54 protein-coding genes (2 of these 54 running past the window's edge) are annotated in these 55,181 nt (G+C 73.2%); 26 read left to right on the top strand and 28 right to left on the bottom strand.

The genetic code is table 11. The features are described from left to right. Positions 1–2,011 carry the 3' portion of a protein DpdD gene (gene dpdD / locus CLV72_RS18695; protein ID WP_106247897.1) on the top strand. The gene continues 158 nt to the left of window position 1, outside the view, so only the last 2,011 of its 2,169 coding nucleotides appear in the window; the start codon falls outside the window, past its left edge; its stop codon occupies positions 2,009–2,011. Positions 2,012–2,042: 31 nt separating this feature from the next. Here the strand turns inward: dpdD and CLV72_RS18690 are convergent, their stop codons facing one another. After that, positions 2,043–2,786: an SDR family NAD(P)-dependent oxidoreductase gene (locus CLV72_RS18690; RefSeq protein ID WP_106247894.1), complete on the bottom strand. Its 744-nt coding sequence runs from the start codon at positions 2,784–2,786 to the stop codon at positions 2,043–2,045. A 220-nt stretch (positions 2,787–3,006) separates the two neighbouring features. Continuing rightward, positions 3,007–3,933, bottom strand: a complete 927-nt coding sequence (locus CLV72_RS18685; RefSeq protein ID WP_106247891.1) for an acetamidase/formamidase family protein — start codon at positions 3,931–3,933, stop codon at positions 3,007–3,009. Between the two features lie 474 nt (positions 3,934–4,407). Here CLV72_RS18685 and CLV72_RS18680 point away from each other — a divergent pair, with 474 nt between their 5' ends. Both CLV72_RS18680 and CLV72_RS18675 read left to right on the top strand, forming a co-directional pair. After that, positions 4,408–5,541: a phosphomethylpyrimidine synthase ThiC gene (locus CLV72_RS18680; protein WP_211302947.1), complete on the top strand. Its 1,134-nt coding sequence runs from the start codon at positions 4,408–4,410 to the stop codon at positions 5,539–5,541. Beyond that, entirely contained in the window at positions 5,538–7,532 is a 1,995-nt protein-coding gene (locus CLV72_RS18675; protein ID WP_146159485.1) for a PEP/pyruvate-binding domain-containing protein, read from the top strand. The genes CLV72_RS18680 and CLV72_RS18675 overlap by 4 nt, the downstream gene beginning before the upstream one ends. 14 nt (positions 7,533–7,546) lie before the next feature. Here CLV72_RS18675 and CLV72_RS18670 read toward each other — a convergent pair whose 3' ends face one another. Together CLV72_RS18670 and CLV72_RS18665 are read right to left on the bottom strand one after the other, a co-directional pair. Next, complete coding sequence (locus CLV72_RS18670) at positions 7,547–10,309, bottom strand: nSTAND1 domain-containing NTPase (RefSeq protein WP_170141027.1); 2,763 nt, start codon at positions 10,307–10,309, stop codon at positions 7,547–7,549. A gap of 47 nt (positions 10,310–10,356) precedes the next feature. Then, the gene (locus CLV72_RS18665) at positions 10,357–11,178 is read right to left on the bottom strand and encodes a hypothetical protein (RefSeq protein WP_106247882.1); all 822 of its coding nucleotides are present in this window, start codon (positions 11,176–11,178) and stop codon (positions 10,357–10,359) included. Between the two features lie 552 nt (positions 11,179–11,730). On the opposite strand from CLV72_RS18665, the gene CLV72_RS18660 reads away from it, so the two are divergent. Then, positions 11,731–12,633: a DUF4231 domain-containing protein gene (locus CLV72_RS18660; RefSeq protein WP_106247879.1), complete on the top strand. Its 903-nt coding sequence runs from the start codon at positions 11,731–11,733 to the stop codon at positions 12,631–12,633. A 13-nt stretch (positions 12,634–12,646) separates the two neighbouring features. Here CLV72_RS18660 and CLV72_RS18655 read toward each other — a convergent pair whose 3' ends face one another. Then, positions 12,647–13,444 (bottom strand): class I SAM-dependent methyltransferase, encoded by a 798-nt coding sequence (locus CLV72_RS18655; protein ID WP_106247876.1) that lies wholly within the window; start codon positions 13,442–13,444, stop codon positions 12,647–12,649. A 384-nt stretch (positions 13,445–13,828) separates the two neighbouring features. Between CLV72_RS18655 and CLV72_RS32305 the strand changes: the two genes are divergently transcribed. Then, entirely contained in the window at positions 13,829–15,844 is a 2,016-nt protein-coding gene (locus tag CLV72_RS32305; RefSeq protein WP_170141026.1) for a serine hydrolase domain-containing protein, read from the top strand. Between the two features lie 66 nt (positions 15,845–15,910). Here CLV72_RS32305 and CLV72_RS18640 read toward each other — a convergent pair whose 3' ends face one another. Continuing rightward, positions 15,911–16,891: an NAD-dependent epimerase/dehydratase family protein gene (locus CLV72_RS18640; protein ID WP_211302946.1), complete on the bottom strand. Its 981-nt coding sequence runs from the start codon at positions 16,889–16,891 to the stop codon at positions 15,911–15,913. A 77-nt stretch (positions 16,892–16,968) separates the two neighbouring features. On the opposite strand from CLV72_RS18640, the gene CLV72_RS18635 reads away from it, so the two are divergent. Continuing rightward, positions 16,969–17,427 carry a MarR family winged helix-turn-helix transcriptional regulator gene (locus CLV72_RS18635; RefSeq protein WP_170141025.1) on the top strand — a complete coding sequence of 153 codons (459 nt, stop codon included), beginning with the start codon at positions 16,969–16,971 and terminating at the stop codon, positions 17,425–17,427. Between the two features lie 104 nt (positions 17,428–17,531). On the opposite strand, the gene CLV72_RS18630 is transcribed toward CLV72_RS18635, so the two are convergent. Beyond that, positions 17,532–19,148 carry an alpha/beta fold hydrolase gene (locus CLV72_RS18630; RefSeq protein WP_146159484.1) on the bottom strand — a complete coding sequence of 539 codons (1,617 nt, stop codon included), beginning with the start codon at positions 19,146–19,148 and terminating at the stop codon, positions 17,532–17,534. A gap of 508 nt (positions 19,149–19,656) precedes the next feature. On the opposite strand from CLV72_RS18630, the gene CLV72_RS18625 reads away from it, so the two are divergent. The 3 genes from CLV72_RS18625 to CLV72_RS18615 all read left to right on the top strand — a co-directional run bounded on the left by CLV72_RS18625 (position 19,657) and on the right by CLV72_RS18615 (position 23,241). After that, a complete protein-coding gene (locus CLV72_RS18625; protein ID WP_106247869.1) occupies positions 19,657–20,076 on the top strand; it encodes a YciI family protein in 420 nt (139 codons plus the stop codon). Between the two features lie 21 nt (positions 20,077–20,097). Continuing rightward, positions 20,098–21,384, top strand: coding sequence for an RNA polymerase sigma factor (locus CLV72_RS18620; protein ID WP_106247867.1), 1,287 nt, complete (start codon positions 20,098–20,100; stop codon positions 21,382–21,384). A gap of 636 nt (positions 21,385–22,020) precedes the next feature. Beyond that, positions 22,021–23,241 carry an acyltransferase family protein gene (locus CLV72_RS18615; protein ID WP_106247865.1) on the top strand — a complete coding sequence of 407 codons (1,221 nt, stop codon included), beginning with the start codon at positions 22,021–22,023 and terminating at the stop codon, positions 23,239–23,241. Here CLV72_RS18615 and CLV72_RS18610 read toward each other — a convergent pair whose 3' ends face one another. Genes CLV72_RS18610 through CLV72_RS18600 form a run of 3 tightly spaced genes read right to left on the bottom strand, consistent with a single transcriptional unit; the run spans position 23,242 to position 25,828 of the window. Then, on the bottom strand, positions 23,242–23,736 hold the full coding sequence (locus CLV72_RS18610) for a hypothetical protein (RefSeq protein ID WP_106247863.1): 495 nt from the start codon (positions 23,734–23,736) through the stop codon (positions 23,242–23,244). Then, entirely contained in the window at positions 23,733–25,157 is a 1,425-nt protein-coding gene (locus CLV72_RS18605) for a sensor histidine kinase (protein WP_106247860.1), read from the bottom strand. Before CLV72_RS18605 ends, CLV72_RS18610 begins: the two co-directional genes overlap by 4 nt. Continuing rightward, positions 25,154–25,828: a response regulator transcription factor gene (locus CLV72_RS18600; protein ID WP_106247858.1), complete on the bottom strand. Its 675-nt coding sequence runs from the start codon at positions 25,826–25,828 to the stop codon at positions 25,154–25,156. The genes CLV72_RS18605 and CLV72_RS18600 overlap by 4 nt, the downstream gene beginning before the upstream one ends. Positions 25,829–25,940: 112 nt before the next feature. Between CLV72_RS18600 and CLV72_RS18595 the strand changes: the two genes are divergently transcribed. The 3 genes from CLV72_RS18595 to CLV72_RS18585 all read left to right on the top strand — a co-directional run bounded on the left by CLV72_RS18595 (position 25,941) and on the right by CLV72_RS18585 (position 27,803). Then, on the top strand, positions 25,941–26,828 hold the full coding sequence (locus tag CLV72_RS18595) for an SGNH/GDSL hydrolase family protein (protein WP_245930298.1): 888 nt from the start codon (positions 25,941–25,943) through the stop codon (positions 26,826–26,828). A gap of 86 nt (positions 26,829–26,914) precedes the next feature. Further along, positions 26,915–27,274: a hypothetical protein gene (locus tag CLV72_RS18590; protein ID WP_106247856.1), complete on the top strand. Its 360-nt coding sequence runs from the start codon at positions 26,915–26,917 to the stop codon at positions 27,272–27,274. 145 nt (positions 27,275–27,419) lie between these two features. Further along, positions 27,420–27,803 carry a DoxX family protein gene (locus CLV72_RS18585; RefSeq protein WP_106247853.1) on the top strand — a complete coding sequence of 128 codons (384 nt, stop codon included), beginning with the start codon at positions 27,420–27,422 and terminating at the stop codon, positions 27,801–27,803. A 38-nt stretch (positions 27,804–27,841) separates the two neighbouring features. Here CLV72_RS18585 and CLV72_RS18580 read toward each other — a convergent pair whose 3' ends face one another. The 3 genes from CLV72_RS18580 to CLV72_RS18570 are packed head-to-tail and all read right to left on the bottom strand — an operon-like array spanning position 27,842 to position 30,482. Continuing rightward, entirely contained in the window at positions 27,842–28,501 is a 660-nt protein-coding gene (locus CLV72_RS18580; protein WP_106247850.1) for a response regulator, read from the bottom strand. Next, a complete protein-coding gene (locus CLV72_RS18575; protein WP_106247847.1) occupies positions 28,498–29,649 on the bottom strand; it encodes a sensor histidine kinase in 1,152 nt (383 codons plus the stop codon). Before CLV72_RS18575 ends, CLV72_RS18580 begins: the two co-directional genes overlap by 4 nt. Continuing rightward, positions 29,646–30,482, bottom strand: coding sequence for a CPBP family intramembrane glutamic endopeptidase (locus CLV72_RS18570; RefSeq protein WP_106247844.1), 837 nt, complete (start codon positions 30,480–30,482; stop codon positions 29,646–29,648). The genes CLV72_RS18575 and CLV72_RS18570 overlap by 4 nt, the downstream gene beginning before the upstream one ends. A gap of 290 nt (positions 30,483–30,772) precedes the next feature. Here CLV72_RS18570 and CLV72_RS18565 point away from each other — a divergent pair, with 290 nt between their 5' ends. Next, positions 30,773–31,753: an SDR family NAD(P)-dependent oxidoreductase gene (locus tag CLV72_RS18565; protein ID WP_106247842.1), complete on the top strand. Its 981-nt coding sequence runs from the start codon at positions 30,773–30,775 to the stop codon at positions 31,751–31,753. A gap of 87 nt (positions 31,754–31,840) precedes the next feature. On the opposite strand, the gene CLV72_RS18560 is transcribed toward CLV72_RS18565, so the two are convergent. Genes CLV72_RS18560 through CLV72_RS18545 form a run of 4 tightly spaced genes read right to left on the bottom strand, consistent with a single transcriptional unit; the run spans position 31,841 to position 34,693 of the window. Next, a complete protein-coding gene (locus CLV72_RS18560) occupies positions 31,841–32,584 on the bottom strand; it encodes a fluoroquinolone transporter permease (protein ID WP_106247839.1) in 744 nt (247 codons plus the stop codon). After that, positions 32,581–33,288 (bottom strand): fluoroquinolone export ABC transporter permease subunit, encoded by a 708-nt coding sequence (locus CLV72_RS18555; protein ID WP_106247836.1) that lies wholly within the window; start codon positions 33,286–33,288, stop codon positions 32,581–32,583. Before CLV72_RS18555 ends, CLV72_RS18560 begins: the two co-directional genes overlap by 4 nt. After that, positions 33,285–34,196, bottom strand: coding sequence for an ABC transporter ATP-binding protein (locus tag CLV72_RS18550; RefSeq protein WP_106247833.1), 912 nt, complete (start codon positions 34,194–34,196; stop codon positions 33,285–33,287). Before CLV72_RS18550 ends, CLV72_RS18555 begins: the two co-directional genes overlap by 4 nt. Further along, positions 34,193–34,693, bottom strand: coding sequence for a GbsR/MarR family transcriptional regulator (locus CLV72_RS18545; protein ID WP_106247831.1), 501 nt, complete (start codon positions 34,691–34,693; stop codon positions 34,193–34,195). The genes CLV72_RS18550 and CLV72_RS18545 overlap by 4 nt, the downstream gene beginning before the upstream one ends. A gap of 264 nt (positions 34,694–34,957) precedes the next feature. Between CLV72_RS18545 and CLV72_RS18540 the strand changes: the two genes are divergently transcribed. Continuing rightward, a complete protein-coding gene (locus CLV72_RS18540; protein WP_281262427.1) occupies positions 34,958–35,149 on the top strand; it encodes a hypothetical protein in 192 nt (63 codons plus the stop codon). Then, complete coding sequence (locus CLV72_RS18535; protein ID WP_245930297.1) at positions 35,137–35,490, top strand: MmyB family transcriptional regulator; 354 nt, start codon at positions 35,137–35,139, stop codon at positions 35,488–35,490. Before CLV72_RS18540 ends, CLV72_RS18535 begins: the two co-directional genes overlap by 13 nt. 125 nt (positions 35,491–35,615) lie before the next feature. On the opposite strand, the gene CLV72_RS18530 is transcribed toward CLV72_RS18535, so the two are convergent. From CLV72_RS18530 to CLV72_RS32880, 6 genes are all read right to left on the bottom strand, one after another. Further along, positions 35,616–36,428 (bottom strand): ABC transporter permease, encoded by an 813-nt coding sequence (locus CLV72_RS18530; RefSeq protein WP_106247828.1) that lies wholly within the window; start codon positions 36,426–36,428, stop codon positions 35,616–35,618. Beyond that, entirely contained in the window at positions 36,425–37,384 is a 960-nt protein-coding gene (locus CLV72_RS18525; protein ID WP_106247825.1) for an ATP-binding cassette domain-containing protein, read from the bottom strand. The genes CLV72_RS18530 and CLV72_RS18525 overlap by 4 nt, the downstream gene beginning before the upstream one ends. 74 nt (positions 37,385–37,458) lie before the next feature. Then, on the bottom strand, positions 37,459–38,250 hold the full coding sequence (locus CLV72_RS18520) for a DUF4097 family beta strand repeat-containing protein (RefSeq protein WP_106247822.1): 792 nt from the start codon (positions 38,248–38,250) through the stop codon (positions 37,459–37,461). 78 nt (positions 38,251–38,328) lie between these two features. Beyond that, on the bottom strand, positions 38,329–38,868 hold the full coding sequence (locus CLV72_RS18515) for a histidine kinase (protein WP_106247820.1): 540 nt from the start codon (positions 38,866–38,868) through the stop codon (positions 38,329–38,331). 164 nt (positions 38,869–39,032) lie between these two features. Continuing rightward, positions 39,033–39,314 (bottom strand): hypothetical protein, encoded by a 282-nt coding sequence (locus CLV72_RS18510; protein WP_211302945.1) that lies wholly within the window; start codon positions 39,312–39,314, stop codon positions 39,033–39,035. 4 nt (positions 39,315–39,318) lie between these two features. Next, positions 39,319–40,236, bottom strand: coding sequence for a TrbL/VirB6 family protein (locus CLV72_RS32880; RefSeq protein WP_211302944.1), 918 nt, complete (start codon positions 40,234–40,236; stop codon positions 39,319–39,321). A gap of 319 nt (positions 40,237–40,555) precedes the next feature. On the opposite strand from CLV72_RS32880, the gene CLV72_RS18500 reads away from it, so the two are divergent. Beyond that, entirely contained in the window at positions 40,556–41,446 is an 891-nt protein-coding gene (locus tag CLV72_RS18500; RefSeq protein WP_106247817.1) for an alpha/beta fold hydrolase, read from the top strand. A gap of 91 nt (positions 41,447–41,537) precedes the next feature. Here the strand turns inward: CLV72_RS18500 and CLV72_RS18495 are convergent, their stop codons facing one another. After that, positions 41,538–42,128, bottom strand: coding sequence for a helix-turn-helix domain-containing protein (locus CLV72_RS18495; protein ID WP_106247815.1), 591 nt, complete (start codon positions 42,126–42,128; stop codon positions 41,538–41,540). Positions 42,129–42,215: 87 nt separating this feature from the next. Between CLV72_RS18495 and CLV72_RS18490 the strand changes: the two genes are divergently transcribed. Together CLV72_RS18490 and CLV72_RS18485 are read left to right on the top strand one after the other, a co-directional pair. Beyond that, entirely contained in the window at positions 42,216–42,842 is a 627-nt protein-coding gene (locus CLV72_RS18490; protein WP_106247812.1) for a class I SAM-dependent methyltransferase, read from the top strand. A 33-nt stretch (positions 42,843–42,875) separates the two neighbouring features. After that, complete coding sequence (locus tag CLV72_RS18485; protein WP_106247810.1) at positions 42,876–43,367, top strand: DinB family protein; 492 nt, start codon at positions 42,876–42,878, stop codon at positions 43,365–43,367. A gap of 116 nt (positions 43,368–43,483) precedes the next feature. Here CLV72_RS18485 and CLV72_RS18480 read toward each other — a convergent pair whose 3' ends face one another. Next, complete coding sequence (locus CLV72_RS18480; RefSeq protein ID WP_106247807.1) at positions 43,484–44,518, bottom strand: MerR family transcriptional regulator; 1,035 nt, start codon at positions 44,516–44,518, stop codon at positions 43,484–43,486. A gap of 111 nt (positions 44,519–44,629) precedes the next feature. Between CLV72_RS18480 and CLV72_RS18475 the strand changes: the two genes are divergently transcribed. The 3 genes from CLV72_RS18475 (at position 44,630) to CLV72_RS18465 (ending at position 47,252) form a co-directional block, all read left to right on the top strand. Beyond that, the gene (locus tag CLV72_RS18475; protein ID WP_106247805.1) at positions 44,630–44,872 is read left to right on the top strand and encodes a hypothetical protein; all 243 of its coding nucleotides are present in this window, start codon (positions 44,630–44,632) and stop codon (positions 44,870–44,872) included. A gap of 53 nt (positions 44,873–44,925) precedes the next feature. Next, complete coding sequence (locus CLV72_RS18470) at positions 44,926–45,807, top strand: SRPBCC family protein (protein ID WP_245930296.1); 882 nt, start codon at positions 44,926–44,928, stop codon at positions 45,805–45,807. Between the two features lie 191 nt (positions 45,808–45,998). Continuing rightward, positions 45,999–47,252 (top strand): acyltransferase family protein, encoded by a 1,254-nt coding sequence (locus tag CLV72_RS18465; protein WP_211302943.1) that lies wholly within the window; start codon positions 45,999–46,001, stop codon positions 47,250–47,252. A gap of 183 nt (positions 47,253–47,435) precedes the next feature. On the opposite strand, the gene CLV72_RS18460 is transcribed toward CLV72_RS18465, so the two are convergent. Both CLV72_RS18460 and CLV72_RS18455 read right to left on the bottom strand, forming a co-directional pair. Further along, complete coding sequence (locus CLV72_RS18460) at positions 47,436–47,864, bottom strand: cupin domain-containing protein (RefSeq protein ID WP_106247799.1); 429 nt, start codon at positions 47,862–47,864, stop codon at positions 47,436–47,438. 107 nt (positions 47,865–47,971) lie between these two features. Further along, entirely contained in the window at positions 47,972–48,322 is a 351-nt protein-coding gene (locus CLV72_RS18455; RefSeq protein WP_245930318.1) for an RNA-binding S4 domain-containing protein, read from the bottom strand. Positions 48,323–48,602: 280 nt separating this feature from the next. Here CLV72_RS18455 and CLV72_RS18450 point away from each other — a divergent pair, with 280 nt between their 5' ends. The 4 genes from CLV72_RS18450 (at position 48,603) to CLV72_RS18430 (ending at position 54,232) form a co-directional block, all read left to right on the top strand. After that, positions 48,603–50,414 carry a serine/threonine-protein kinase gene (locus tag CLV72_RS18450; RefSeq protein WP_106247795.1) on the top strand — a complete coding sequence of 604 codons (1,812 nt, stop codon included), beginning with the start codon at positions 48,603–48,605 and terminating at the stop codon, positions 50,412–50,414. A gap of 452 nt (positions 50,415–50,866) precedes the next feature. After that, positions 50,867–51,349 (top strand): SUKH-4 family immunity protein, encoded by a 483-nt coding sequence (locus tag CLV72_RS18445; protein ID WP_106247794.1) that lies wholly within the window; start codon positions 50,867–50,869, stop codon positions 51,347–51,349. Between the two features lie 523 nt (positions 51,350–51,872). Then, positions 51,873–52,334 carry an ArsR/SmtB family transcription factor gene (locus tag CLV72_RS18435; protein ID WP_106247792.1) on the top strand — a complete coding sequence of 154 codons (462 nt, stop codon included), beginning with the start codon at positions 51,873–51,875 and terminating at the stop codon, positions 52,332–52,334. Beyond that, on the top strand, positions 52,331–54,232 hold the full coding sequence (locus tag CLV72_RS18430; RefSeq protein WP_211302942.1) for a heavy metal translocating P-type ATPase: 1,902 nt from the start codon (positions 52,331–52,333) through the stop codon (positions 54,230–54,232). Before CLV72_RS18435 ends, CLV72_RS18430 begins: the two co-directional genes overlap by 4 nt. A 47-nt stretch (positions 54,233–54,279) precedes the next feature. On the opposite strand, the gene CLV72_RS18425 is transcribed toward CLV72_RS18430, so the two are convergent. After that, positions 54,280–54,582: a hypothetical protein gene (locus tag CLV72_RS18425; protein ID WP_106247789.1), complete on the bottom strand. Its 303-nt coding sequence runs from the start codon at positions 54,580–54,582 to the stop codon at positions 54,280–54,282. Positions 54,583–54,907: 325 nt separating this feature from the next. Here CLV72_RS18425 and CLV72_RS18420 point away from each other — a divergent pair, with 325 nt between their 5' ends. Beyond that, positions 54,908–55,181 carry the 5' end (the start) of a YibE/F family protein gene (locus CLV72_RS18420; RefSeq protein ID WP_106247787.1) on the top strand. It continues 998 nt past the right edge of the window, so the window shows 274 of its 1,272 coding nt (coding positions 1–274); its start codon is at positions 54,908–54,910; its stop codon lies beyond the right edge, outside the window.

The raw sequence follows: 55,181 nt of genomic DNA, 5'->3' as shown, positions 1-55,181 counted from the left end.
CTTTTACCTCGTCTCAACGGACCGTGAGGGGCAGCGGCGCGGGCAGGAGGTGCTCGACGCCTTCCTCGGTCCGGCGACGGCTGTTCTGGAACCTCAGACCATGAGTTCGGACGACGGCGGCGCTGACGGGATTCTCCATTCCATCGGAATCAGGCATCTGTCGTATCTGCGTCGTACGACGGAGTCCATGGACGACATGCTTGAGCGGATCGAGGACGCTGTCGCGACCGTGGACGGGAAGGATGCACGGCCGCGGCCCGTCCGACCTTCACATGTCGATCTGCTTCGCGACTTCAGGCTCGCACTGCTGGGACACAATGGTCGTGCCGCCGAACGCGCGTTGGAGAACCTCCGGCTGACCGGTCGGCTCAGTGCCGAGAATCTCCGGTTCCTGGACGTCGAACTGCTCGGTCGCCTCGAGCGCTGGAAGGAGTTGCAGGCCCTTCCCTATCTGCAGGAGATGCTTCGCGCCCGGCGGCCCCGAGCCGTGAACGAGATCCTGCTGCAGATGCTGTGGTGGACGGAGCTCGCCGAGCGGTGCATCGGCGGTCAGTCTGCTGATGAGGTCTACGCGCAGGTCGAGCTCGGTGCCCGCTTCGGGACACTGCTCAATGCCGTTGATATACCTATTACCGAGGCCGGTCGTTCGGTCGCGATAGTGACGGCCACCGCCCAAGGAGACAGGGGCCGTGTGGAACGGCTGCTGGGCGCCGTCGCCGTCGATGGCGAGCGTGAGCGGCTGGAACGACTGGCCGCCGGCGCCGACACCGTCGCGCACGTGTCCGCGGTCCACAGCATCCAGGACCTGTTCGACCAGGCGCAGTACGGTGCGGTGACGCGCGCGTTCCTCGAAGCGCCGGATCCAGCAGCCGCAGACCTGGCCGTACAGGCCGTTCTGGAAGCGGGAGAAGCCAATGAGAGTGCGCCTGCGGTCCTTTCGGCGGTACGAGGATTCGAAGCGGAAGGGCGGCTGCGACCGAACCGTCGCTTGCAGAGAGATCTGTCGGAATTGGACCGACTGGTCGACGGCACCTGCGGGGGCTGGGTGGAGTGGAGCGCCCGGCTGGCCAGGGAACGGTGGCCGGACGCCGATCATGTCCTGCGGTCCCAGCACACGCAGTGGGCGGGACTGGAGACGCTTTCGGAACCTGACCTCCAGCACCTCGCCAACCAGGTGCTGGCCGCCTGGGGCGGCGACAACAAGGAGCAGGTCAAGCGTGCGCTGGACGTTCTATGCCGGTCGGTGGCCGAAGCGGTCGACACGATGCGAAGCGATGCGTTCTTCGACACCGTCCTCATACTGCTGGCCGACCAGCCCAATCTGAGCGAACCGGTGCGCGATGCGTACCTGTTGCTGGTCAAGAGATTCCTGGCGTGCGGACCCGCCGAATCCGACTACCAAGAGAGGTTGTCAGAGACGAGTCGACTGTGGACCCTGATCGCCTCGCCTGCGGCGGTCGACTGGGGTCTCAGCCTGGTCGATGTCCTGCTATACGCGCCTTGCCCGGAACCGGCGGCACGGCTGGCCGTCATCTCCGAGGTGCTCGGCACATGCCAGAGTTTCGAACAACGACTCAGCGCGCGTCAGCAGTTGGAGTTGGAGGTCCTAGGCGACGAAGCCGGAGTACCGGTGCGGCGTGCCCCTACGGACACGTCCGATGCCGGCTCTGTATGGAAACGGCTCGATGGTGCGGTGGTCGGCCTCTACTCGCTGCAGCCCCGAGCCCAGGCCCTGCTGGCCAACCGATTGTCCCGTCTATGCCACCCGAAAAAGATCGACGTCAACTCCGACAAGGTGGCCACAGCGAGCTTGCGTGCACTCGCCGAACGGGCCGACTATTTGATCGTCGACATCTGGCACGCCAAACACGCCGCAACGGATGCGATCGACGAGGTCAGGCCCAAGAGCGAGCAGATCATGCCGCGGGGACAAGGAATCACGGGCCTCGTCCAGGCACTCGAAGAGCACCTTTCCGCTACTGACGGCGCAGCGCACGCGGTCAGGCGCTAGAGGCCGAGGTCACCGCGCCGTCAAGCGGGCCTCAGCTCGGCAGTCCCCGGCCGCCGTCGACGGTGATGGTCTGGCCGGTGATGAAGGCGGCGGCGGGGGAGGCGAGGAAGGCGACGACGGCGGCGATCTCGACGGGGGTGCCGAGGCGCTTGAGAGGGGTCTTGTCGATGGTGGCGGCGATGAATTCGGGGCCGGCGGAGCGGGTCATCTCGGTGTCGATGTCGCCGGGGGCGATGGCGTTGACCAGGATGTCGGGGGCGAGTTCGGTGGCGAACACGCGGGTGAGGGTGCGGACGGCCGATTTGGCGGAGACGTAGCCGGCGACGAAGCCGGTGCCGATGTCGGCGTAGACGGAGCCGATGTTGACGATGCGGCCCTGGTCGGAGGTGCGGGCGATCAGCGGGGCGAGGGCCTGGACGCAGTTGAAGACGCCGGTGAGGTTGATCTGCAGGACGCGGTCCCAGGTGGCGGGGTCGAGGGTGCGCCAGTCGCCGACCAGGGTCTGGCCGGCGTTGTTGACCAAGAGGTCGAGGCGGCCGAACTCGTCGGAGACCCGCCGGGCCATGGCCGAGACGTCCTCGCGCCTGGAGACGTCGGCCTGGACCGCCAGGCCGCGCACGCCTTCCGGCAGGCCGGCGACGACCTCTTCGGCCGCCGCCTCCGATTCCAGGTAGTTAACGATGACGGAGTATCCGTCGCCGGCGAGCCTTTCGGCGATCGCCCGGCCGATTCCCCGGGACCCTCCGGTGACGAGGGCGACTCTCTCTGCTGGCACGGTCCGGTCCTCCCGGCGATATCGGGGATAAAGGAGGCGCGGACCGGGTCACGCGAAATCGCGATCACAAATCTCGATCACGGAACGCCGCCGATTCGGCCGAAATAGTGTTCGGCCTGGTCGCCGCAGGTTCTATTGCGTTCTCCCTCCGCTGTGCCGAGCTTATACCGATCAAACACGAACGTCTGGGAATCTGGGAAATGGCGGTGCCGGGGTCGGATCAGCGAATGGCCCCGGGCGGCAGTACCGCGTGCACCCCCACGACGCCGTTCACGATCTGGGTGATCCGCAGGTCGACGGCGACGCTGGCCAGCATGACGGCATCCGCACGCGAGACCTCGTGCAGGCGACCGATCAGGGCGAACATCGCGTCCAGCGCCCGGGCGGTGGCGGTGTCGAGGTCCTCGGCCAGCCCGAAGGCCAGCCAGCCCGAGGGGGTGTGCGCGACCGGGGTGTCGAGCGCCCAGTCGTCGCGCAGGTCGAGCCGCAGGTCCACCCGCCGCATCGGGCACTCGATCGCGGTGCCGCCGATCTCGCCGTCGCCCTGGGCGGCGTGGCCGTCGCCTACGGAGAACAGCGCGCCCTCGACGGGGACGGGGAGGTACAGCGTGCTCCCGGCGACGAGGTCCTTGCAGTCGAGGTTCCCGCCGTGCCGCCGGGGCGGGAAGGTGGGGTGCAGCCCGGGCTCGGGCGGGGGCATGCCCATGATGCCGAGGAACGGGCGCAGCCCCACGGTGTGGCCGTGCTGGTTGCGGCCGGTCATCGCGACGGGGTCGAGCGTCCAGTCGTGCACGGTGCCCGCCGGCGGCAGGCCGTACCGGGCGTTCAGCTCGGGCTGCGCCAGCGCGCAGGTGCCCCAGACGTCGGGCACGACCGCGTCGACGCGCACCTCCAGCACCATGCCGGGCTGCGCGCCGCGCACCTCGATCGGGCCGGTGAGCGCGTGCCCGTAGCCCTCGCGGTACTGCGGGACGCGGGGCCGCTCGGCGACGTCGTCGCCGAGGTAGGGGCCGGTGGACCACCAGGCGTCCAGGGTGCGCACCCGCACGGAGTCGCCGGGGTCGACGCTGAGCACGGGCGGGAAGTCGGGGGAGAAGTGGCCGCGCAGGGTCCGGTCATCGGGCTCCAGCGCATACGACGTGCCCATCGCCACCTCCGTGGCTCTCACAGTACGCCGCCCGGATCGTCCGTGCCGGGGCAATGCCCCTTTTCGATCGGCCGCTCCGCTCCACCAGAGGGACCGGGTTCCCGTGCGCATGGGATCAATGACCGGAAACGATCTCATTCCGTCTCACAATGCTTTATACACCGCCTGAATCACGGCCGTCCCATGCCTTTCGCCCCAAGATCGCCGATTCCCGCCCGCTGCCGTCCGTGCCGGAATCGCGGTCCGCATGATCAGCGGGAAATCGATCATCCGATCCCTCTTCCCGGCTTCTTCTCACCGGCTGCGCGCTGAAGTACCCTCTTTCGAGATGCCCATTCGGCGCCATCGCCCCCATGGCTCGCATTCGCCCGGACGTCAGCCATTCGCGTCGCGGCCGCCGACCTGTTCCCAGAGGAGCGGCGCATTATGATGCCCGACGAGTCCGTGCCGGTGGAAAACCCCGTCTCGTATCTGATGAAGAACGATTCCCACGCCATCAGCGGCGCCCTGATGGGCCGCCCGCACCCGCCGGTGCTGGGCGTCATCATCGGGGTCACCCCGGGCGAGACGGACGCCGACCTGGAGTACGCCAAGGCCGTGCGCGCGCAGGAGTTAGGCGTCCAGACCCTCACCGACGTCACCACCAATGACGACACCCGGCTGCGCGAGCGCGTCCTGGACTCCCTCGACATCGTCTTCGGCACGGTCCCCACCTACGAGATCCACCGCCGCATCACCCGCCGGGGCGAGGACGCCCGCTCGGCCGTGCTCACCGTGCTCGACGGCCAGGCCCGCCAGGGCGTCGACTTCGTGACCATCCACGCCTCCGGCACCCTCGCGATGGCGGAGCGGATCAAGGACAGCACGCGCGCCATCCCGGTGACCAGCCGCGGCGGCGCGATGATGGCCGAGGTGTCGCTGCGGTCCGGGCGGGAGAACCCGTACCTGGAGAACTTCGACGACATCCTCGGCATCTGCCGCGACAGCGGCATGGCGCTCAGCCTGGCCGGCACCTACCGCCCGGGCAGCATCGCCGACGCCCTGGACGCCACCCACCTCGAAGAGGTCGACCACCAGGCCGAACTGGTGCGCCGGGCGCACGAGCGGGGCGTCAAGGTCTCGGTCGAGCTGGTCAACCACGTACCGCTCGACCTCATCCCGGTCTACTGCGAACTGGGCCGCACCAAGCTGCACGGAGCGCCCTTCGGCGCTCTCGGCCCCACGCCCACCGACATCGGCATCGGCTACGACGACGTCGTCGGCGCGATCGGCGCGACCACCGCCGCCCGGCACGACACCTCGTGGATCACCTGCGTCACCGCGGGCGAGCACTGCCATATGCCGACGATCGACGACATGACCCAGGCGGTGAAGTACTTCCAGATCGCGCTGCACGCCGCCGGGGTGAGCCGGCACGGCGACCTCGGCCGCGACGCCAAGCTGTCGGAGGCGCGCAACCGCAACGACTGGGCGGGCATGGCGCACCTGGCCATCCACCGCGGCGACGCCGTCGCGCTGTTCGACCGGCTCGGCTACCACGAGGGCCAGGCCTGCACGATGTGCTCGGGCGCGTGCCCGCTGGTGCGGGCCCGGACGGCCCTCACGTGAGGGCCCCGGTCCTGCCGGCCGGCTGGATCGTCGCCGACGCCGACTACGCGCGGACGCCCATCGCCGAGATCGGCGGCAAGGCGCGCGGGCTGGGCGCGATCCTCGGCCGCTCGGCGCCCTGCCCGCCGTCGTTCTGCGTGTCCACCTCGGTGCTGCGGCACTGCTTCGCCGCCGCGGCCCCGGCCGGCAGCCGGCCCGAGGAGATGCCGCGCATCGTGCGCGGGCTGTCGCTCCCGCCCGAGCTGGTGAAGGAGATCGGCGACCGCTTGCCGGAACTGTCCGGCGGCGCGGGCGGCGCGGTGGCCGTCCGCTCGTCCTTCGTCAGCGAGGACCTGCCCGGCACGGTCTCGCCGGGCGTCTACCACAGCGAGATCGGGCTCGGCACGGCCGAGGAGGTCTGCGCGGCCGTCGTGCGGGTCTGGGCCTCCGCCTTCACCCCCGAGGCCCGCGACTACCGCGCGGCCAACGGCCTGCCCGTGTACGAGCTGGGCATGGCGGTGGTGGTGCAGCACGCGCCCGAGCCCGTCCTCGGCGGCGTCGCCTACACCCTGCTGCCCGGCACCGCCGACGCCGGCTCGATGCTGATCGAGTATGCCGAGGGCGCTCCGGTGAACGTGGTGGAGAACCGGCGGGAGGCGGCCACCCTGGTGGTCGGAAAGCGCGCCCGGACGGTGGCGGACCGGCCGGACCGGAACCTCCAGACCCGGCACGCCGACGAACTGATCGCCTGGTCCCTGGAGCTCGAACGCACCCAGCGGGCGCCGCTGGACATCGAGTGGCTGGTCGACTCCGCCGACCGGCTCTGGCTGCTGCAAGCGCGCCGGCTGCCCTACCCCGACCCGTCCGGGCCGCCCGGCCGGTACACCGCCGACGCCCGGGGCACCGCCCTGCGCAGTCCGAAACTGGTGCCCTTCCGGCTCGCGGGGGAGGCGGCCGTCACCACGGTGCCGGCCTCGATCATCCTGCCCGCCGCCTTCGAGGCGTTCAAGCGGAGCGGCGGACGGCCGCCGCCCGAGGTCGTCGCGGCCTGCCGGTCGGTCTTCGACGCCTTCCTGGCCCGGGGGCCGGTCTCGATGCGGTCCGTCTACTGGTCGGCGCTGGACAGCGGCGACCTGATGCCGCAGTCGGGCTTCCTGACCAGCGCCGACGACTGCATGGCGCACGTCGTCCGCTACTGGCGCTTCATCGCTGACAACGGCCGCGACGACTACACCGCCGAGGTCGCCCTGCTGGTCTGCAACTGGACGGACCTGCGCGCCTCGCTGATCGCCACCCTGCCCGCACCGGACCAGGGCGAGGTGGCCACCGTGGCGGCCCTCTACGGGCAGCTCGACGGCCTGGAGTCCTGCGGCCACGACGTGTACGAGATCGACCTGGACACGGCGGGCACCCGCCGGGAGATCGTGCCGGACAAGCCCTACGCCGTGCGGGTGCCCGGCACCCCGGCCGAGCCGGTGCCGGCCGAGCTGCGGCGCCTCCCGGTGCTCGACGCCGACGAACGCGCTGCCGTGGCGGCCAATCTCCTTGCGATCCGTAAGGTGTTCGGACCCGCCAGGGTCGAAATGCTGGTGCTGCACGGCGACGCGCCCGTCAGGGAGCGGGTGGTCACCTGGCAGGTGTCGCCGCTGACGCCGGAGGAGGCGCGGCTGCGGTACTTCCGCGCCGCCGTCGGCGGCGCGGGCGCAGCTGCGGCCGCCACCGGCACGCTCACCCCGATCCGCGGACCGCAGGACGCCGGCGCCCTGCGCGGCGGCAGGCCCGGCAGGCTGGCCTACGTCGACTTCAGCCGCTCCGCCTTCCGCGATCCGGCGCTGGCCAATGCCATGGCGCTCGACCTCAAGCGCGCGGGCTGCCCGGTGCTGCTGCGCGGCAGCCTGCTGTCGCACTTCGCGGCGCTGCTGCGCGACTACCGGGTGACCGTCTACCCGATCATCGAGCCGCTGGACGACGTGCCGGCCGGTTCGGTGGTGAGCGTGGTGCCGGTGGGCTGAGGACCGGCGGGCGGCTAAGGCGTGCCGGCCCGCACCAGCCGGAAGCCGAGGGCCGGGTAGCGCAGCTCGGGGTCGTCCCAGCCGCGGAAGTCGGCGCGGGCGAAGGAGCGGGCCACCAGCCACGAGCCGCCGCGGACCACCCGGGCGTTCTGCGAGGCGTGGTCGACGCCGTCGAGCGCGGTGTCGGACAGGCGGTTCAGGCACCACTCCCAGACATTGCCGTGCAGGTCGTGCACGCCCTGGGGGGTGGCGCCCACCGCGTACAGGCCGACGGCGACAGTGCGGCCCAGGCCGCACTCCAGGGTGTTGGCCCGGTCGTCGTCCCAGCGCTCGCCCCAGCAGTAGCGCGAGCCGTCGCCCGGCCCGGCCGCGGCCAGCTGCCACTCCCAGTCGGCCGGCAGCCGGACCTGCCGGCCGGTGCGCGCGCTCAGCCAGCGGCAGAAGGCGACGGCGTCGTACCAGGAGACGTTCTCGGCCGGGTGGTTGGGCACCAGCCGGAACTGGCGGCCGGGCTGCTGCGGCCGGGCGGCCAGGCCGTCGAACCAGGACGGCTCGGCGAAGCCGCCGGGGTCGTCGAGGAAAGCGCGGTACTGCCGGTAGGTGACCGGGTAGGCCGAGATCTCGAAGCCGGGCACCTGGATCTCCCCGGCGTCGCGCAGCCGCACCCGGCCGCCGGGCACCCGCCGCCACAGGATGTCGGGGCGGCCCTCGGCGTCCAGGCCGACGCCCGCCCGGGGGTCGCCGATCTCCGCGAGCCGGTCGCCGACGCTCGCGCGGCGCTGGTGGGCGCAGGGCTGCTCGACCTCGGCGAGGATGCGGGTGGCCTCGGGGACGATGAAGTCCTCGATGACCGGGTCGAGTTCGGGGTCGAGATTGCGCAGCATGGCCTCGACCATGACCAGGCGCTCATGCGGCCACAGGAAGGAGTCGAGCCGGTTGGAGCGCTGCCAGTCGTCGGCGGCCCGGCGCAGCTGCCGCAGCAGGGTCATGTCGTCCTGGGTCTGCTGGATCCACTCGGTGAGGCGCGGCCAGGAGCCGAACAGGGCCTCGTGGGCGACCTCGGCCGTCGCCTCGCGGTGGCCGTCGTCGCTGACGACGACCAGCCGGGCCTGGACGAGCAGGTTGACGAGCCGTTCGGTGGCCGGCTCCTGGCATAAGACGCTGAGCCGGGCGCGGCGGCGGACCGGGGCGCCGGACTCCCCGACGTCGGTCAGCTTGCGGAACAGGGTGGGCAGCTGCTCGCGGTCGGCCGGGGCGAGGTGCTCGAAGATCTCCTCGGCGCGGGTGGCGATGGCGCCGCGGATGCCGCCGATGCGCTCGTACTCGCTGACCAGCAGCTCGCCGTCGGCGCCGGCGCGGGAGTAGAGCAGGTTCAGGGTGAAGGCCATCAGCGCCAGGCCGCCGGGCTCGGCGCCGGTGTCCTCCACGATGCGCTCGTAGAGCTGGTCCTGGAAGTGCAGCCCGGCCAGCTCGGCCGGGCGGGTGATCATCCGGTACAGGGCGCCGAGGCCGGCGGTGCTGAGCGGGAAGGAGCCGTCGCGTAGCAGCGCGGCCAGCTCGGGGTGCTCCAGGCAGTGGGCGTAGAAGTCGGCGCGCAGGGTGACGATCACGACGACGCGCTCGGAGCGGACCGCCTCGACCAGCAGCGCGACGAACTGGACGCGCTTGCGCTCGTCCGTGGTGGAGGCGAACAGCTCCTCGAACTGGTCCACGACCAGCAGCGCCTTGGCCCAGCGCGGGGAGTCGCGGAGGACGCCGCCGATGTACTCGCCGAAGCCGCCGGGGTCGCGTTCGAGCTTCTGCGCGATGTCCTGGGGGTCGGCGGCGGCGCCGGCGGCGCGGCTGCCGGCCAGGGCGGCGGCGAGCGAGAGGAAGGGATCGCCGTCGATCTCGCCGGGGGTCATCCGCAGCAGCCGCCAGCTCTCGGCGCCCGGGATCGCGCCGCGCTCGCGCAGCGCCGGGATGACCCCGGCGTTGACGAGCGAGGACTTGCCGACGCCGGAGGAGCCGATGACGGCCAGGAAGCGGTACTTGGGATCGCTGAGCCGCTCGACGAGCTCGTTGGTCTCGCGCTCGCGGCCGAAGAAGACCAGTGACTCCGACTCGCTGAACGGGCGCAGGCCGGGGAACGGGGAGGAGGTGAACCTGCGCGGCGTGCCGGGGCCTGCGTCCATCTTGCCCTCCTGGTCCATGAGGCCCTTGATGACGGACCTCAGATGGGCCTCGGCCGTCGACGCGAACTTCGTTACGTCCTCGTACGAGTTAATGGCGACGGGGCGGCCCGAGCCGATTGCGTTTCCGGCGTCGTGCAGGAATTCACCGACCAGCTTCAGTTGTTCTTGTTTGTCGGCGAGATCGGGATCTTTAAGCGAGACCTGAATATCGGAGTTCCTATGATACAGCAATACCCTGGGCCGTCCAGTGGCGGCTTCGGACCGAACCGCGTCGTGGAACTCCCATTCCGTACCCGATCGGAAATATCCACCGCCCGGTCTGGGGTATTCCGGCCCGAGCGGTGTGCCGAGCCTGCTCCATAAGATCACCACCACGATGTCGCACTGGCTCGGCTTGGGAAGGCCCCGGTTGACCGCCTCCTGCGGGGCGAGCGAGGCCAGCAGCGGCACTTCGGCGCGCGGGCGGTCCCACGAGACGTCCTGGAGGCTCACGTGGTCGCGCAGAAAGGGGTCGTACTGGAGATCGTCGATTATCTTCCGCAGGGCGGCGCGCTCTTCACTTACATCTGACGGTGAGGAGATGAACACCCGCACGTGTCTCATATCGCTCGTGGCTCCTCTGTCGGCGGAAGGGGCTCCCGCCGCTCGAATCATTCGAAGGATCTGATGGCGGCCTCGCACCAGGCGTCGGTGGGGACGGCGAAGGGGACGATCGGGACCGCGGTGCCGCGCCGCGCGTCGACATAGCGGGCCCGGTCGGCCGGCAGCCCGTCCGCGAAGGCGAGCCGGCCGGGGACCGGGCCCGCCCCGTCCAGGATGACCACGTGGCCGAAGGCGCCGATGCCGTCGGCCATGGTCAGGTCGAGGTTGACGAAGCTGTTGCACCAGACGATCGTGTGCAGCGACCAGGCGCCGCCCCGCCGCAGCAGCCGGGCGAACTTCGGCGCCTGCGGATTGACGCCCGGCGAGCGGTAGAGGCCCCGGGAGCGGATTCCGTGCGCGGCCTGGAGCCCGCACAGGAAGAGGAACTTGGCGTGCCGGGGGGAGTCCGGATCGCCCTGGCGCCGGGTGAGCTCGTAGTCGAAATCGGTGAAGGCGGTCATCGCCGTGTCGGTGGCGCGCTCCAGCTTTATCGCCAGGGGAAGCGACATCGCCGCGTCGGTGAACACGCGCGACTCCTCGGTGCCCAGCAGGTCGAGGATGCTGAACGGCGGAGTGGTGTACATGCCGCGGCGGTCGGGTGTGGTGACGATCTGCCTGGCCAGGTCGAGCAGCATCGCGGTGCAGATCCCGAGCGCGGCCGCACGCGAGCGACCGACGATCATGACATGGGCCGCTTCGGACTCCTCGAACGCGATCCGCACCGGTTCGCCCGACGAATCCGAAATTCCGACACAGGCGGCCAGCGGCGCGTGCGGAGAGTGCGCCAGAAAGAACTCGGCCGCATCGCCGTCGAGTCGCCCGATCTGCATGACCGGCTCCTTTTCGTCACCGCACCTGCACCGCTCGAATGGATTTCGTCGGTGTGGAAGCGGCTCGCATACGGGTTGGGGGCGCATTGTGCGTGACCGGCTCGCTCCGGCCGGCGGGCGGACGCGGTGCGCGGACCGGAAGCGGTGCTGAACAGAATACGTGTGCGATCGACTTCGCAAACCGCATCATGATGGGTTTCGGCATTGCGAGGCGAGAGCCGGGTCCGGCCGCGGCCGGACCCGCGCGGCGGCGGGCGGCCGAAGATCGATTGTTCTGGGCGATACACGCCGCGACCTGGCCGATCGGAATTCTCCGGCGGAAGTGATCATTAGGGAACTCCGGTACGCACCCACTTCGGGCAAACCGCTTTCCCGCCGATGGCCGGTCCCGGTCAGCCGCGGTGCCGTCCCCGACCGGTCGGGTATTCCCCAAGCCGCGCGCCGTACCGGCGATTTCCGTTCTGCCCGTCGATCCGGACCGGCGCGATTCATTCGGTTATGCGCGGCCACTCCAGCTGGTGACCTCGGCCCCGGCCCGGACGGAATGAGCGAATGGCAGGAACGGAAAGCCGGCGGCCCGCCGGCCTCACTTACCCGGACTACCCGGGCCTGTACCAGTCCGCCGACCAGGCGTCGCTCCAGGGCCAGCGGGTGTACCTGCGCGCGGTGCGGGCCCGGCTGCTGCTCACCGTGGCCGCCGCGGTCACGGCCGCGCTGACGCTCGCGGCGGGACCGGAGCGGGTCGACCTCGCCGCGGTCGCCACCGCCCTGCTGTTCGTGGGGGCGCTGGCCGTGGACACCCTCGTGCTGCAGCGGCAGCCCGACCGCTCCTGGTACACCGGCCGGGCGCTGGCGGAGTCGGTGAAGACCCTGTCGTGGCGCTACGCGGTCGGCGGCGCGCCCTTCGGGCTCCAGCTGCCGCCCGACGAGGCCGACAGCGCCTTCGTGGAGCGCCTCTCGGCGCTCCGCCGCGACCTCGCCTCCGTCCAGCTGCCGCCGACGCGCGCCGCCGTGATCAGCGACCGGCTGCGCGAGCTGCGCGCCAGCCCGCCGGACGTGCGCCGGCGCGCGTACCTGGCCGACCGGATCGGCGACCAGCAGGACTGGTACGCGGACAGGTCGGAGTTCCACCACCGGCAGGCGCGCCGCTACGGCGCGGTCGTGCTGGCGCTGGAGGTGGCCGGCGTGGCCTGCGCGCTGGCCAAGGCGGCCGGCTTCGTCGACGTCGACCTCGCCGGCATCGCCGCCGCCATGGTGGCCGCCTTCGCCGCCTGGTCGGCGACCCGCCAGCACTCCACCACCGCCAGCGCCTACGCCCTGGCCACCCACGAGCTGGGCCTGGTCAGGGAGCGGCTGCGGCGCGACTCGGCCGAGGCCGACTGGTCGGCCGGCGTGGCCGACGCCGAGGCCGCGATCAGCCGCGAGCACAGCACCTGGCGCTCCTCCCACGGCTGAGGCGGGCGCGCGCTCACGCCCTGCGGTACGCGATCCGCAGCTCCGTCAGGTAGCGCTTGGTGATCCGGCCGCCGTGGCGGCCGTCGATGAGCCGGCCGATCGCGTCGAACAGGCCCCGGCGGGCCTCCTCGGGCAGGGCGCGGTGGCCGGAGTAGGTGAGCAGCAGGTCCAGGTAGGCGCGGGTGGAGTAGCCCGCCTCCCATTCGTACCGGTGGAAGACGGGCGGCCCGAAGCGCTCGGCGCCGGGCGTCTCCAGGCGGTCCTCGGGCACCTCGGCGGCGGGCGACAGCCGCAGGTCCGGGGGCGTCGACGGGTCGAAGCGCTCGTAGCACTCCTGCACCTCGGCGAAGAAGGCGCTGCTGCCCCCGGCGACGTGGTGGGTGGCGACGGTGGCCAGCGCGCCGCCGGGCCGCAGCGCCTCGGCCGCCTTCGCCACCCGCACCCGCGGGTCGACCCAGTGGAAGGCCGTCGCCGACAGCACCGTGTCGAAGGGCTCGTCGGGCAGCGGCCAGTCCTCGAAGGCGGCCACCTCGACCCGCGCCCGCGGGAAGGCGGCCAGCCTCCGCCGCGCCACCGCGGCCATCTCGGCGCCCAGCTCCACGGCGACGATCCGGCAGCCGCGCGCCGCAAGCGGCAGCGTCGCCTGCCCCGTGCCGCAGCCGATCTCCAGCACCCGCCGCCCCGGCCCGACCTGGGCCGCCCGGGCCAGGTCGCGGAACATCCGCGCGGGATAGCCCGGCCGCGAGCGGTCGTACAGTTCCGCCGCCTCGGTGAAGGTGCGGCGAAGCCGCTCGCGTCCTGTATCGGTCACCTACCGGACCCTAGCGTCCGCGAGGGAAAGATCGACATCTCCATTCCGCGCCTGGTCGGCGCCCTGCCGTCCTTTCCGGGCGCCATTCCGGCGCTTTCGCAGCTGAAACGAGCAGGTCCCTCTCGACCGTCCTCGCCATCGCCGCGTGTGCCCGGCGGCATCCGTCCCATGGCGCGGCCCCGGGCCCGGGCGGTGCCGTGCCACCGCGCCGTGCGGGTGGGCCGCCGGGGTGTAGGCAGCACCACCATCGGCGGTGCGCACGCTCCCGGGAGGAGCGGGCAGCTCGCGTCACTGATCGGAGCGCGGCGTGTCTCTAGCGTTTTCTCGTGACGGGGACGTCGGTCCCCGCCCTCGAACTCCCCCTGAGAGCAAGGAGACGGCACCGTGCCGCAAGCTATTCGGACCGCACTCGGGCTCGGCGTGGCCACGGTGCTCGTCCTCGGGTCCGCCCTGCTCCCCGGCGCGGCCGCGCACGCCGGCGAGGCGGGCGGCGGGGCCCGCACCGAGCCCACGGCCGCCGATGTGCAGCGCTTCCTCGACGAGCGGGTCCCCGCGCTGATGGCCGAGCACCGGCTGCCCGGCGCCGTGGTGTCGGTGGTCGCCGACGGCGAGCAGGTCTTCGCCGGCGGGTACGGCGAGGCCGATGTCGAGGCGGGCACCCCGGTCGACGCGGAGACGACGTCCTTCCCGATCGCGTCGGTCAGCAAGTCCTTCACCGCCGCCGCGGCCCTGCAACTGGTGGAGCAGGGCAGGCTCGACCTGCACACCGACGTCAACGCGTACCTGCCCGAGGACGTCCGGATCCCCGACAGCTTCCCCGGCGAGCCGGTCACCCTGCACCACCTGCTCACCCACACCGCCGGCTTCGCCGACAGCGTGGCGGGCATGGCGGCCGCCTCGCCCGGCGGGGTGCTGCCGCTGGCCGAGTACGCCGCCGCCTACCGGCCCGAGCGCGTCCACCCGCCCGGCCGCTTCGTCGCGTACTCCAACTACGGCACCACCCTGGTCGGCCTGATCGTCCAGGAGGTCTCGGGCGTCCCGTTCGAGGAGTACACCGCCGAGAACGTCTTCGCCCCGCTGGGCATGGAGCGCAGCGGCTTCCACCAGCCCGACGAGGCCGCCGAGATCCTGGAGACCCCCAAGCTGTACACGGTCGCCCCCGACCCGGCGGCCCCGCTGTACATCAACCAGGGCCCCGCCGGCGCCGTCTACGCCACGGCCCCCGACATGTCCCGCTTCATGATCGCCCTGCTCAACGACGGCGCCGCGGCCGGCGGCGACTTCCTCTCCCCGGAGAGCACCGCGGCGATGCTCACCCGCCAGGCCAGTGCGCACCCGCGGATCGCCGGCGCCGGCTACGGCACCTGGGACCGGTACGCCGACGGCGTGCACGGCATCGGCCACAGCGGCGACCTCGACGGCGCGCACAGCGAGTACGTCCTGCTCCCCGAGCAGGAGCTGGGCTTCTTCGTATCGGTCAACGCCGACGGCGTCGCCGAGAGCCCCATCGCGGACGGCCGCGCCCGCATCGTCGACGCCTTCCTCGCCGAGTTCGGCACGCCCGAGCCGGAGCAGCCGGGACCCGGCACCGAGCAGGGGCGATCGGGGGCGGACGCCGAGCAGGGACCGGGATCGGACACCGAGCAGGAGCAGCCCGCGCCGGACGCGTCCGCCATCGACCTGGAGCCGTACGTGGGCACCTACACCACCACCCGCACCAGCAGCGGCGAGCCCGCCTCGCTGCTGGTCGTCACGGACCAGACCACGGTGTCGGCCACTGGCGACGGCCGCCTGCACACCACCAACGCCCTCCTGGGCGAGCGCGACTGGACCCCGGTCGAGCAGAACCTGTTCCGCTCCGACGAGGGCGACCAGCTGGCCTTCATCGAAGAAGACGGCCGCGTCATCGGCCTAGCCCTGGACGCCGTCCCCTCGCAGAACTACCAGCGCGTCGACTGGCACGAGCAGCCCTACCTGCACTTCGGCGCTGCCGCCGCCGCCCTGCTCGTCATGCTCACCATCCTGGCCTGGCCGATCGCCGCCCTGACCCGCCTCGTCCTCCGCCGCCGCCCCGCCCGCACCGCCGCCGCGCGCACCGCCGTCTGGACCGCCGCCGCCACCGTCGCCACCTGCGTCGGCTTCGTCGCCCTCCTCGCCTACCTGATGACCGACATGGCCGCCCTGACCGGCCTGATGTTCAACGACTCCCCCCTCCTCACCGCCCCCCTCACCGCCGCCGCCGTCCTCCTGCTCCCCGTCCTCGCCTTCACCGTCACCGCCTGGATCCGCCGCTGGTGGACCCTGACCGGCCGCATCCACTACACCGCCATCGCCCTGTCCCTCGCCGCCTTCATCGACTTCGGCTTCCACTACGGCATCGTGTGGACCCCACCGGTCTGAACGTCCGAACCGCCGGCGGGCGGGCGACCGGGGGAAGACCCCCGGTCGCCCGCCCGCCGGACCGGGTCAGCGGCCGCGCGTCTCGGCGGACGGGGCGTCGCGGTCCGCGGCGGGCGGGACCGCCAGTTCGGACCTGATCCACTCCAGGGCGGAGAGGGCGCGGGGCCGCCAGCCGAGGTGGGTGCGGGCGCGTTCGCCCCGTACCCGGCTGTTGGAGCCGAGGGCGAAGACGGCTAGTTCGCGGCCCCACTCGGCGATGGCGGCGTCGATGGGCCAGGGCTCGGCGCGGTCCGAGCCGAGGGACGCGGCGATGGCGTCGGCGAGGTCGGCGAAGGAGGCTTCGCCGTTCTCGACGAAGTAGAACGATCCCGCTGGGGCCGCCTCCAGGGCGAGCAGGTAGAGGTCGGCCATGTCGTCGACGTGGACGTTGGACCAGATGTTGCGGCCGGGGCCGATCCGGCGGACGGTTCCGCTCCGTCGCGCCTGCCGGACAAGGGCGGGGATCTGCACGCTGTCGCGGGCCAGGCCGCGTCCGTGGCCGTAGATCATCGTGTTGCACAGGACCACCGATCGGACGGCACGGTCGGCGGCGGCCAGGACGTGGCGGTCGATCGCCACCCGTGCCCGCTTGTCGGCGGCGGGCCGCCAGGCCGAGCCCTCGTTCAGGATCTCCTCGCCGAAGACCTCGTCGGACGCCTCGCCGCGGGAGTCGGTGCCGACGATGCTCGATCCGCTGGTGTGCAGCAGGGGCTTGCCCGATCCCGCGAGCGCGTCGACCAGCGCCTCCACGGCGCCCCGGTGGTCGCTGTCGGCGGCGTTGACGACGGCGTCGGCGGCGCGGGCCCGCTCGATGAGCAGCTCGCGGTCCTCCAGCGTGCCGAGTACGGGCTCGACGCCGAGGCGGCCGAGCGCCGCCGCCTTCTCGGGGGTGCGCGCCAGCCCGGTGACGCGGTGGCCGGCCCGCAGCAGCCGGTGCGCGACCGAACCGCCGATGTAGCCCGTCGCGCCGGTGAGGAAGACGTCCATGGGCGCCCCCGATCTATGCATAGACAGAATTTGTATATGCATAGATTGTCTGTGCATGGAATCTGTGTCAAACTTGCCGCTGAGCGAGGAGGACGCCCATGCCGCCAGCCGGCGCCCGCGGCCCGCGGATCGAACTGCCGTCGCCCCTGGAGGAGCGCTGGCAGGCGCTGCGGCGGCTGGAAGCGGCCACCCACGACGCCCTGGACCGCGCCCTGCAGGCCGAGCACGGCATCTCCGCGTCCGAGTACGCCGCCCTCGCGGCGCTGGCCTACTCCGATGACGGCGGCCACCTGCGCCAGCAGGCCCTCGCCGACGCGATCCCGCTCAAGCAGAGTTCGGTCAGCCGCCTGGTCGCCCGCCTGGAGCGCGCCGGCCTCACCGAACGCTTCCTGTGCCCGACCGACCGGCGCGGCGTCTACACCCAGATCACCGCTCGCGGCCGCGAACTGGTCGCCCAGGCCCGCCCCACCCACCGGGCCGTCCTCGAACGCGCTCTCGCCGCCGCCGCCACCGACCCGACCCTGAAACCGCTGGCCGAGCAGGTGCGCGGCGACTGATCCGCCTCGGCACGGCGACGGCCGACCGGCCCGCCGTTGGCGGAGCACGGTAGCGCCGCACGTCCGCGCCTCCGCCCGTAGTACGGCGGAGCGGACGGGCACGGTCAGCCGGTCGGGAGGCCGCCGCGCGTCTCGACGGCCCGGGCCATGCGCTCGGCGAGGTCGCCCTGGGCGGCTGTCGGCGCGGATCCCGGCTCGTCGTCGGACGGTACGTCGGGTGCGGGCAGTCCCGGGCACACCGCTCCGCCGCGCGGGAGGACGCCGTCCACCAGGTAGCGGTTCACGTGCGCGTCCACGCAGCCGTAGCCCTCGCCGCGGACGGCGTAGAAGGCGTGGCCGCCGTCGTCGGCGATGGTGACCAGGCCGGCGCCCAGTTCGCGTGCCATGGCGGGGCCGCCCGCGTAGACGGTCTGCGAGTCGTACTCGGCCTGGATGACCAGACCGCGCGGGTGGCCGTCGCGGCGCAGCTCCACCGGAGGTTCGGGCGGGGTGAAGGAACGGAAGGTGCACGGGTCGGGCGCCACGGCCATCACGCCCATGCCGTACGGGTGTTCGGTGCGGTACTCGCGCATTTCGCGGTAGTAGCCGCCGAGCCCGGCGGGCCAGTCGGCCTCGCACATGACGGCGGTGAAGGTCGCCCGCGACCAGGGCTGCGGCTCGGCCGCCTCGGCCAGCAGCACCGCCTCGGCGGCGTCGGCGGCGTCGCGTGCGGACGGCGAGCGCAGCCCGGCCAGGGTCTCGGCGAACAGGTCCCACTCCGCCTGCCAGCGGGCCTGCCTGCCGACGAATCCGTCGAAAGCGGTCCGGTCCATCCCGTCGACCGGCTCCTGGTGCGCTGCGGCCGCGATCTCTTCGATGGTGGCGCGCACCGCGTCCGGTGAGCCGCCGAGGCCGTAGGTGCCGTCGCGCTCGGCGGCCCAGCGGGCGAAGCGGTCCACATTGCGGGTGACGGCGGGTGCCGTCGCCCGCCAGGTGTCGCGCCAGATCCGGTCGGGGTGGATCGAGGAGTCCAGCACGCTGCGGTCCAGCCGCTCGGGGAACAGGCTGCCGTACACCGCGCCGAGGTACGTGCCGTAGGAGTAGCCCAGGTAGTTGATCCGCTCCTCGCCGAGCGCGGCGCGGACCACGTCCATGTCGCGGGCGGTGTTGGCCGTGCTGACGTGCCGGCGGAATTCGCCGCCGGCCCGCTCGCAGCTCGCCTCGTACGCGCGGGCGAGCCGGGCGAACTCCGGCAGCTGGGCGTCGGTGGGCCGCGACGACACGTCGTTGGGGCCGGGCTCGGGAGCGTCGCAGTTCAGCGGGGTGGACGCACCGATCCCGCGCGGGTCGAAGCCGATCAGGTCGTAGACCTCGGTGATCGGCTGCCCCTGGTACAGGGCCGGCAGGCTGCGGCCCTCCGCGCCCGGCCCGCCGGGGTTGAGCAGCAGCACACCGCGCCGCCGGCCCGGATCGGCGGCGGGCGCGCGGCTGAGCGCCACCTCGATCCGCTCCCCGCCGGGCTCGGCGTAGTCCATGGGCACCACCACCGTCGCGCACTCCAGCCCGGCCAGAGCCTCCTCGGTACAGGCCGACCACTCGACCGGCTGCCGGTAGAAGTCCGCGAGCCCGCCGGCAGCGGACGCGGCCGAGGCCGTCCCGCCGCTCAGGGCACCCGCCGCCACGAGCACCGCGGCACCGGCGGCGAGCACCCGGCCGCCGCGTCTCCCACCGAACGGAACCAAGGCACGCCTCCTCAGGCCGTCCACGCGAAGAACACGGAACGTGGACAGAGGGTCACATGACGTTCACAGAGCCTAGAGACCGGCATTCGCGGAGAGAACCCGTTACAGCGGATTTTCTGCTCTTTTTTGCCGGAAACAGCCGCCGGACGGGGTGTTCGCGCCGAGGAGTGTCGGTGTTCGGTCCAGGTCCGCCGGAACCGGCGGTCGCCGGGTCGGCCACGACCGATGCGCCGCCTCGCGGGACGAGTGCGCCCGCGCCGGGGACGGACTTGCCGCGTCCCGGACGTCGCCGGACGCCCCCGAAGAGCCGTGACGACCTCTCGGACCGGATCCTTTCCGGGTAGGAGCCGCAACATCGCAGCTGAGAGCGGTCGCGTCCCGTCCTCAGCCGGGCGGCCGGAATTCTGGCAGGATTCTGCCGCCGCCGTGTCGATCGGGGACGGCTTCCGTTCGACCTATGGGTGAGCGGGCCGGGAGAGCGGCCCGGGCGAGTCAGGGAGACGGAACCATGAAGTACATGCTGATCATGCGGGCGACCGATGAGGCTTTCGCGGGGATGGCGGAGGCGGATTTCACCGAGATGATCGCGACGGTCGGGCGGTTCAACCAGGAGATGATCCGGGCCGGGGTGCTGCTCGCCGCCGAGGGGCTGGACGACGCGGCCGAGGGTGTGGTGGTGGACCACTCGGCTGAGCCGCCCGTGGTGACCGATGGGCCTTACGGGGAGACCAAGGAGCTGTTCGGCGGGTTCTACATCCTCAATGTGGCGTCGAAGGAGGAGGCCGTCGAGTGGGCGAAGCGGGCGCCGCTGACGGGGCCGGGCTTCAAGACCGAGATCCGCCGGGTCACCACGATCGATGAGTTTCCGCAGGACAACGAGTGGATCCAGCAGGAGCGGGCCTGGCGCGAGGCGACCGGGCAGCTGTGAGCGGAGTGCGGAGAGCGAGAGATGGCCGATCCGACCGGTCGTGAGGCCGTCGCCGCCGTGTGGCGGATCGAGTCCGCGCGGATCGTCGGGGCGCTCGCGCGGTATACCGGGGACTTCGCCTTGGCGGAGGATCTGGCGCAGGAGGCGCTGGCCGAGGCGCTGGTCAGCTGGCCGCGCGACGGGGTGCCGCACAAGCCCGCGGGCTGGCTGCTCACCGTGGGCCGGCGCCGGGCGATCGACGCCTTCCGGCGGCGCTCCGCCCTTGACGACAGGTACGCCTCCCTCGCCCAGGACCTGGGCGAGGGAGGGGCCGTCACGGGCAGTGCCCCGTCCGATCCGGTCCGGGAGGCGCCTGACGTGCTGTGGGACCCCGACCAGATCGACGACGACGTGCTGGCGCTGATGTTCACCTCGTGCCATCCGGTGCTGTCGCGGGAGGCTCGGGTGGCGCTGACCCTGCGGGTGGTCGGCGGTCTGACCAGCGACGAGATCGCCAGGGCCTTCCTGGTTCCGACGGCGACCGTGCAGGCGCGCATCACCCGGGCGAAGAAGACGCTCGGCGCGGCCCGGGTGCCGTTCCGGGTGCCGCCGCCCGAGGAGCGGGCCGAACGGCTCGGCTCGGTGCTCAGTGTGGTCTACCTGATCTTCACCGAGGGGTCCTCGGCCAGCTCCGGGCGTGAGCTGATCCGCTTCGACCTCGCGGGTGAGGCGCAGCGCCTCGCCCGGATCCTGAGCCGGCTGATGCCGGACGAGCCCGAGGTGCACGGCCTGCTGGCGCTGCTCGAACTGACCGCGGCGCGCTTCCCGGCCCGCACCGGGCCCGACGGGCGGCCGGTGCTGCTCGAACACCAGGACCGCACCCGCTGGGACCGCGCCGCGATCCGCCGGGGGCGGGCCGCGCTGGCCCGCGCGGAGCGGGCCGGACGGGGCCTGGGCGCCTACGGCCTGCAGGCCGCGATCGCCGAGTGCCACGCCGTCGCCGCGTCCGTCGACGCGACGGACTGGGAGCGCGTCGTGCTCATCTACGAGGCGCTCGGCCGCCTCGCGCCCTCGCCCGTGGTCGACCTGAACCGAGCCGTCGCGGTCTCGATGGCGCGCGGCCCCGCCGCGGCGCTGCCGATCGTGGACGGGCTGGCGGACGCCGGGCAGCTGGCCGGATCCCACCTGCTGCCCAACGTCCGCGGCGAACTGCTCGCCCGCCTGGGCCGCACCGACGAGGCCCGCGCCGAACTGCGGCGGGCCGCGGAGCTGTGCGGCAACGAGAGCGAGCGGACCGTACTGGAACGCAGGCTCGCCGAGCTGGGCTGACCGGCCGCGCTCAGCCGCCGGTATCGCGCGGATGGCCGGCTCCACCAGCCGCTCGTGCGCCGGCCGCGCGAGCCCTTCGTCGCCGTGGTGCCGCGTCCGCATCCGAAGGATGGCGCTTCCTCCGTGACGGGGGCGGAACCGCCGGCGGACCGGTTTCTCAGGTTCGCCCGGATCGCCGGGTCGTGCAGCCACGATCTCGGCCTGCGCGGTCTTACGCGGCGGTGCCTGGCCGCGGGTGGTGCGGGAGGCGTCGAGCCCAGCCGGCGCCCGGTGATTCGTCGGGCCGGCGCACCGACGCGAGCCGGTCGGCCAGCGCGTCGAGGCCGCCCTGCGGGATGTCGACGCGGAACGGGCCAAACTCGGCCGAGCCGGGCGCGGGCGCCCGCCCGGGTTCGGCCGGCGCGGCTCTGCGGAGGACGTCCCTGCGGCCGGACCCGGGCCCGGCGTCGTCTGCGGACGGTGGGGCCGCACCAGTCGTTCGTGCTGGTCAAAGTCGCTGACCCGCCCCGCCCGCGCCACTCGACCGGACCAGGCGCACACGCGGTACAGCGGTGCTTCCGGCACCGCGCCCGGCCGGGACACGATCGCGACCTGGTGCGGACGGGATCCGGACACAGGGCCGCCACAGTCGGTGCCATGACTGAGGTGCAGCCGGCCGCGCCGGCCCCGTCGTCCGCCGGGCCGAAGCGGCATCTGCCGGCGCTGGACGGGCTGCGCGGCGCGGCCATCACCGGGGTGCTGCTCTTCCATACCGGTCTGCTGCCGGGGGGCTTCCTCGGGGTGGACCTGTTCTTCGCGCTGTCCGGGTATCTGATCACCGGTCTGCTGCTGCGGGAGGTGGCGGCGACGGGGACCGTGTCGCTGCCCGGTTTCTGGGGGCGCCGGGTCCGGCGGCTGCTGCCGGCCTTGGCGGTCATGCTGGCCGGCGTCACCGTGGCGGTCTGGGCGGTCGGGCCGCCCGGCCTGGTCAGGACGACGCTCGCGGACGGCCCGTGGGTGCAGCTGAACCTGGTCAACTGGCATCTGCTCGCGGAATCGGCGGGCTACTGGGACCGCCTCGGCGCGGCGCGGGTGTTCGGGCATCTGTGGAGCATCGCGGTCGAGGAGCAGTTCTACCTGGTGTGGCCGCTGCTCGTGCTGGTCCTCGCCCGGACCGGGGCCGGGGGCCGCGCGGACCGCCGGGTCGCGGTGGCCGCGGCACTGATCTCGGTCGGCTCGCTGGTGCTGATGGCGGTCCTGGCCGACCCGGCGGATCCGACCCGGGTCTACACCGGTACCGACACCCGGGCCTTCTCGCTGCTGCTGGGCGCGCTGGCCGCCACCCGGCCGGCGCGTGCCGCGCTCGACCGCGTCCTCGGCCGCCGGCCGGGCCCGGCGGCGGCGCTGCTCGCGGCCGGTATCGGCGCGGCCTGGGCGCTGGTCCACGGCACCGGCCAGCCGTGGCTGTACACCGGCGGCCTGTTCGCGCACTCGCTCGCGTCCGCGCTGCTGATCGCGGTGTGCGCGCGGGCACCGCGGACGGCGGTGGCGCGGGCTCTGGCCTGGGGGCCGCTGCGGTGGCTGGGGCTGGTCTCCTACAGCCTGTACCTGTGGCACTGGCCGGTCATCGTGCTGCTGTCGCCGCAGGTGACGGGGCTCGACGGGTGGGGCTGGACGGCGATGGTGTGGGCGGTGTCGATCGGCCTGGCCGCGCTGTCGAAGTACCTGGTGGAGGATCCGATCCGGTTCCGCGCCGCCTGGGCCGGGGGGCGCACCGGCCTGCTCGTCTTCGCGCTGCTCATGGCGGGTCTGGCCGCCCTCTGGTTCGCGCTGCCCGCCCCGCCCCCGCCCGCCGTCGACACCGGCCTGCTGGGCTGATCACCCGATCAGCGGGCAGGTCCGCGGCCGGTCCGAGCCCGGGGCGGGCACGGTGAACAGGATCCGCACCGTCGTGGCCGGTGAGCCGCCGGACCGCACGTGCACGTCCAGCGCGGTGCAGACCAGCTGGTCGATGCCGAGCGGGCTCAGCTCGTGCTCGGCCAGCGGCACTCTGAGCTCGATCGTGCCGTCGTCCACCGTCACCTCGACCCGCGTGTGCTCGACCGGCGGGATCTCGGTGCGCAGCGCGGAGTCGCCGGGCGCGAAGCCGCCCGGACCGAGCAGCAGCAGCGTCAGCGCGTCGGGGATCGTGCCCAGGCGGCCGGTCTCCCGCGGCTGCGGCCGCAGCTCGCCGCGCCGGTCGACGAAGTACAGCGTCACCCCGGGCGCCACGCCCGTGGGCGGCTCGCCGGCGTCGGTCACCTCCGACGGCTGGATCCCGCAGCCGGTGAGCGCGAGCAGCGCGACGGCCGCCGCGGCCCAAAGCCGCCTCATCCGTCCTCCACCTGGTCCGCCATGCCCCGGGGCAGCCGCAGCACGAAGCGCGCCCCGCCGCCGTCGGCATTGCCCGCGGTGAGATCGCCGCCGTGCAGGCGGGCGTTCTCCAGGGCGATCGCCAGGCCGAGCCCGCTGCCCGGGGTGCGGGTGCGGGCGGCGTCGGCCTTGTAGAAGCGGTCGAAGACGTGCGGCAGCACGTCCTCGGGCAGGCCGCGGCCGGCGTCGGTGACCTCGATCCTGACCTCCCCGGGCGAGGCCGACACGTCCACGCGCACCGGCGGCTCCCCGTGCCGCAGGGCGTTGCCGACCAGATTGGCCACGATGACGTCCAGCCGGCGCCGGTCCAGCCGCGAGCGCGACTCCGCCGGCGCCGTCAGCTCCACCCGGTCCAGCCAGTCCCGGGCGCGCAGGCAGTCGCGCACCGCGCCGGCCACGTCGACCTCCTCCAGGCGCGGCCGCACCGTGCCGGCGTCGAAGCGGGAGACCTCCATCAGGTCCTCCACCAGGCGGACCAGCCGGTGGGTCTCGGTGATCGCCATCCGCGCGGACTCGCGGGCGTCCGGGTCCATCCCGTCGGCCGCGTCCTCCAGCACCTCCATCACGGCCGTCAGCGTGCTCAGCGGGGTGCGCAGCTCGTGCGAGACGTCGGCGGCGAAGCGCCTGGCGTCGGCCTGCATCCGGCGCATCGCCGCCATGGACGCCTGCACCGACTCGGCCATCTCGTTGACGGTGGCCGTCAGCTCGGCCAGTTCGTCGGCGCCCTGGGGGAGGGAGCGCGCGCCGAGGTCGCCGTCGGCCAGTCGGCGCGCGGTGTCGCGCAGCTCGCGCACCGGGCGCAGCACGCTGCGCGCGGCCAGCAGCGCCAGCAGCGCCGCCGGCGGCAGCGCCAGCGCCGCGGTGCCGATCGCGGACCTGGTGAGCCCGTCGATCCGCCGCTCGACATCGCCGAGGTCGTGCGCGGCGTAGACCTCGATACCGGACGGGGTGCGGGTACCGTCCAGGTCCGTGATCATGACGGGGGTGCCGATCAGCAGCCAGGACCCGCCGTCGCCGCCGACCCGCTGCGCGACCAGCCGGCCGCGGACGCGCACGGCCTCGCGCAGCTCCTCGGTGACCAGCGCGGCGCCGGCGCCGTCCGCGGACCGCAGGTGCCGGTAGGTCACCAGGGTGTCCGGGCCGACGGCCGCGCGCAGCCGGTCGAGTCCGGCCTGGTCGGGCGGGTAGCTCAGCTGGGGGGCGAGCGCGCCGATCTGGGCGGCCGTCGCCTCGGTGAGCCGCCGCTGGGTCGAGTCGACCAGCGCGGTGCTCGCCGAGCCGGCGCTGGACCAGGCCGCGGCGGCGGCGCCGAGCACGGTGACCAGCACGAAGGTGACCAGCAGCCGGGCGCGCAGCCCGCGCGGCCACAGCCGCCGCCTCACACCGGACCGAAGCGGTAGCCGAAGCCGCGCACGGTCTGCACGTACTCCGGGCGGGCCGGGTCGGTCTCGATCTTCGCCCGCAGCCGCTGCACGCAGTTATCGACCAGCCGGGAGTCGCCGAGGTAGTCGTGCTCCCACACCAGTTCGAGCAGCTGCTGCCGGCTGAACACCTGGGCCGGGGCCTGGGAGAGGGTCAGCAGCAGCCGCAGCTCGGTCGGCGTCAGCCGCACCGGCTCGCCGCGCAGCGACACGGTGAGCGAGGCGGTGTCGACGCGCAGCTCGCGGTGGACGCGCACGCCCTCGGCGGCGCCGGGGGCGCGGCGCCGGACCGCGCGGATGCGGGCGTCGAGCACGGTCGGCTGGGCAGGCTTGACGACGTAGTCGTCCGCCCCGGCCGCGAGGCCGCTGACGATGTCGAAATCGTCGCCGCGGGCGGTCAGCATGATCACCGGTATCTCGCTGACTGCCCGGATGCGGCGGCACACCTCGAAGCCGTCGACGTCCGGCAGCATCAGGTCGAGCACCACCAGCTCCGGCGGCGACGAGCGGAAGGCGCGCAGCCCGTCCTCGCCGGAGGCGGCCGTGCGCACGTCGTGGCCGTGCCGGCCGAGCGCCAGTTCGAGCCCCCGCCGCAGCAGGGCGTCGTCTTCGATCAGCAGAATCGCGGCCACCCGTCCAGTATGGGCGGCACCGGCGCGATCGGGCCTGGTCGGCGGTCCGTTGCGACACGACCGCGACACGGCGGCGGAGCGGCCGACACATCGCGGCCCCACTCTCGACGGCATGTCACAGCATCTGATCCGCTCGGCCAGGTCCGATCGCGAGGCCGCGGCCGAGCGTCCGAACACCCACGACGAACGCACGTCCGCCTCCGGTGGACGGTCCCTCGCCGCCATGCGCGGGCTGCCGCGGGTCCTCACCGGACTGCTCGCCCTCACCGCGCTGACCGCCGGCTGCTCCGCCGCCGCTACGTCCGACGCGCCGGCCGGGGGAGCGGCGAGCTCCGCGGCCGGCGCCTCCGCCGACCACGGGCTGTCGCGGGTGCTCCTGCTCGGCGACTCCGTCGCGGTCGGCCAGGCCCTGCCCATGGCCGACGCCTTCGCGGCCAGCGGCGTCGAGTTCGAGTCGATCGCCAGCGAGGGCGGCGGCAATGTCGTGGGCCCCTTCGCCGAGGAGCAGTGGGCGGAGCTGCCCGGGGAGATCGCCGCCGCCGAGCCCGCCGTCGTCATCTACCAGATCACCACCTACGACTGGGGCACCGAGGAGGAGCAGCGGACCGGCTACGAGCGGCTGCTGAGCACCGTCGCGGAGACCGGCGCGGACCTCGTCTTCGTCACCATGCCGCCCATCGAGCCCGACGACTTCTACCGGCCGCACATGTCGGAGCTGGCGCGCACCGCCGACGTCGCCCGCGCCGTCGCCGAGGACTCCGACGGCCGGGCCCACTTCCTGGACGCCGGCGCCGTGTGGGGCGACACCTACCAGCGCACCAGGGACGGCCGGGCCGACCGCAGCACCGACGGCATCCACACCTGCCCGCAGGGCGCCGCCCGCTTCACCGACTGGCTGCTGACCGAACTGGCCGGGCGCTACCCCGGCTTCGGCCCCGCCCCCGCCGAGCAGTGGGCCAACACCGGCTGGAGCGCGGACGAGCACTACAACGGCTGCTGAGCCGGAAATCCGGCGAATCGTTCTTATTGACAGGCCGGAACAGGCGCAGTGGAATCGACCCGATCGCGCGGCGGTTCGGAGGTGTCGTGGAAAGGGATCACTTGATCCGGCTTCTCGCTGGAGGCGGCTCGGTGCACTCCCTTTCCCGATCCGCGCTGAGCGCCGGTGCGACGTACCAGGTCTGGCCTGAGACCGTGCCGGTGCAGGGCCTGCTCTCCGTATACGCGAGGAGGGAGCGCTCGGTTCGGCGCTCCGGCCAGAATTCGATCGGATTCGCCGAAGCCGTTTCGGATCTGCGCGATTACCGCGGCTCCGATGTGCTGATCGGATTCATCGACGACCGGAAACGCGGCGGATACTATTTCCAGCTGTTCGTGGAGCCCGCGTTCGCCCGAATCGTCGCTTGCCTGGGGGTCGGACCGCCTCGACGGAACGGTGCCTCGTGACGCGAGCGGCATTCCGGGTGCCGGAACGCGCCGACGGCGGCTGACGCGGACCCGGTGACGCGCGTCACGCGCCCGCCCTGTCACAGGAGGGCGGCCATCTCGATCTCCCAGGTGACCGCTCATCCCCTCGGACAGGGAGACATCCGTGGACCTCGCACTGTGGATCGCCGCCGGGCTGCTGGCCGCGGTGGCGCTGCTCGGCGGCATCACCAAGACCTTCGTGCCCAGGGAGAGACTGGCCGCGCACCGCGGCGGCGAGTGGACCGGGCACGTCGGCGCCGGCTTCGTCAGGACCCTCGGGGTGCTGGAGATCCTGGCGGCGGCGGGCCTGATCCTGCCCGCCGTCACGGGCATCGCGCCGGTCATGGTGCCGGTGACCGCGGTCTGCTGGATCCTGCTCATGGCCGGCGCGATGGTCACCCACGGCCGCCTCGGCCAGTACGGGCTCGTGCTGCTGAACCTGGTCTACCTGGCCCTGGCCGCCTTCATCGCGTGGGGCCGATTCGTCCTGGAACCGTTCACGGGCTGACGGGCGGCGGGCCCTCGGCCGCCCGCCGCCCGCGGCGCTCAGGCCACCAGGCCGTGGCGGTAGGCGTAGACGACCGCCTGGACGCGGTCGCGCAGGTCGAGCTTGGTGAGGATGCGCGAGACGAAGGTCTTGACGGTCTCCTGGCTGATCACGAGGCTCGCGGCGATCTCGCTGTTGGACTGGCCGTCCGCGATGAGGCGCAGCACCTCCAGCTCGCGGGGGGTCAGCGGGGTGTCGGGCGCCTCGCCGTCGGTGGGCCGGATCCGGGCGGCGTACCTGCCCACGAGCTGGCGCGTCACCTCGGGGTCCAGCAGGGCCGCGCCCGTGGCCACGGTCCGGATGCCGTTCAGCAGCTGGCTGGGCGGCGCGTCCTTGAGCAGGAAGCCGCTCGCCCCCGCGCGCAGCGCCTCGTAGACGTACTCGTCCAGGTTGAAGGTGGTCACCACCAGCACCTTCACCGGGTGCGGCACCCCGGCGCCGGCCAGCAGGCGGGTGGCCTCGATGCCGTCGAGCACCGGCATGCGGACGTCCATCACCACGACGTCGGGGTGCAGCTCGCCGCCGAGTTCGACCGCGCTCTGCCCGTCGCCGCACTCGCCCACCACCTCCAGGTCGGGCTGGGCGTCGATGATGGTGGTGAGTCCGGTGCGGATGAGCACCTGGTCGTCGCAGACCAGGACCCGGATCGGCGCGCTCATGACGGGCTCCCGGCGGGGATGCGCGCCCGCACGACGAAGCCGCCGCCGGTGCGCGGGCCCGCGCTGAAGTCGCCGTCCAGGACCTCGACCCGTTCGCGGAGCCCGGCGAGGCCCCGCCCACTCCCCTCGGAGAAGCCGGCCCCCGAGCCGGAGCCGTCCGTGCCGACCTCCACGGTGATCTCCCTTTCGCTGTGGCGCACCTGGACCGAGGTGCGGCTGCCGTGGGCGTACTTGAGTGCGTTGGTCAGGGCCTCCTGCACGATCCGGTAGGCGACCAGGTCGGCGCTGCCGGTGGACGCCGCCGGGGTGCCCTCCTCGGTGAACTCCACCGGCTGCCCGGCCCGGCGGGTCTGCTCCACCAGGGTGAGGAGCCGGCCGACGGGCGGCGTCCTGGCCTCGGTGCCGTGGTCGGGGTTGAGCAGGTCGAGCAGGTGCCGCAGGTCGGTGATGGCCCGCCGGCCGGTGTCGGTGACGGCGGTCAGCGCCTGGTCGAGCCGGTCGGGCGCGGCGGTCAGGTACCGGGCCGCCTCCGCCTGCACGACCATCGCCGTCACGTGGTGGGTCACCACGTCGTGCAGTTCGCGGGCGATGCGGGTGCGTTCGGCGGTGCGGGTCTCCTCGGCGACGCGGCGGCGGCGCTCGGCCTCGGCGATCCGGGTGGAGCGCAGCCAGGAGCCGATGCCCCAGGCGAAGGCGATGGCCAGGTAGAAGGTGATGAACTCCGTCGCCGGCTGGCCGCCGAGCTGGTGCAGGGCGATCGACAGCGGGACGAAGGCCACCGAGAAGGCGAGCATCGTCGCGCGCCGGTGCCGGTCCAGGTGGGCGCCGGTGCTCAGCACCGAGATGGCCAGCGCGGTGCCCGCGAACATGTGGTAGCCGCGGAGCTGGTCGACGGCGAAGCCGAGCGAGACCAGGGTGAGGCACACGACCGGCAGCCGGCGGCGCACGGCCAGCGGAAGGCCCTGGAGCAGCAGCGCGACGACGGCGAGGGCGTCGTAGGGGCGGTCCGGCAGCGCGCCGACCTCGGTGCCGAGGCCGCGCAGCGAGGGCACCAGCGACGCGGCGATCAGCACGAGGCCGAGCGGAAGGTCTCGGACCGTGACGTCGAGCCGGTGCCACAGCTCCGAGACCCGCCGAGCAGATATCACTGCGGAAGTGTATTGGCGGCGGCGGCACGCTCGGCGCGCCGGCGGAAGGGGACCAGACGGCCGCGCCTGCGGGCGATCCACAGGAAGACGGCGGTCGCGATCAGGCAGAACACGATCGAGTAGGCGCTTCCCTCGGGGCCGAACTCGCCGCCGGTGACCAGGACCGGCCCCGACATCACCGCGTCGAGCAGCCCCTGCGGGGTGTGGTTGCCCGAGACCTCGGTGCTGAAGATGGCGGACGCGGCGAGGTTCCAGCCGAAGTGCAGGCCGATCGGCAGCCACAGGCTGCGGGTGGCGACGTAGGCGGCGGTGAGCATGCCGCCGGCCTCGATGGCGATGGCGATGGCGCCCCACAGGGTGGCGTTGGGGTTGATCATGTGCGCCAGGCCGAAGGCCACGCCGGTCAGCACCAGCGCGATCCACGTCCCGGTGCGCTCCTCGATGATCCGGAACAGGACGCCGCGCCACATCAGCTCCTCCGTCACGGCCACGGCGGCCATGAAGCCGAGCAGCCCCAGCGCGCTCATCGGCGAGCCCAAGCCGTCGATCCGGTAGAAGCCGAGGAAGGCGATGTTCATGATGACGAGCCCGAACAGCCCGACGCCGACCGCCGTCCCCAGGGCGACCGCGGGTGCGGCACCCTGCCAGTCCAGTTCGGTGACCCTGCGGCGCTCGGTCCGCCGCACCACCCACCGGTAGACGAGCACCGAGAGCACGACCACCGCGGCGCTGAGGGCGAGCGTGAGCCAGGGGTCGCCCTGCACCGCCATCACCGCCTGACCGCCGGCGAAACCGACCGCCGCGACGGCCAGGAGCTGCCAGATGAGCCTCACGATGCCTCCTTCGAGTGAGCCGCCGCGGCCGGTCCGCCGCGGCTGTGCGGTACGGAACGCTACGCATCCGGCGGCCCGGAATCGTCACCGTGCGGTGGACACCCGTACGTAGCTCGCACGGGGGACGGCGGGCTGTTCCCGGCCCGGCGCCCGCCGGACAGGTGTTCCGGAACGTCTTTCCGTATATAGTTCTGGAAAGACATTCCGGTTCGGCTCGGGGTGCGGCGGCTCCGTCCCCGCACCCCCGGCCGCACCGGAGCCGCCCGACCCGCGACAGGAGAACAGGGCACATGGCACACAGGCAGCACCCCATCGGAACGGGATTCACCGCCGCGTCGACGGCCGGCGACGTACTGGCCGGCATCGACCTGACCGGCATGAACGCCGTCGTCACCGGCGGCGCCGCCGGGATCGGCCTGGAGGTCACCCGGGCCCTGGCCGAAGCGGGTGCCGCGGTGACCGCGGCCTCGCGCGACCCGGAGCGCGCCGCGGCCGCGCTGGCCGGGATCGACCGCGCCGAGGCCGACCGGCTCGACCTGCTCGACCCCGAGTCGATCGACGCCTTCGCCGCCCGCCGGCGCGACTCCGGCCGGCCGCTGCACATCCTGGTCAACAACGCCGGCATCCCGGCACCACCCGAGCGGGCCGAGGACGCACGCGGCTACGAATCGCAGTTCGCCGCCAACCACCTCGGCCACTTCCAGCTCACGCTGGCCCTGCGGCCGGCCCTGCGCGCCGCCCAGGGCGCCCGGGTGGTCAACGTGTCCTCCGGCGCCCAGCGCTTCTCCGGCATCCGCTGGGACGACCCGCAGTTCACCGGCGGCTATGACCCCAACCTCGCCTACGCCCAGACCAAGACCGCCAATGTGCTGTTCGCCGTCGAACTGGACCGCCGCTGGGCCGAGGACGGGATCCGCGGCTACGCCGCGCATCCCGGCGTCGTCGTCGGCACGGCGCTGAACAGCAGCGCGGGCCCGGACGCGCTGCGGGCCATGGGCCTGATCGACGAGGAGGGCCGGCCGGTCGTCGATCCCGACCGGGGCATCAAGTCGCCCCGGCAGGGCGCCGCCACGATCGTGTTCGGGGCGGCCAGCCCGCTGCTCGACGGGACCGGCGGCGTCTACCTGAAGGACTGCGACATCTCACCGCTGGACGACACCGCGAGGCCGATGACCGAGTGGCCGATCCCCGCCGAGGTCGCCTCGCACTCCATCGACCCGGACTCCGCGCGGCGGCTGTGGGAGCTGAGCGAGCGCTTGCTGAAGGCGTGACCGCCGGCGGCGGCCCGCGCCCCGGTGCGGGGCGCGGGCCGGCGCGGAGGCGTCAGGCGCGTGCCCGCTCGGGCTCGGACCGGCCGGTCAGCTGAACCGGCGCCCGGCGTAGGCGCGCAGCAGCAGGCCGACGACGAGGGCGAGGTAGGCGGTGCCGACGGCGGCGTAGGGCCACCAGTCGCCGCCCTCGGCGGCGACCCAGTAGACCTTGACCGGCCAGTACGACGGCAGGACGCCGAAGAGCAGCTCCCAGGGCGCGGGGACGAAGTAGGGCACGGCGGGCAGGCCGGCCACGACGATGCCGAGCGCCCGGACCACCGCGAGCCCTTCCACCTGGTTGTTCGCGACCAGGGCCATGGTGAGCGCGAGGGCGGCGGCGAGCAGCCCGGCGCACAGCGCGGCCGCGGCGGCCCCGGGCAGCACCTCGGCGGGCACCAGCCCGCACAGCAGCATCCCCACGACGACGTAGCCGGCCGTCACCGCGACGACGGTGGCGGCGCGGTAGGCGGCGAAGGTGCCGAGCGCGACCGGGGTGACCCGCAGCGCGAGCAGGGTGCCGGCGTCCTTCTCCTCCAGCAGCATCAGCCCGGCCAGCGCGCCGAGGATCGCCGCCGAGCCGAGGATGAGGAAGAGCGAGATGATCAGCGGATGGTAGGGGAGCAGGTCGAAGGCGTAGCGCTCCCGCAGCAGCTCGGTGAGGGCCGGCAGCGGGAAGCGCACGACGGCGACGTAGACGAAGGGCGCCACGACGAGGAAGCGCAGCATGGTGTCGCGCCGGACGCCCGCGAGGTCGTTGCGGCCGAAGGCGGCCGCGTGCCGCAGCGCGCTCACGCCCCCTCCCCGGCGACGATGAAGCGGTCGAAGACCCGCCGGGCCAGCACCAGCAGCACGCCCATCCACAGCAGCGGGTAGACCACCGCGTACACCAGTTCGCCCGCCGACAGCTCCAGTTGGCCGAAGGCGGCGCCGAACAGCAGCAGCGGCCCGTAGGTCGGGACGGAGTACAGCGACCAGTGCTCCCAGAGCCCGCCGTAGGCCAGCAGCGGCAGGGAGCACAGGCCGATCCAGAACGACGAGGGCACGACCCAGTCGGAGATGGCCGCGTAGGGCGCGGCGGTGACGAAGCTGAGCAGCAGCATCAGCGGCGCCATCAGCAGGCAGCCGAGCAGGACGAGTCCGGCGCCGAAGGCCAGGCCGTGCACCGGCAGGACGATCGCGAAGCTCAGGGCGACGGACAGCCCGGTGAGGGTGACCAGCTTCGCGGTCAGGTACTCCCAGAAGGACAGGGGCGTGGTGACCAGGGCGAACACAGTGCGCTCGCCCTTCTCGAAGAAGAGCGAACCGGCGATGAAGAAGAAGGCGACGATGGTGAGGTCGCCGAAGAGCACCAGCGGCGCCGCGATGTCGCGGTACTCCGACGGGATCGGCAGCAGGACGGCGAGCCAGAGCACGCCGGAGAAGGCGGCGGCGTACAGGAAGCCGTAGCGCCGCTGGAGCTTCAGCTCCAGCCGCATGGTGGCGGTGAGCGCGCTCATGTCAGGCTCCGGCCGGTGACCTCGACGAACACGTCGTTGAGCGACGCCTCCTGGCTGTGCAGCGACTCCACCCGGTGGGTGCGCAGCAGCGTGTGCAGCGCGGCGTCGTCGGCCAGTCCGTCCAGCGGGAACTCGGCGGTGTGCAGCGCCGCTCCCTCGGCGCGGTAGCCGACCCGGACGGTCCGCCGGCTGCGGGCCAGCTTCAGTTCCTCGGGCGCGTCCATGACGGCGATCCGCCCGTCGACGACGAAGGCGACCCGGTCGCACAGCTCCTCGGCCGTCGCCATGTCGTGGGTGGTCAGGAAGACAGTGCGGCCCTGCTCGCGCAGCTCGGCGATCATGTCCTTGACCGTGCGGGCGTTGCGGGGGTCCAGGCCGGAGGTGGGCTCGTCCAGGAAGACCAGTTCGGGCCGGTTGAGCAGGGCGCGCACGAAGGTGAGCCGCGCCTGCATGCCCTTGGAGTAGCGGCCGACCCGGGTGCGGGCGTCGTCCGCCAGGCCGACCCGCTCCAGCAGCGCCATCGGGTCCTCGGTCTCCCCTTCGTAGAGGGAGGCGAAGAACTCCAGGTTCTCCAGGGCGGTGAGCTTGCGGTAGTGGTTGGGCAGCTCGAAGGAGACGCCGATCCGCTCGAAGTACGCCCGTCCCCACGCTCGCGGGGCGCGGCCCCACACGTCCACGGTGCCGGTCGCGCCGGGCAGCAGGCCGGTGAGGATCTTCTGGGTGGTGGACTTCCCGGCGCCGGAAGGGCCGAGGAAGCCGAAGATCTCGCCGGCCCGGACCGAGAAGGTCATCTCGCGGACGGCGGGCTCCTTGGCCCTGGGGTAGCTGTAGGCCAGTTCGCGCACGTCGATCACGGTCGTCGTGCCGTCGGCGGTCGCGGCGTCCGGCCGCTGCCGCGTAGAGGTCATCGCGGCGGTTCCTCCTGTCGGGTCCGGTCCTGCTCGCGTTCGTGCCAGCGGTCGCGCACCTGCGCGTACTCGCCGGCCAGGAAGTCGTACATCTCGTAGAAGTCGCGCAGCCGCTCCAGCTCGCCCTCGGGGGCGCCGGCCAGCCGTTTCAGCCCGCCCTCGGCCATGTCCCGCACCGTCTCGGCCTGCCGCACCCGGGTGTCGATCTCCCGGCGCCAGAAGCCGGGCCGGAAGCGGTAGTAGTGCCGGCGGGAGCCGGGCACGGTCACCCGCTCCACCGCCCCGGCGCGCTGCAGCATCCGCACCGCCATGCTGATCGCGCCCCGGCTGGCCCCGAGTTCGGCGGCGAGTTCGTCCGCCGAGCGCATCGGCGGGCTGCACACCATCAGCCAGCCGATCAGCCGTCCCTCCATCCGGGGCAGCCCGCTCTCCTCGCAGAAGCGGGCCATCTCCTCCATGAACGCGCGCCGTGCCCCGTCCAGGGCGTCGTCCGCCATCGCCGGCCTCCGTTCGGTAGGCCCTCATCCTCATCCCGGGGGGCGGGCGGACGCAATGAAGTTTCAATACTTTCTGAAAGTTCGGCCATCAAGAATGCGTCAAGGCCCCGACGGCGAGCCGGGCACCGCCGGGTCGGCGCCGCCCCGGCCCGGTCAGGGCGTGAGCAGCACCTTGATGGCGCGGCGCTCGTCCATGGCCTGGCAGCCCTCGGCGGCCGCGTCCACCGGCGCCCGGGCGGCCGGTCCCTCGGCGCCGAGGTCACCGTGCTCTCGCAGAGCCTGCGCAAGAAGGACGACGGCCTGCGCCTGGGGGCCGACCACTACTACGCGACCGCCGATCCGGCGACCTTCAAGGAGCTGGCCGGCCGCTTCGACCTGATCGTGAACACCTCGACCCGCGCGCCGAGGACTACTACGTCGACTGGCCCCAGGCCCGCCGCACGGTGGCGGCGATGATGCGCCTGGAGGCCGGGCGCGACCCGCTGAACAGGGAGCTGACCGCGCTGATCGGTGAGCTGTCCACCCGCAGCCGGCGCTTCCGCGCCGACTGGGCCGGACACGACGTGCACGAGCACCGCAGCGGCGTGAAGTGCTTCCGCCACCCGGAGGTGGGCGTCATCGAGGTCGCCTTCGACGTCTTCGAGATGCCTGGTGAGGCCGGCCTGCAGATCGTCACCTACAGCGCCCCGCCCGGCACCGACTCCGCCGAGAAGTTCCCGCTCCTCGCCAGCTGGGCCGCCACCGGCCGGGGCCGAGGCGGAACGGCGCGCCGAGCCCGCGGACGGGCGCTCCCATGACGGAGCCGTGCCCTCGGCGCGGGCGGACGGCTGAGCCCGCGGCCGGGTGCGGTGGGCCCGGGCGCCGGACACGGCCGTACGCCCCGGCGGTGCGCCGGGGCGTACGGCTGCCGCCGCGGGGCCGGCTAGCGCGCGGGGTCGCGGTTGTAGAGCCGCTTCGCCCAGAGGTAGGCGGCCAGGCTGATGCCGGCGCACCAGGCGACCGCGAGCACTCCGTTGCCGCCGATCTCGGTTCCCAGCAGCAGTCCGCGCAGGGTCTCGATGATGGGGGTGAAGGGCTGGTACTCGGCGAACCAGCGCAGTACGACCGGCAGGGTGTCGGTGGGCACGAATCCGCTGCTCAGGAAGGGCAGCAGCATCAGCCCCATCGGGGTGTTGCTCGCGGTCTCGACCGTGTCGGCGACCAGGCCGAGGGCCACCGACAGCCAGGTGAGGGCGAAGGAGACCAGCAGCAGCAGGCCGGCGGCGGCCAGCCACTCGCCCAGGGTGGCGGTGGGCCGGAAGCCGATCAGCACCGCCACCAAGAGGACCAGCGCGACGCTGAGCATCGACTGGATGAGCGCCCCGACGACATGGCCGGTCAGCACCGAGACGCGGGCGATGTCCATGGTGCGGAAGCGCGCGACGATCCCCTCGGTCATGTCCATGGCCACCGAGATGGCGGTGCCCTGGGCCGCGGAGGCGACGGTCATCAGCACGATGCCGGGGATGACGTAGTGCAGGTACTCGGTGCGGGAGCCGGACGCGGTGCCCGGCCCGGCGCCCATGGTGCCCGGCCCGGCCCCCATGGCGCCGCCGAAGACGTAGACGAACAGCAGCAGGAGGATGATCGGCATGCCGACGAGCATCAGCGTCATGGAGGGGTAGCGCAGCATGTGCCGCAGCTGGCGGCCCAGCATCGTGCCGGAGTCGCGGGCGGCGCGGGTGAGCGTGGTCATCGTGCGGCTGCTTTCTGCTCGGTGCCGGACCGGCCGGTGAGGGAGAGGTAGACGTCGTCGAGGTCGGGGGTGTGCACCGACAGCTCCTCGACCTTGAGCGACGCGCCGTCGATGCGGTCGAGGAGGGCGCGCAGCGACGCGAGCCCGCCGTCGCTGGGGACCTGGAGCACCAGCGCTTCGTCGTCGCGCGAGCCGCCGAGGGCGCGCTCCGCCGAGTCCAGGGCGTCGGCCTGGGCGAAGTGCAGCCGGATGTGGCCGCCGGGGATGAGCCGCTTCAGCTCGTTCGGGGTGCCCTCGGCGATGAGCCTGCCGCGGTCGAGGACCGCGATGCGGTCGGCGAGCTGGTCGGCCTCCTCCAGGTACTGGGTGGTGAGGAAGACCGTCACGCCCTCGGAGACCAGCTCGCGGACGATCTCCCACATGCCGCGGCGGCTGCGGGGGTCCAGTCCGGTGGTGGGCTCGTCGAGGAAGATCAGGCGCGGGCCGCCGACCAGGGTCATCGCCAGGTCGAGCCGGCGCCGCATGCCGCCCGAGTAGGTGGAGGCGGGCTTCGACGCGGCGTCGGCCAGGTCGAAGCGCTCCAGCAGCTCGGTGCTGCGCCGCCGGGCGCGGCCGCGGCCCAGACCGTGCAGACGCCCCATCAGCATCAGGTTCTCCGCGCCGGTGAGGAGGCCGTCCACCGCCGAGTACTGGCCGGTGACGCCGATGGCGGCGCGCACCCGGTCGGGTTCCCGGTCCAGGTCGCGGCCGAAGATCCTCGCCTGGCCGCTGTCGGCGCGGATCAGGGTGGACAGGATCTTCACCATGGTCGTCTTGCCGGCGCCGTTGGGGCCCAGCAGCGAGAAGACGGTGCCCGCCGGGATGTCCAGGTCGATGCCGTCCAGCACGACGTGCGTGCCGAATGACTTGCGCAGCCCGGTGGCCGCGATGGCCGCCTGGGGCTCGGGTGGGGTCATGACTGTGCCTCGGTTCTCGTTGGCGCGGCCGGGTCGCCGCGAGAGGGTGGGTCGGGGGTGCGCGCCGGGCGGGCTCAGGCGCGGCGGATCACGATGTCGCCGTAGACGCTGCGCGCGTAGATCTCGACGGTCTCCTCGGCGGAGCCCGGGTCCTCGGCCGCCTCCAGCGAGCTGGTCAGCCTGCCGTGCTTGGATCCGGCGTCCAGCCAGGCCGCGGTGCCCTCGCGGACGCCGACCTCCACTTCGCCGTAGGAGGTCTCCAGCTCCATGCGGCCGCGGACCACCTCGCCGATGCGGACGTTGCCGTGGGCGGTCCTGATGTGGGCGCCGTCCAGCAGCCGCTCGGCGGCGATGGCGCCGTGCGCGGACTTCGCCCTCAGCCGGCCGGTCACTGTGCCGAGGGTGATGGCGCCGATGGACGTGGTGACCGTGGCGCCGCCGTCGATCTCCTGGGCGCGGATCCAGCCGTGGGCCGAGGTGAGTTCGGTGCCGCCCACCGCCCGGTCGAGTGCGATATTGCCGCCGGTCGCGGTGATCGCGGCGGCGCCGAAGGAGCCCTGGCAGCGGATGTTGGCGTCCCGTACCGCGGCGTGGACCCGGGAGCCGCTGGGCAGGTCGACGGTGACGTCGGCCACGCCCTTGCGCAGCAGCCGGCCCAGGCCGGTGCCGGTGTCCTTGACCACCAGCCGGCCGTCGGCGTACTCGGCCTGGATCAGTTCGGCGGCCCGCACGTCGGCGTCCTTGGCGGCGTCGCGCGGATGGATCTCGACGGTGGTGTCGGCGCGGTCCACGGCGTTGATCTGGATGGCGCCGAACACCAGGTCGATTTCGAGGTCGATCGGCTCTGGCGTGTCGAAGGCGGGCATGGGTGTCTCCTGGTCCGGGTGCTCGGGGCGTCTCCGCGGGTGGGAGACGTTCTGGTGGTGGCGGGCGGGAGCGCGGGGTCAGCGGACCCAGCCGGTGTGGCCGCGCCCGATCTGGCGGCCGGTGCCCCGGTCGGCGCGGCGGGCGCCGGTGTCGAGCGTGGCGGTCACGGCGCGCACCAGCCAGGCGTTGACCGACAGCCCTTCGCGGCGCGCGGCGTCCTCGACGCGCGGCTTGAGGTGGTCGGGCAGGCGCAGGGTGACCCGTGCGGTGCCGCCGTCGTCGGCCTCCGGCTGGTACTCGGGCGCGATGTCGCCGGGTCGGCCCGGGGTCCCGGCGGGACCGTCGTCGCCGGTCTCGTCGAAGGATCCGAAGACCGGGGGTGGTGTCACGATGAAGTCAGTGTGACGCCCGCGGAGGCGGACCTCGACCGAGCCGGGGGCGAAATCGCGGGTGATCTCGTCGGCGGCGTCGGACAGCGCGTCCATCACGGCCAGCCGCGCGGCCGAGTCCAGGGAGGCCGCCAGGTGCTCTGCGGTCGCCCGAGTCTCCTCGCTGCCTGCTTCGGCCGCGGCCACGAGCTGGCGGTGGAGCTTGTCGACATACGGCGTCAGATCCATGGCTCCACTATGACGTCACGAATGACGTCATGTCAAGTTCGTGTGGCGCAGCTTGACGCCAGTCGGTTCGTTCCGGCCGGTAGCGGGTCTGCTGTTGCGGCATGGCGGGACGTGCGGGGCCGGCCGCGATGGCGGCGGCCTGCGGTGAGGGCGGTCCGGAGCGGTCAGGGCGGCCCGTCGTCCGGGGGCGCCTCGGAGTCCTCGGGCTCGTCCTCGCCGGTGAGCCGGGAGGCCAGGCGGTAATCGACCTCGACGTCCCGGTAGGTGGTCCCGGGGGCGACCGGTGCCGGCAGGTTCGTGCAGTCGGCGCCGGAGGCGGACTCGCGGCCGCCCTCGCCCGGGAAGTCCACCGAGGTCTCCGGCCGGGTGTGGAAGGTGATCTCGGCCGCCCGGACCGTGGCGGTGAACTCCACGTCGCCCCGGCGCGGCCGCCGTGGTCGCGACATGGCCTCAGTCCGCCTCGCGGGCGGCCCGCGCCGCCCGGGACACCGCGCCCCCGGCCTCGCGCCCCAGTTGGCGGGCGCCGGCCCGGACCTTGCGGATCACCCTGCGCGCCCCCTCGGCCGGCGGGCCATCGGCGCGGCCGGGCCCGTGCGGCCCGGCTCCGTCGTCCCCGGGGCCGCTGTGCCCGGCGCCGGCCCAGCCGCTGTCCCGCACGGCCGGGCCGGGCCCGTCGTCGGCGGGCACGCCGCCCCCGGCCGCGGCGGTGGCCCGATCCACGACAGGGCCGGCCCGGCGCGCGGCCGCTCCGACCCCCTCGCCGGTGCCGCGCACCGCCTGCTCCGCGCCGCCCGGCAGGCCCGCCACCGCCGAGCCGGCCTCGCCCACGGCCTCCCCGGCGCCGCGGCCGACATCGCGCACCGCCTGCCCGGCGTCCCCGCCGAGGCGGTCGACGGCGCCGCCCGCGCCCTCGCCGACCGCGCCGACGGCCTGTCCGCCGCCCGCGCCGAGGTCGCGCAGGGCCGGGCCGAGGCCGCGGGTGACGTGCTCCAGGATCTGCGGGTTGGTGTCGATCGTCCGCAGCACGCGTTCGATGATGGCGGCCACGTTGTCCAGGCGGACCTTCAGCAGCGCCTGCGCCTCGACGCCCTTGATGGTCAGGTCGACCCTGCCGAGGTCCACGTCCGCGCCGACGTTCAGCCGGAGCAGGTCGAGCACCTCGGCCTGGAGGGAGACCCGCGCCCGCAGGTTCTCGACGTCCAGGGTGATCTCGTCGACCTTCAGCTCGGGCACGTCCAGCAGCACGTCGGGCGGCTCGGCGGCCGTGCCGCGCGGCCGGACCGGGTGCTCGGGCTCCGCGCCGTCCCGCCCGTGCTGCTCGGCGCCGGCCGGCGCCTCGCGGGGCTCCGCCTGGCCGCGCTCGGTCATGGTCTCTCCTCGTGGTCCGGGGTCACCGCGTCCGTCCGCGGTCGTGCGGCCGCTGCCCGTCGGCTCCGGAGCGGAAACAGCATCTGACCAGGGCTTACGGTGCCCGGCGGCCCTCGCCCCGAGGCGGCTGTCCCCCGTGGGAGCTACGGGCGGGTGTACGTCCTGGGGTGACGACGCGGAGGCGGCCGACTCCGTAGCGTTCTCGGCAGATGCAGCGCTCCGGTCGGGCGCCCGGTGGAACGGCCGCCACCACGGCGCCGCGCGGCCGCTGCCTCTCCCGGAACCTTCCCCGTTTCTTCCGTCTTCTTGGAGGTCGTTCATGAACCGCGCGAGCAGGGTGAGCGTTGTGGCCGCACTGTGCTGGGCCGTCGGCGCGGGGCTGGTCGGATGCGCCGAGGCGGGCGGGCAGGCGAACCCGTCCTCGGCCATGGTCGAGCCCGCCTCCTCCGCGGAGGCCCCCCAGACCGAGGTGATCGACGTGGACGGGCGCTCGGTGAACGTCGCCTGCTCCGGTGCGGCGGTCGAGGGCGAGCCGGTGATCGTGCTGCTGCACGGCGGGGGCGACGACCTGACCGCGATGGCCGCCCTTCAGCAGGCGCTGAGCGCCGAACGGCGGGTGTGCGCCTACGACAGGCTCGGCGCGGGCGCCAGCGACCAGCCCGAGGGCCCCCAGGACTACGACGCGATCGGCGTGACGCTGGCCGGGGTGCTCGACCACGTCGCCGGGGACGGGCCCGTCGTACTGGCCGGGCACTCCATGGGCGGGCTGATCGCCGCCAGGTACGCCCCCGACGACGAGCGGGTGCGGGGCCTGGTGCTGCTGGACGCCACCTCGCCGACCGCGATCACCGACCTGGGCAACAGGATCCCCGAGTCCGCCACCGGCCCGGCCGGCGACCTGCGCGCCCAGACGCTGGCGGTCTTCGCGGGGGAGAACCCCGAGCAGCTGGTGTTCACCGACGGGGAGGTCCGCTCCGCCGGCGACATCCCGGTGCAGGTGATCCAGCACGGGCAGCAGTACCTCGCCGAGGTCCCCGAGTACGGACCGGGCCTTGAGGAGGACTGGACCGCGGGCCAGCGCGGGTGGCTCGAGGTGTCCAGCCGCAGCGAGCTGAGCATCGCCTACGGCAGCGGGCACTACATCTACACCGACGAGCCCGAGGTCGCCGTCGAGGCGATCGAGCGCATCACCGCCCACGCCGCCGGCTGAGCCGCCCGGCACCCGGCCCGAGACCCACCGGCCCGGCGGTCGCCCCGACCGCCGGGCTCCGGCCTGTCCCGGCGGGGCGCGGCCGCGCCGGTCAGCGGGGCGCGGACCCCGGGCCGGTGCGCAGGTGCGAGCGCACGCCCTGCAGGCCGAACAGGATCAGCAGCTCGACCGCGCCGCCGTCGGCGCTGCCCAGCCAGTGCGGCAGGGAGGTGTCGAACTCGGCCGCCTCACCGGGGGACAGGACCAGGTCGCGCTCGCCGAGCACGAGCCGCAGCCGGCCGTTGAGCACGTACAGCCATTCGGCGCCCTCGTGGGTCTGCGGGGTGGGTTGGAGCGGTTCCGGCCGGGCCGGAATGATCATCTTGAACGCCTGGGTGCCGCCCGGCCGCCTGGACAGCGGGATGAAGACCATCCCGTAGCGCCGGATCGGCTTGAGGTGGATCCGGGGGTCGCCGGTGCGCGGGGCGCCGACCAGGTCGTCCAGCGGGACGCCGTAGGTGCGGGCCAGCGGGAGCAGCAGCTCCAGGGTGGCCCGGCGCTGACCGCTCTCCAGCCGGGACAGGGTGCTCTCCGACACCCCGGTCGCCGCCGAGAGGGCGGCGAGGGTGATACCGCGCTCGCGCCGCAGCGCGCGCAGCCGCGGCCCGACCACGTCGAGCACGTCCTCCGTTTCGCGGTCCACGCGGCCATCTTGCCAGAACCGCAAGATTTCGTGCCAGATCGCGCCGGCTCCGGTGACACTGAGCGCATCCGACGACAAGGAGCCCCGATGAGCAGCACCGACGCGGACACGTTCTGGAACGGTCTCTACGCCGCCCGGCCGGCCGCCGCCGACCCGCGGCCGAACGCCCGTCTCGTCGAAACCGTCACCGGCCTGCCGCCCGGCCGCGTGCTGGACCTGGGCTGCGGTGAGGGCGGCGACGCGCTGTGGCTCGCTGGCCGGGGATGGCGGGTCACCGCCGTGGACATCTCGGCCGTGGCGGTCGACCGGCTCGCCGGCCTCGCCCGCTCGCGCGGGCTGGGCGAGCAGATCACCGCCGAGCGCCACGACCTGCACACATCCTTCCCGGCGGGCCGGTTCGACCTGGTCAGCGCGCACTACCTGCACAGCTCCTTCGAACTGGACCGGGCGGCCGTCCTGCGCGCGGCCGGGCACGCGCTGCGCCCCGGCGGGCTGCTGCTGGTGGTCGACCACGGCTCGACCGCCCCGTGGTCGTGGGACCAGGATCCTGACGCCCGGTTCCCGAGCCCGCGGGAGGTCGCCGCCGGCATCGGCCTGGACCCGGCGGCCTGGACGGTCGAGCGGGCCGACGCGCCGCGCCGGACCGCGACCGGCCCGGACGGGCGCACCGCCGAGGTCACCGACCACGTCCTGCTCATCCGCCGCACCGCCTGACCCGGCTCGCGCTTTCCGACCAGGGAGACCACCATGCCCACCGCCGCCCGCCGCAAGGACACCCCGCCGCCCCGGACCGGCGGCGGCGAGGCCGAGGTGCTGCGCGGATTCCTCGACTACCTCCGGGCCTCGATCGCCGCGAAGGTCGACGGCGCCCCCGAACCGCAGGTCCGCACGGCCGGAGTGCCCTCGGGCACCAACCTGCTCGGCCTGCTGAACCACTTGGCCGCCGTCGAGCGCGCGACCTTCCTCGGGGAGGAGGTCGCCGACTGGCAGGCGACCTTCCACGCGGCGCCGGCGGACGGCGTCGCCGACGTCCTCGCCCGCTACCGGGCGGCGGTCGAGCGGGCGAACGAGGTCCTGGACGGGTGCACCGACCTGGGCGCCCCGCTCCCGAGGCCGCGCTCGCGGCGCCCCGCCCCCAGCGTCCGCTGGGCGCTCGTCCACCTGATCGAGGAGACCGGCCGCCACGCCGGGCACGCCGACATCCTCCGCGAGCAGATCGACGGCTCGACCGGGCGCTGAGCCCGATGCCCGTCCGTCCCTTCCGCGTTCCCCCCATCGGCCGGGGCCCCGCCCCAGGGCGCTGAGGCGCCGACCACCTGATGAGGGGAACAGGGGGACCGGCCACCGCCGGCGCTTCAGCTCGCGGACACGCCCTGAGAGGGCAGCGGGTCCTCGGCGCGCATGGCCTCGGCGATCCAGGCGTAGGGGACGGAGTCGAGGTCCTCGTCGGTCGCGGTGCCGTTGATCCGCGTCACCAGCGACAGGTACCGGCCGTGGGTGTCGTCGTAGCCGGGGCCGTCGGCGGCGGCCTCCTCCTCGGCGATCTGGCGCAGCAGCTCGGGCACCTGCCGGAATCCGTCGGCCATCCGGTCGCGCAGCTCGGGGGTGAGCGGTGTGTCGGACAGTGCGACGGCCGCCGCCAGGAAGCGCGCGGCGGCCTGCCGCGCCCGGGGGGACCGGGGCGACTCCCCGGCGCGGTGCGCGGCGATCAGTTCCGCCATGAGCTGGGTGCTGCTCCCGTGGATGAAGTCCTGGAAGGGCTCGGTCGCCATGGCCCGGGCCTCCGGTGCGGAGTAGGCGTCCCGCAGGTAGGCGCGGACGGCGTCGCGGAACGCCGGGTCCCCCACCAGGTCGGCCAGCTCGATCCAGGCTTCGAGCTGGGCGGCCGTGGGCTCGGCGGGCAGGACCGGGCGCATGGACCGCAGCCGGTCCACGAAGCCCTCGGGGACGTCCAGGCCCTCGCCGACGTCGGTCCAGAAGTCGTCGACGGCCTGTTCGCGCTCCTCGTCGGTCATCGAGACGAGCTTGTGCATCAGGTCGGCCTGGGCGGTGGTGCCGCCCTGCCTGATCAGGGTCCTCAGCACCGCCCGCCTGGCCCGCAGGGTGCGCTCCTGGCGCTCGACGATCTCCAGGTGGGTGCTGAGCAGGTCGTGCAGGGTGGTGCCCCCTTCGAGCAGGCGGCGGATCTCGTCCAGGTCGGTGTCCAGCTCGCGCAGGGTGCGGACGAGTTCCAGCCGGGCGATGGCGTCGATGTCGTACATGCGGTGGCCGGCGTCGTTCAGGCCCGTGGGCGGGATGAGCCCGGTGTCGGCGTAGAAGCGCACGGCGCTCACGCTCAGGCCGCTGCGGCGCGCGGCGTCTCCGATGGGGTACAGCTCGTGCTCGCTCATGGGGCCAACTGTGGTACCTCAAGCGGCTTGAGGCGCAAGTCGGAGAATCCGTCACCGCCCGTCGCGCAACCCAGGTTGACAGTCGGAGGTTGCGCAACCTAGGTTGACACCATGGACGCGGTCAAGCTGGCGGCCACCGCCTCGGACACCTCCGCCCCCGTGGACGGCCTGCGCGCCGTCGCCTCGCTGCGGGCCCTGGTCGACTCGCTGGAGCTGCGGCAGGTCGAGCAGGCGCTGCGCGCGGGGGAGACCTGGTCCTCCATCGCCGCCGCGCTCGGGGTGACCCGGCAGGCCGTGCACAAGAAGTACGGGAAACGACTCCGCCACATCGGCGCGACCGAGAGAGGCCAGTGATGACGGACCCGGCAACGAAGCGGTCCCCCCTCGCACGGGGCTACGACCGAGCCATGATCGAGCTGGCCGCGAGCCGCGAGGCGGCGCGCACGGGCCAGGCCGAGGTCGGCTTCGAGCAGCTGCTGCTCGGGGTGCTCGTCAACGGCGGGCCCGGCGCACGGCTGCTGATGGACGCGGGCGTCGGGCTGGCCGAAGCCCGTTCGGCGATCGACGCGCTCGTCCGCGAGGACCTCGCCCTGCTCGGGATCGACGCCGCCCCGCCCGCGCTGGGCCCCGGCGCACCGGAACTGCTGCCGCTCAGCCCCCGGCTGCGCGAGATCGTGGACGACTGCCCGTCGGCCGAGGGCGACGGCGCCCTGATCGCGGCGCTGATCGACGACGGCGGCGGCCGGGTGCGGCGGCTGCTGGACCGGCTCGGCGTGGACACCGACCGGATCCGCCGCGAGCTCGGCGATCCGGACCGGACCCCCGAGCCGGAGCCGGCCGCGGCGGGCGGCCCCGACACGGCCGACGCGGCGCCCGAGGGCTGGGAGTACACGGTCTACCGGCTCGAAGTGCCGGTCTCGGTCGCACGCGTGTGGGCCGTCGTCGGCGACCCCGATCGGCGGGCCGAGTGGGAGGCCAACAGCACGGGCTCGCGCCGGCTCGGCGACGGCTCCGTCGAGCTGCTCCGCGAGGGCGAGCCGACGTACAGCGAGTCCATCACGCACAGCGTCCCGGGCCGCACCGTCACCTGGACGCGGGCGGACCGGAGCGGCGCCCCCCGCACGCTGCGGATCGACATCGAGCCGGTCGGCGAGCACGCCCGGCTGCACCTGCGGATGGGCTGGCCCAACGCCCTGCGCGGCCGGATCGCCAATCGCGTGGTCCGGTGGATCGCCCGGCAGCAGCTCCGGTTCCACGCCCAGGGCATCACCCAGGCGGCCGCGTCCTAGCGGTCTGCGTCGGGCGTTTCGGCGAGACCGGGCTTGCGGGGCCCGCCGTCGGCGCCGGCCGTCGGCGGGCTCCGTCGCACCTCGCATGGGACGGGCCACGGGCCGGCGGCCGCGCAGAGTTTCTGCTCACTTGACCTCGGCGCACCCGGCGGTGCGGGCCTCCGCGCGGGCGGATGCGTACCGTGGCGACGGTGGCCTGCCCGACGCGACGCGGAGACGACGCCCACCGGTCGGCCGCCCCGCGTCTCCACGGCCTGGACGCGCTGCGCGCCGGCGCGCTGCTGCTGGGCATCGTGCTGCACTCGCTGCTGCCCTTCGATCCCGCCGCGGACTGGCTGGTCGCCGACGAGCGCTCCTCGGCCCTCGCCGCGGTCGCGGTGTCCGTCATCCACCTGTTCCGGATGTCGCTGTTCATGCTGCTGGCCGGCTACTTCGGGCGGCTCGTGCTGCACCGCCGCGGGTGGTCGCGGTACCTCGGTGACCGGCTGCTGCGGATCGGGCTGCCCTTCGTCGTCTTCTGGCCGCTCGCGGTCCTCCCGCTCTGGCCGCTGATGGTCCTCGACGCCCGGCTGCGCGGTGCACCGGATCCGGCCCCGCGCGCCGCGGCGCACCCGCTGCTCGCCCTGCCCCCGGGCCAGCTGTGGTTCCTGCTCGTGCTGCTGCAGAGCGTTCTGATCGTGCTGATCGTCCGCGCTCTGATCCTGGCGGTGATCGGCCCCCGTCGAGCGGCACGGTCGGCCGAGTGGGCCGGCCGCCTGCTGGCGGCCCCGCTCGGCGTGCTGCCGGCGGCCGTGCCGTACTGGGCGGCCCTGCTGCGGCAGGGCACGGTCGACGGCGGAATCGCCGCGCCGGCCGCGCTCGCGCCGGACCTGGCAGCGCTGACGGCCTACGCCGGCGCGTTCACCGTCGGCTGGGCACTCCAGGCGGACCCCGGGGCGCTGCGGCGGATCGCCCGTTCGTGGCCCGCCCACCTCACCGCCGCGGTCGGGACGACGGTGCCGGCGCTCCTGGCCGCCGGGCCCGGGGCGCCCTTGCCGCTGTCCGCCGCCGTCACCGCGGTGGCCGGATGGAGCTGGGTCTACGCCCTGCTCGGCATCTGCGTCCGCTTCCTCCACGCGGAGCGCCCGGCGATCCGCTACCTGGCCGACGCCTCGTACTGGATGTACCTGACGCACCTGCCGCTGCTGATCGCCATCGAGATCCCGCTGGCCCGCCTGGACCTGCCCATCGCGGTCAAGCTCGCCGCGACCTGGCTCGCAGCCGGCGCCGCCCTGGTCGCCGGCTACCACCTGCTGGTGCGCTCCACTCCGGTCGGCCACTGGCTCAACGGACACCGGTACCCGTTCCGACCGCTCCAAGCCCCCTGGCGGAACGACGCCCGGCGGATCCGTCCCGCAAGCCCCGCCGCGCCGCACCGTCCCCGCGGCCTCGACCGGGCGCCGTGACGGCGCCGCGCCCGGCCGGGCCGGAGCCGGGCCGGGGTACCCGGGCGCCGCGGCGGTCGGGGTCGGCCGGGGGCCACGGCATGGGGCCGCCCGGCTTCCAGGACCGGGCCGCGGGCGCCGGCTGATCAGCGTCGTGCCGGGGGGCGCCCTCGGATCGTGCGGGTGGTCGGGAGGCGTGCGGTCCTACCCGAAGCCGCAGCCGGGGTCGGGGTCGTCCTGGGAGAGCGGGCCGCCGGCGGGCAGCACGTAGAGGACCTCCAGGACCAGCGGGTCACCGCCCAGGTTCCGTCCGACGTGGACCTCGTCGGGGACCTCGGTGATCGTGCTGCCAGGGCCGTACACGCCGTCGGTGGAGCAGTCGGCGACGAAGTGGGTGAGCGTCCCGGAGCGCACCCGTCCGTAGACCGGGCCGTCGTGGTGGTGCCAGCCGGTGCTCCCGCCGGGCGCGATGGTGATCTCGCGCAGCACGTAGTCGCGCCCGTCGACGGTCGTACGGCCCAGCGTCGTGCCGGTGACGCCGGACGGCGGGGTGGCCTGCGCGCTCGCCGGGGCGAGGGCCAGGGCGAAGGCGCAGGTCAGGGCGATGAGCGCGCTGCGCACGGTGTTCCGCATGGTCGTCCCCTGTGGTGGAGGGTCCGCCCGCCGGAGGAGCCCGGCGGCACTATGGGGAAACCGTAAGCCCAGGTGGTGGCGGTGCGGCGCAGGGACGCGCCGGGTGCTCAGCTCTCGCCGCGCCGCAGCCGGTCCAGCCGGCGGCGGTCCCGCTTGGTGGGCCGCCCCGCTCCCCGGTCGCGCCGGGGCACCGAGCCGTGCTGCTCGGGCGGCGGGGGCGGGGTGCGGTCGATGTAGCACTGCACCGCGATCGGCGCCGAGGTCCGCTTCTCGATGATGTGGACGACCTCCACGATCCGGGTCCCGCCCGGCAGGTGCACCCGTACGACGGCCCCGGCCCGCACCGCCGCGGCCGCCTTGGCCGGGCGGCCGTCGATCCGCACGTGCCCGCCCCGGCACGCCTGGACGGCGTCGGAACGCGTCTTGACCAGCCGCACCGCCCACAGCCACCGGTCCACCCGGGTGGACGGCGGTCCGGGCGGCGGGCCGGGAACCGGCCGCGCCGCCGGCGTCCCGTCCGGTCCGGTCTCGGTACGGGTATCGCTCACAGCGCCGATGGTACGCGCCGCGCCGCCCGGGGCGCTCCCGCCCGGACCCGGAGTGATCATGACATCACGTACCGGTGAAGGTGGCAGCTTGCGGCCTTTCCGGTACGGGGACCGGATGCGTCCCTAGGCTGGCCCCGAACAGCGTCCGCTCCACCTCCACCGCGCTCTGACACCGAGGGGCGAACCGACGATGGCATCCACCGGCGCGGGGCCCGCGGGCAGTCCGCTGGGACCGCGCGATCCGAGGGTCCTCGGCCCGTACCAGCTGCTGAGCCGGCTCGGCCGGGGCGGCGCGGGCACCGTCTACCTGGCCCGCGACCCGCGCGGCGAGCGGGTCGCCGTCAAGGTCATCCACCCGTACCTCCTGGACGACGACGTCTACCGGGCCCGCCTCACCCGGGAGGTGAGCGCCGCGCGGCGCGTCGCCCGCTTCTGCACCGCGCCCGTCCTGGACGCCCGGATCGACGGAGACCCCGCGTACGTCGTCACGGAGTACGTCGAGGGCACCACCCTGCGCGACGCCGTGCGCCGGCGGGTGATGCGCGGCGCGCGGCTAGAGCAGTTGGCCGTGGGCGTCGCCGACGCGCTGGTCGCCATCCACGACGCCGGGGTCGTGCACCGCGACCTCACGCCGGCCAATGTGATGCTGTCCGACGTCGGGATCGTGGTGATCGACTTCGGCATCGCCCGGCTCCTGGACACCACGGGCACCCGCACCGGCGCCGGGACGGTGCTCGGCACCTCCGGCTACATCGCGCCCGAGACGGCGAGCGGCCCCGCCACCCCAGCCTCCGACATCTTCGCCTGGGGCTGCCTGGTCGCCTTCGCCGCCACCGGCGAACCACCCTTCAGCGGCGACACCCCGCAGGCCGCCCTCTACAACGCCATGCACACCGAACCGCGCCTGCCCGGCCTGGACCCCGGCCTGGCCGCACTGGTCCGTCGCACCCTCAGCACCGACCCGGCGCTGCGCCCGACCGCCCGCCGCCTGCGCGCGGAACTGACGGGCATCACGGAACCGGTTGCCACGACGGAGGGGCTGTCGGGTTCGGCGGGACCGGCCGGTCCAGCGGGCCCGGTTCCGGCCGGTCCGTCGAGTCCGTCAGGTCCCGCGGCTCCGTCAACTCGGTCGGGCCCGGCACGAGGCCGGATCGGCGGGCGCCGACGCGTCCCGCCCCGCGGCCTGGCGCTGGGCGGGGCGGCGGCCGCCGCCCTGGCCGTGGTGGCCGTCCTCGCCACCTGGGCGCTGCCGTCCTGGAACGCCTCCAGCGCCGACTCGGCCGGAACCCGGTCCACCCACGGCCCCGCGACGGCGGGCCCCGGCCCGGAGTTTCCGGCCTCCCTGACGCCCTTCGCCACGGACGACTTCTCCGATCCCGCCTCCGGCTGGGGCGGTAGCGATTTCGCCTTCGACCGCACGGACGACTCCTCCGGCTACCTGGACGGCCGGATGATCCTGCGGGCCCGCCCCGACCGCATCGTCTGGGTCGCGGGCCCCGACTTCGAGCCGCATCCCGCGCGCACCCTCGCCGGAGTGGAAGCCCAGGTCGTCGAGTCCTCACCGCTCGGCCAGTACGGCTTGGGCTGCCTCGGCTCATGGGCCGACGACGAGAGCGGCGAGGAGGTCTTCACCCGCTACGAATTCCTGGTCGAGGTCGCCGACGGATCCGCGTTCATCCAACGCCAGACCGCCGACCACCTGGACGAACTGGAGGCCGTCACCGACGTCCCCACCTACGACACCCGCCCCGAGGCGGTCAACCGCCTCCACGCCTCATGCGAAGTCCTGGACGACGGCCAAGCCGTACGCCTGGCCATGTGGGTCAACGGCACCCGGATCGCCCACACCGTCGACCGCGACCCCCTCCCCGGCGCCACCACCCTGGAGCAGGCCCGAATGGCCCTGATCCTGGACCACCCCGTCGCCGAAGACGACGAAGCCGAACGAGAAGACGTCGTCATCGCCTTCGACGACTTCGAACAACAGGTCATCAGCGACTAGCCCGGCAGATGCCGGAACGGCGTTATGCGATTGCGCTATCTCGGCAATTCCTACTTCACTGTGGCTCTCTGCCGAGATTTCGATGCGGCAATCGTCCTCAATGAACCCACGCTACCGTTGACAGTCGGAGTATTTAGATGGTGAGTTTCAATGAAAATGATATGCAGGCTAGGCTGCGGCGTCTGTCGGATAGAGAAGTCGTCATATTTCTGGCCTCATGCGTTCAGTGGCGTGAAGGGAAGTGAATGGCGGGCAAATTGATGAAATGTATTCAGAATTGCAGTCCTGAGCCACGGCTTGTGTGCAAAATTGAGCGAGCGCCCACATGTTGGAGTCACTTATTTATGCTCCTGGACCACCTCTGCCGCGGGAGTTGACTATTGGTCCATGCAGTTGACGGCAATTTCAGACAGGTTTCGTAGTCGCCGACAGGGCTGAGTTGCGTGTTAGGTATGAATATGGGTGGAAGAGTCAAGTATCCCGAGTCGTGGGTCGCTCATATTTGCAATGAAGAGACGAGGGTATTTCTAGAAAAAGTGGGAGTTCCTGGGGAGACATTTATATTCCGGGCCCGTCGACCGGACATCCAACCGGAATTTGTATATGTGGACACTCAAAACTTCACAATTATTGGCGATGGTGCAACATCTCAAGTTTTCTGTGTCGCCGAAGATGGCGCCGTAGTAGCTGTTAACTTGATTGATCGTAGCGTGCGCCACGTGAATGCGGACGTAGTGAAATTCGCTAGATGCCTTGACTACTTCATGGACTCCTATCCATTCGGTTCAGTCGATGTGACCCGCGAGGAACTCGAGGTGATCGCAGGGCGACTAATGGCGGAACTGATGAATATCGATCACACCGTTTCGGATGGGGATGCAATCTGGGAGTATGTAGTTCACGACGTCGCGATCGGTGATTATGTTGACGAATAGGCGACTGTTATTCCTGGTCGTCTGAGTCGGCGTGCGAACCTCGTTATTTCACCCTTTCCTGAGTCGTCGAATCTAACTGGGAGTGAGTGCGCCCAAACATCGGAACTGCGAACTAAACTTTCGCCGCGCTTGTCTGCGCATGACCGGTGGCCCGAGCTGGCCGGTCCGCGACGGCAAAGTCTGGCTCGGTCGCCAGTACCAGGCGATCCGGTGGGAAGAATGTCATGGCGTGTGGTCGTTAGAGATGGTGGCTGATGGATTTGTGGAGCCTGACAGGAGGGATGGCTCCTTTCCGGCCTCATCGGCTGACGATCATTTCGAGATCCGCGCTATTCGAGGAATCGGCGGACCTTGGGGAATTGACCCGTCATCCGGCAAGGGAAGCTCATACTTGATCGCCGGGCTCCGCCGTGAGATCCGTGCAGTGATCCTGCCTCGGTGAACCCGTGCCGCCCTCGGTGGGTCCGAGCGCTCGGGGGACCCCGACGACCTCCAGCCCATCGTCGAGTCCTACAATATTCGCATGCATGAAGGTAAGAAGGTGTGCAGCTTCGGGCCGGACAGCCCCTACGTGGACCTGGCGGCCGAGGTGTTCCGGATGTTGGCGGATCCGACGCGGATCAGGATCATCCTGGCGCTGCGGGAGGGGGAGCAGTCGGTCGGAGGGCTGGCCGAGGTGGTGGGGAAGTCGGCGACGACGGTTTCGCAGCACTTGGCGAAGCTGCGGTGGGGGCGGGTCGTGGCGGCTCGGCAGGACGGGACGCGCGTGTACTACCGGCTGCAGGATGACCGGGCGCGGTCGCTGGTGGCCTTGGCCGTTGCGCAGGCCGAGCACGCGTTGGACGAGGAGTCCGCGCATCGGCGGGCCGGGGTGTCGGTGGAGGGGCTTCCGGGGTCGGGGGGCGGTCGTGCTGCTGACGGGGACGCCGACGACGAGTCCGGTCGTCTGGCCGGCGGGGACTCCGACGGCGAGGTGCGGGCGTGATCCGGGTGGACGCGCCGGGTACGGCGCCGGGGCGGGTGCTGGCGCGGCCGCCGTCTCTGCTGGTCACCGGGCTGAGATTGCCGGAAGTGCGTTGGGCCGGGGCGGCGCTGGTGCTGTTCCTGCTCGGGTGGGGCTTGCAGCTGGCCGGGGCTCCGGCGCCGGTGTGGTGGGCGCTCTACCTCGCGTGCTACGCCACGGGCGGGTGGGAGCCGGCGCTGGCGGGGCTGCGTGCGCTGAAGGACAGGACGCTCGACGTCGACCTGCTGATGATCGTCGCGGCCATCGCCGCGGCCTCGATCGGGCAGGTCTTCGACGGGGCGCTGCTGATCGTCATCTTCGCGACCTCCGGCGCGCTGGAGGTGATCGTCACCCAGCGCACCGCCGACTCGGTCAACTCGCTGCTGAACCTGGCGCCCGAACAGGCCGCTCTGCTGCGCGAGGACGGCGGCACGGTCACCGTGGCCAGCCGCGAGCTGGTGCCCGGGCAGCGCATCCTGGTGCGCCCCGGTGAGCGGGTCGGCGGTGACGGCACCGTCGTCGAGGGCACCAGCGAGGTCGACCAGCAGGCCATCACCGGCGAGTCGGTGCCGGTGCTGCGCGAGGTGGGCGACGAGGTGCTGTCGGGCACCGTCAACGGCACCGGCACGCTGACCGTGGAGATCACCCGGCCGGCCTCGGCCTCGGTGATCGCGCGCATCGTCGCCCTGGTCGAAGAGGCGTCCGAGACCAAGGCGAAGACCCAGCTGTTCATCGAGAAGGTCGAGCAGACCTACTCCGTCGGCGTGGTGGTCGCCACCCTGCTGGTGCTGGCCGTGCCGATGGCCTTCTTCGGCCACGGCTTCGAGGAGGCGCTGCTGCGCGCGATCGTGTTCATGATCGTCGCCTCCCCCTGCGCGGTGGTGCTGTCGACCATGCCGCCGCTGCTGGCCTCCATCGCCAACGCGGGCCGCCACGGCGTCCTGGTCAAGTCGGCCACGGTGATGGAGGCCATCGGCCGCACCAGCGTGGTCGCCTTCGACAAGACCGGCACCCTCACCGAGGGCGCGCCCGAGGTCACCGCCGTCGACGCCGCCGCCGGGCACGGCGAGGACGAGGTGCTGGCCCTGGCCGCGGCGGTGGAGCACTACAGCGAGCACCCGCTGGGCCGGGCGATCGTGCGCGCCGCCGCCGAACGGGGGCTGCCGGCCGGCGGAGCCGAGGACTTCCGCGCCCTGCCCGGCCGCGGCGTCACCGGACGGGTCGGCGGGCGCACCGTGACGGTGGAGCGCGCGGACGCCGGTCCGGCGGCCGCCGGCACCCGGGTGGCGGTGCGCGACGGCGACGAACGGGTCGGCATGATCACCCTGGTGGACCGCCTGCGCCCGGACGCCCCGGAGGCGGTCCGCGAGCTGACCGCCCTCACCGGGAGCCCAGCGGTGCTGCTGACCGGCGACAACGCCGCCGTGGCGGCGACGGTGGCCGAGCGCACCGGCATCGGCGCGGTGCACGCGGCCCTGATGCCCGAGGACAAGGTCACCGCCGTCCAGCGGCTCCAGGCCAGGGGCGAACGGGTCCTGCTGGTCGGCGACGGCGTCAATGACGCCCCCGCCCTGGCCGCGGCCGACACCGGCGCGGCGATGGGGCGCCGGGGTTCCGATCTGGCCCTGGACACCTCCGACGTCATCATCGTGCGCGACGAACTCGGCGCGCTGGCGAAGCTGGTGCGCCTGTCCAGGAGGGCCCGCCGGTACGTGATCGCCAATCTGGCCATCGCGGCGACCGTCATCACGGTCCTCGTCACCTGGGACCTGGTCGCCACCCTGCCGCTCGCCCTGGCGGTGGCCGGCCACGAGGGCTCCACCGTGCTGGTCGCGCTGAACGGCGCACGGCTGCTGCGCCGCTCCGCCTGGAACACCTGAGCCCCCGGCCGCCGCCGGGGGCTCAGCGCCGCGGCCTCCGGCGGCGGTCAGTGGTCGTCCCAGTGCCCGTCGTGGGCCGCGTGGCGGTGGCGGTCGTGCAGGTAGTCGACGTGGTCGCCGTGCGGGACGGCGACGTGGCCGCAGCCGTCCCCGTGCTGGTGCTCGTGCCCCTCGTGCACCCGGTGGCCGGAGCCGTCGCACTCGTCGACGTGGTCCCCGTGCAGCCGGTGGATGTGGTCGTCGTGCAGGTAGTCGACGTGGTCGCCGTGCGGGAGGGCCACGTGGCCGCAGCCCTCACCGTGAGCGTGCTGGTGGGCGGTGTGCGTGCGGTGCCCGGTCGGGGTCGCCATCGACGGCCTCCTTCCATGCGGGAAAGACGTCCTCACCTGGGACACTGCCGCCTGCCGGAACCCGTGAAACCAGCCGACGGGGCCGCCGCGCCGGGCGGCCGGGCCGGGACCGCCTGGCAACCGCTTTCGCGCCGCCGCCCCACGGCACACGGCGCGGCGCGCGCCCGTCCCAACCGTCGCCATCGGGCCGCGAACCGTTTCTGACCACCCGCGCGAGCCGGTACTTTCGACGGCGGGACCGCCGCGAAGCGCCGGTCGCGGGGCCGGGGCGCGTCCGGAGCGGCACGGCCGGCGGTGTCCGGAGGTGTCGAGGAAGGGTGCTGGTATGGGCGGTCGCCACGGGCAGCGGAGCGGCGAACCGGGGTGGGAGGCGTGGCCTGCGCCGCTGTACGTCATCGTCCCGCTCGCGGGGCTCACCCTCATCGCACTGATCGTGCTGTGGCCCGCCCCTGTTCCCACGAGCGGCCAGGCCGCCCCCGGCATGGAGCGGGTGACGGGCACGATCGCCGAGATCACGTCCACGCCGTGCCCCGAGGCACCCGCGGTGGAGGGGGCACCCGCGGGCGGGCAGGAGACCGATCCAGGGGAGTGCGGCCGGG

Origin of the sequence: Allonocardiopsis opalescens (genome assembly GCF_003002095.1) — a bacterium.
Taxonomy (GTDB): Bacteria; Actinomycetota; Actinomycetes; order Streptosporangiales; family Streptosporangiaceae; genus Allonocardiopsis; species Allonocardiopsis opalescens.
Note: the sequence above shows the minus strand (reverse complement) of the source record. Positions and strands in the feature narration are given on the sequence as shown.

What these genes read in the sequence shown, in the direction of transcription:
- CLV72_RS18685 (WP_106247891.1), bottom strand. Translation starts at nt 3,933, where the DNA reads ATGGGCACGTCGTATGCGCTGGAGCCCGATGACCGGACCCTGCGCGGC.
- CLV72_RS18680 (WP_211302947.1), top strand. Translation starts at nt 4,408, where the DNA reads ATGAAGAACGATTCCCACGCCATCAGCGGCGCCCTGATGGGCCGCCCG.
- CLV72_RS18670 (WP_170141027.1), bottom strand. Translation starts at nt 10,309, where the DNA reads ATGAGACACGTGCGGGTGTTCATCTCCTCACCGTCAGATGTAAGTGAA.
- CLV72_RS18665 (WP_106247882.1), bottom strand. Translation starts at nt 11,178, where the DNA reads ATGCAGATCGGGCGACTCGACGGCGATGCGGCCGAGTTCTTTCTGGCG.
- CLV72_RS18660 (WP_106247879.1), top strand. Translation starts at nt 11,731, where the DNA reads ATGGCAGGAACGGAAAGCCGGCGGCCCGCCGGCCTCACTTACCCGGAC.
- CLV72_RS18640 (WP_211302946.1), bottom strand. Translation starts at nt 16,891, where the DNA reads ATGCATAGATCGGGGGCGCCCATGGACGTCTTCCTCACCGGCGCGACG.
- CLV72_RS18635 (WP_170141025.1), top strand. Translation starts at nt 16,969, where the DNA reads ATGCCGCCAGCCGGCGCCCGCGGCCCGCGGATCGAACTGCCGTCGCCC.
- CLV72_RS18625 (WP_106247869.1), top strand. Translation starts at nt 19,657, where the DNA reads ATGAAGTACATGCTGATCATGCGGGCGACCGATGAGGCTTTCGCGGGG.
- CLV72_RS18620 (WP_106247867.1), top strand. Translation starts at nt 20,098, where the DNA reads ATGGCCGATCCGACCGGTCGTGAGGCCGTCGCCGCCGTGTGGCGGATC.
- CLV72_RS18615 (WP_106247865.1), top strand. Translation starts at nt 22,021, where the DNA reads ATGACTGAGGTGCAGCCGGCCGCGCCGGCCCCGTCGTCCGCCGGGCCG.
- CLV72_RS18610 (WP_106247863.1), bottom strand. Translation starts at nt 23,736, where the DNA reads ATGAGGCGGCTTTGGGCCGCGGCGGCCGTCGCGCTGCTCGCGCTCACC.
- CLV72_RS18595 (WP_245930298.1), top strand. Translation starts at nt 25,941, where the DNA reads ATGTCACAGCATCTGATCCGCTCGGCCAGGTCCGATCGCGAGGCCGCG.
- CLV72_RS18580 (WP_106247850.1), bottom strand. Translation starts at nt 28,501, where the DNA reads ATGAGCGCGCCGATCCGGGTCCTGGTCTGCGACGACCAGGTGCTCATC.
- CLV72_RS18565 (WP_106247842.1), top strand. Translation starts at nt 30,773, where the DNA reads ATGGCACACAGGCAGCACCCCATCGGAACGGGATTCACCGCCGCGTCG.
- CLV72_RS18555 (WP_106247836.1), bottom strand. Translation starts at nt 33,288, where the DNA reads ATGAGCGCGCTCACCGCCACCATGCGGCTGGAGCTGAAGCTCCAGCGG.
- CLV72_RS18550 (WP_106247833.1), bottom strand. Translation starts at nt 34,196, where the DNA reads ATGACCTCTACGCGGCAGCGGCCGGACGCCGCGACCGCCGACGGCACG.
- CLV72_RS18545 (WP_106247831.1), bottom strand. Translation starts at nt 34,693, where the DNA reads ATGGCGGACGACGCCCTGGACGGGGCACGGCGCGCGTTCATGGAGGAG.
- CLV72_RS18530 (WP_106247828.1), bottom strand. Translation starts at nt 36,428, where the DNA reads ATGACCACGCTCACCCGCGCCGCCCGCGACTCCGGCACGATGCTGGGC.
- CLV72_RS18525 (WP_106247825.1), bottom strand. Translation starts at nt 37,384, where the DNA reads ATGACCCCACCCGAGCCCCAGGCGGCCATCGCGGCCACCGGGCTGCGC.
- CLV72_RS18520 (WP_106247822.1), bottom strand. Translation starts at nt 38,250, where the DNA reads ATGCCCGCCTTCGACACGCCAGAGCCGATCGACCTCGAAATCGACCTG.
- CLV72_RS18515 (WP_106247820.1), bottom strand. Translation starts at nt 38,868, where the DNA reads ATGGATCTGACGCCGTATGTCGACAAGCTCCACCGCCAGCTCGTGGCC.
- CLV72_RS18510 (WP_211302945.1), bottom strand. Translation starts at nt 39,314, where the DNA reads ATGTCGCGACCACGGCGGCCGCGCCGGGGCGACGTGGAGTTCACCGCC.
- CLV72_RS32880 (WP_211302944.1), bottom strand. Translation starts at nt 40,236, where the DNA reads ATGACCGAGCGCGGCCAGGCGGAGCCCCGCGAGGCGCCGGCCGGCGCC.
- CLV72_RS18500 (WP_106247817.1), top strand. Translation starts at nt 40,556, where the DNA reads ATGAACCGCGCGAGCAGGGTGAGCGTTGTGGCCGCACTGTGCTGGGCC.
- CLV72_RS18490 (WP_106247812.1), top strand. Translation starts at nt 42,216, where the DNA reads ATGAGCAGCACCGACGCGGACACGTTCTGGAACGGTCTCTACGCCGCC.
- CLV72_RS18485 (WP_106247810.1), top strand. Translation starts at nt 42,876, where the DNA reads ATGCCCACCGCCGCCCGCCGCAAGGACACCCCGCCGCCCCGGACCGGC.
- CLV72_RS18480 (WP_106247807.1), bottom strand. Translation starts at nt 44,518, where the DNA reads ATGAGCGAGCACGAGCTGTACCCCATCGGAGACGCCGCGCGCCGCAGC.
- CLV72_RS18475 (WP_106247805.1), top strand. Translation starts at nt 44,630, where the DNA reads ATGGACGCGGTCAAGCTGGCGGCCACCGCCTCGGACACCTCCGCCCCC.
- CLV72_RS18470 (WP_245930296.1), top strand. Translation starts at nt 44,926, where the DNA reads ATGATCGAGCTGGCCGCGAGCCGCGAGGCGGCGCGCACGGGCCAGGCC.
- CLV72_RS18460 (WP_106247799.1), bottom strand. Translation starts at nt 47,864, where the DNA reads ATGCGGAACACCGTGCGCAGCGCGCTCATCGCCCTGACCTGCGCCTTC.
- CLV72_RS18450 (WP_106247795.1), top strand. Translation starts at nt 48,603, where the DNA reads ATGGCATCCACCGGCGCGGGGCCCGCGGGCAGTCCGCTGGGACCGCGC.
- CLV72_RS18445 (WP_106247794.1), top strand. Translation starts at nt 50,867, where the DNA reads ATGAATATGGGTGGAAGAGTCAAGTATCCCGAGTCGTGGGTCGCTCAT.
- CLV72_RS18435 (WP_106247792.1), top strand. Translation starts at nt 51,873, where the DNA reads ATGCATGAAGGTAAGAAGGTGTGCAGCTTCGGGCCGGACAGCCCCTAC.
- CLV72_RS18425 (WP_106247789.1), bottom strand. Translation starts at nt 54,582, where the DNA reads ATGGCGACCCCGACCGGGCACCGCACGCACACCGCCCACCAGCACGCT.